Consider the following 57671-nt stretch of genomic DNA (forward strand, 5'->3'; position numbering starts at 1 on the left):
ACTGAAATAATGGACGCTTTTTCCTTTTCCTTCTATTTGTTCTTCCACGGTATCATAAAAAATATTCGGATTAAAAGAAAATAACCTGCCTATGTTGGATGAAGTAATGGCCGTATAGGTGGACATAGTAGGTAACGAATTTGTAGAGCCTATACAAAGTGAGCCTACCAACCTATCTTCAACAAATACAGGATCTCTGGTAATATTAATAGAATACTCCCCATTATCCCTGATATACTTATATTTTCTGGTTATAGGAAGTCCGTCAACAGGAGTGTCAACCGTTGATGCAACTCTATATCCCCCTTTTAACACATCTTGTAATACAGACTTATCTTCCTCATCATAATAATATACTTGAATATATGCCTGACAACAAACGAATAATGCTTGCACGGTGACTTTAATGGTCTGATTTTTCTCAACATATACATAAGCTGTTTGACTATTATTCAATGAAGATTCTGCCGAAATACCAAGAGAGGTATATCCGATACCAGGAAAATATTCAAATAAAGGCATATAATTGCCTGCCTGATCTTTAACCCACATTCCACCTTTCTGTTTGTCAGTCTCCAAATCAGGACTATCTTTACAGTTCCCATAAGGATTAAGATAGTTGGATAATTGAATACGGACATATCCCGGCTTTACAGGGGTAATAGTTAATTCCTGTGTTGAATCATAAGTGTTAGAGTTATTGACAGTCGATGTACCTAAAAAAACTTCAGGTGCATACACCAAAACATTTTCCTTCCTAACATGACTTTCGTAATTAAACAGTGTGTTGCCACCAGTTGGGTAAGTAATGGTTTTTAATAACCCGTACTGTCCATAGGAAGGTTCAACTTTCTGATTAGCGCCACTATACTGAGGCGCTGTAATATCGTTACTCGAAAACAATTGAGGTACGAGACTGCTGTTGCTGGCCCCATTATAAAATCCCCACATATCTCTGGAAAAGCTCAATCTTGAAGGAAGTCCCTCAGGGTTATTGTAGGTAAATTTATGTAACGAATTCGTTTTATTATTTCGTATTTCAGTTAAGAAAAGTCTTGATGCTCCAGTGGTGGCATAATTAAAACTATAATCATCCACATCTATATTATTATGATATTTTTTGATACTGGTGAGTTTTGAGTAATCACCATTTTGTGCCGAATAGGAAAAAACGATAGAATTATTATTGGAATCATATATTTTTTTGAGTTGTTTGCCCAATACATACTGCTCTGAATCTGCAATAAGACCTAAATCAGGTGGTATTGTATATGTTATAAGAGGGCAGTAAGGCAGTCCCAAAGAACCACCATATAATACATCTCCATATTTCTGCTGTGGTTCTTTGGTATAAGTCATTGTTTGAGACTGTGAAAGAATAGTGGTATAATTCACATCCTGATACTCAAAGGTAAGTGTCTGGCCATTAGGAGTTATGATGGAAGTTAAATACCATGATTGTATATATTGTTGTGGTGGCTGATGTCCTCCAGTATTAAGTGTCCTGTTTTGTATATATTCTACAGCATTGAAATTATATCGCACACCATTATCCAAGATAATTGAAAATAAGTTTCCATTGTCATTTCTTTTAATTTGGTAATCTTTCTGATCAATCATAATAATATTACCTGCTTTATTGATCACAAATTTCACATTATAACCAGCAAAGTTGGCAGTATACAGATCAGGTTCAGAATCAAAATCATCATTTTCACAAAATGTCAGGTACGTATTCAGTTGTGTAGCAAAGTTTTCAGTTAGTGGTACATCCCCGCTATTAAAACTACTTTCTTCATCGGGTCTATCCCGTATGGTTCTGGTGATTACTCCACCTGAAATAAATGTCCAGCCTAATCCAACTGAGCCATTCATCTCATCCACATTAATACCGTTGGAAGCATAATTTAGAGAAATGGGAATACTGGTTCCATCAACTGAAAGTTCTGTAATTGGTATATTAATATTGGGAGCACCTGTAAACATTCCTATAGGAACATTTCCAAATTGGCTGAATTTAAATGATTCAGGGCTGGTTGGAGATATCTTAGGAATGTGCTTACCAGCATCATTCGTATTGGTAGTATAATCTTGTGGAGTATTACTTTGGCTATACATTAAAGCAGAAAGAATAATCCCTGACAATGTTAAAGTTTTTTTCATCGTGTTATTTCTTAATTAGTTTGGCGCTTGCCGTTTTATTGGTATCAGTTTTTATCGTGATCAGGTAAGCTCCTTGTACCAAAGCCTGGGTATTGATCTTAGTCACTTTGTTCTTTGTTTTAATACTCTGCAACTGTCTTCCGCTCATGTCATACAAAAGAATATCCGCATCTTTAAAATCAAAGCCAATTTCTACATAAGCATAATCAGAAACAGGATTCGGATAGATTTTGATATCGTATTTTTCAATTAACTGGTCAACCTGTTTGTCTCCCAGCTTTACAATCTTCCAGTTCTCTTTTCCGAGTTCTTCTGCACTGGTCCCTGCAAGAATAATTGATCCGTCTCTGTTTAGTTTAATGTCTGAAAGTCTCTCTTCCTTCTTTCTGGATTCTCCTTTTACATGTTTTCTCCACTGTTCATTGCCATTCTGATCCAAATACAGCATCCAGAAGGTTTCATCATCATTTTCTATTCTTCCTTCTGCCTGGGTATAGCCACCCAATAAGATTCCTTTGGAAGATTTGTCATCTGCAGAGTGAAGAACACTCATGCCCATCAGAATATCACGGTTTTTGAAATTGTAAGATTTCTGCCACTGTTCATCGCCTCTTTCATTTAAAGAAATTAACCATAGGTCTGTTCCTTCTTCTAATCCTACCGTTTTATTCCCTGACCTTTCTGATCTGGATTCTCCACCGATAATGAATCCGGTTGAGGTCAATGCAAGGGTTCTCAAATGATCATCACCTTTTCCTCCGAAGTTCTTTTCCCATTCAATTTTTCCGTTTTTATCCAGCTTTACGATCCAGTAATCGCCTTCGCCAAAGTTGTCGCTTTGTTTTTGTACCGTTGTCAGATGTCGGGTGTCGGATGTATTTTGAGGACTTTGTACATTATACATTTTACTTTGTACAGCTGAACTTCTTGAATACATTCCAAGTAAAGCTCCGCCGTCTTTTGTTGGAATCATTTTCTCTACCTCATCTAAACCTTTTCCTCCCAAAATAAGCTGTGAGAGCTCTTTTCCATCTTTGTCCAGTTTTGTGATGAAGACATCCTTGGAACCGTAGCCTTTTGCAGCGTTTTGTACGTTACCTGCAACAAAGAATCCTTGATCTGTAGTCTGGATAACCGCTCTGGCTTCTTCATCTGAAGAACTGCCTAAGGTCTTCTGCCATAATTCATCTCCAAACTCGTTGATTCTAATAAGCCAGATATCAGATCCTCCTTTGGAATCCTCTTTTTTATCCAGCCCTTTTCCTGAATAAGAAGTCCCTGCTAAAAGAAATCCGCCATCCTGTGTGGTAACAGTGGCTGACAGATAATCATGATTTTGTCCTGAGAAATATTTTTCCCAGATTTCTTCTCCCTGCTGGTTCAGCTTGACCAGATGAAAATCATAACCGTTGTTCTGCTTACTTCCAGCCTCCAGCTTCCCGCTTCCTGACTGTATAGAACTTCCTGTAATTAAATATTGCTGATCGATGGTTGTGGTAACCTGGCTCAGGAAATCCTGGGTAGAGGATTTGATGTCTTTCTGCCATACCACTTCCTGGGCAGATACTCCCGGAATCATGCACAAAGTAAGTGCACTGAGATAAAACTTTCTCATTCAATGTTGTTTTTTTGAGTTAGTAATTAGTTTTTTTTGAAACTTTGCAAATTTAACACTTTTTAAGAAGTGAAACTCACGTTAATGCGATTTAATATAAATCATACTATACATTATTTGATTATATTCATATTATAATGATTTTGTCTGGTTCTGATGCAAAATTATCTAAACACAGCGACAAAAGCTGTCGTGTTTTTTGAAAACTAAATAAAGTATGACAAAACAAAAGCCCCGGAAATAAACTTCCAGGGCCTCACTATTGGTTAAATAATGATTAATTTAAATTCTTTCATTTTTAATTTCCTCTACAATTTCAGGATTCAAAAGAGTAGTGATGTCACCGAAATTACTGAAGTCACCTTCTGCAATTTTTCTCAGGATTCTACGCATAATCTTTCCGGAGCGCGTTTTAGGAAGTCCTGAAACAAACTGTATCTTATCCAGTTTGGCAATTGGGCCAATCTGATCTGAAATAAGCTGGTTAATTTCTTTTTTCAGGTTTTCCTTATCACGGCTTTCCCCGGTTTCTTTAAGCATTACATATCCGTAAAGTGCATTTCCTTTGATATCGTGAGGATAACCGACAATAGCGGATTCTGCAACGGCAGGGTGCTGGTTGATGCTGTCTTCAATAGGTGCCGTTCCAAGGTTATGCCCTGAAACAATGATTACATCATCTACACGGCCTGTAATTCTGTAATAACCAACTTCATCCCTTAATGCGCCGTCTCCCGTAAAATATTTTCCCGGGAAGGCTGTGAAGTAGGTTTCTTTATATCGTTGATGGTCTCCCCAGATCGTTCTGGCAATTCCCGGCCATGGAAAACGGATGCAAAGATTTCCGGTTACCTGGTTGCCTGTAATTTCATTTCGTTTATCATCCATCAGAACAGGCTGTACACCCGGTAATGGGAGGGTGGCATAGGTAGGTTTTGTTGGTGTTACAAAAGGAAGTGGGGAAATCATAATTCCTCCTGTTTCTGTCTGCCACCAGGTGTCTACAATCGGGCATTTTTTTCTTCCTACATGATCATTGAACCAATGCCATGCTTCGTCATTGATAGGTTCACCCACAGAACCGATTACTTTAAGGGAACTGAGATCATGCTTATCTACCCATTCTGCACTTTCTTTTGCTAAAGATCGGATGGCAGTAGGAGCAGTATAAAACTGAGTGATCTTATGCTTTTCAATCACTTCCCAGAAACGGTCCGGTTCAGGATATGTAGGGACGCCTTCAAAAATTACTGTCGTTGCACCATTCAATAAAGGCCCGTAAAGGATATAAGAATGTCCGGTGATCCATCCGATATCTGCAGTACACCAATAAATATCATTTTCCTTGTAATTAAAGACATTTTTGAAAGTATAAGCGGTGTATACCATATAGCCGGCGCAGGTATGAAGCATTCCTTTTGGTTTTCCTGTAGATCCTGAAGTGTACAGAATAAAAAGCGGATCCTCAGAATCCATAATCACAGTGACGAAATCAGGAGAAGCTTTCTCATATAGATCAGCCATCCAGTGATCTCTTCCTTCTTTCATTTTTATTTCGTTGTGGGTTCTTTTTACCACAAGGACACTTTCAACAGTAGGGGTCTTTTCCAATGCGTCATCCACTATACTTTTCAGATCCAATACCTTGTTTCCTCTATAGCTTCCGTCTGAAGTAATGACCATTTTTGCTTCGCAGTCATTTACTCTGGAAGCGACAGCTGAAGCTGAGAACCCTGCGAAGATAACCGAATGTACAGCACCCAGTTTTGCGCACGCAAGCATCGTAATGGCAAGTTCAGGAATCATAGGAAGGTAAATGCAGACTCTGTCTCCCTTTTCAATGCCCATATCACGAAGCACATTGGCTGTTTTATTGACACGTGTATAGAGTTCATTATAGGAAATATGTTGTGCCTCTTCCTTCGGATCATTGGGCTCCCAGATGATAGCCGTTTTATCTCCTCTTATCGCCAGGTGCCTGTCGATACAGTTTTTGGTAATATTGAGTTTCGCGTTTTTGAACCAGGTAATTTTAGCTTCATTCATATCGTACTTAACAACCTTGCTCCATCGTTGGTACCACACGAAATTCTGATCTGCTACCTTATCCCAGAATTTTTTCGGGTTTTTGATAGATTTTTTATAATCTTCAAAATATTGTGGTAAATCTTCTATTAAGTAATTTCTCATATCCCTTTCGTTTTTTGAAATTTGAATTTATTATATTTTAAATTTATGTTTAATTTCCCGTTTAAGCCTTATATTCCTTGATTTTTTCCTGAATTTCATCAATGATTTTCTCATCATCAATGGTTGATGGAATCTGAAAATCTTTTTCGTCCAGTAAAGTCCTGATCAGTTTTCTTAAAATCTTTCCGGATCTTGTTTTGGGTAAACGTTTGACAACCATTACATTTTTTAGAAAAGCTACTGCTCCGATTTTGTTGCGGACCATCTGGATAATATCTTTTTCAATGTCTTCTTCAGGAATAGCGGAGCCATTCTTCAAAACAACTGTCGCAAAAGGAACCTGTCCCTTGAGGTCATCATCAATACCTACCACAGCGCATTCGGCAACATCAGGATGAGAAGAAACAATTTCCTCCATTTCAGAAGTGGAAAGCCTGTGTCCTGCCACGTTGATCACGTCATCCACTCTTCCTGTAATAAAGATATAGCCGTCCTCATCCTGTATGGCACCGTCTCCTGAGAAATAGTAGCCTTTGTACTGAGAAAGGTAGCTGCTTTCAAAACGGTCATAGTCTTTCCAGATTCCAAGCATAGCACCGGGTGGGAGAGGAAGTTTGATCACAAGGTAACCTTCATGGTGAGGATCCAGTTCAAAGCCATTTTCGTCAAAGATTTTAATATCATATCCTGGAACAGGTTTTCCGGCAGATGCCCTTTTGATCTGATAGCTTTCATCATGAGTCAGCAATCCAAGCATAGGCCATCCGGATTCTGTCTGCCACCAATGATCTATTGCCGGAACGCCAATATGTTCTGCAAACCAGTCCAAAGTGGCTACATCACACCTTTCACCAGCCAGAAACTGTTTTCTGAAGTGGGTTAAATCGTATTTTTTTACCAGTTCTCCGCTGGGATCTTCTTTTTTAATAGCTCTGATAGCAGTGGGTGCCGTAAACATCACCGAAACTTTATATTCTGAGATGACTCTCCAGAAAGTTCCGGCATCAGGAGTCATGATGGGTTTACCTTCGAAAATGATCGTTGTGTTTCTGTTGATTAATGGTCCGTACACCGAAAAACTGTGTCCTACAGCCCAGCCAAAGTCTGAAGCTGCCCAGTAGGTTTCTCCCGGCTCAACCCCATAGACATAAGTCATTGAGAACTGTAGTGCAGTGGCATATCCTCCGGTATCGCGAACAATGCCCTTGGGTTTACCGGTTGTTCCTGAGGTGTAAAGCAGATACAGCGGATGGGTTGATTCTAAAGAAATACAGTCTGCCGGAGCTGATTTCTCTACCAGTTCTTCATAATCTATCAGTCCGTCAAACATTTCATTCTGATTGTCGACCAGCTTCCTGTTGTATACAATAATGTTGTCCACTTTATCCTGTGCCAGTTCAATGGCTTTTTCTACCAGTGGCAGATAAGGTATTCTTTTGGCAATTTCCACACCGGCTGTAGCAGTGATTAAAACTTTAGGTTTACAGTCATCAATTCTTACCACAAGCTCATGGGGAGCAAAACCTCCAAAAACTACATTATGAATGACGCCAATTCTCGCACACGCAAGCATAGCGAAGAGAGTCTGCGGAATCATGGGCATATAAATAACGGCCGTATCTCCTTTTTTTAATCCTAAAGAAATTAGGCCTCCCGCCAGTTTTGCTATTTCCTCTTTGGCCTGACTGAAAGTATAGGTTTTCTTTTGATTGGTTACAGGTGAATCATAAACAATGGCAACCTGATCTCCGAAACCGTCCTCAATATGTTTGTCAATGCATAAATAACACATATTGAGTTTTCCGTCAGCAAACCATTGTGAATAATCATTTTCATCTTTGGAAAGAATCTTTCCGGGAAATTCAAACCATTGTATTTTTCCGGCCTGTTCTTTCCAGAAATCTTCTTTATTTTCTATGCTTTGTTTAAATAAGTTATCTATATTCATATCATTAGTTGTGTTTGTGTTTTTTATCCTTGTCAAGGTTTTAAACCTTGACAAGGATATGTAGTCATGTCATTGCGAGCGGAGGCGAAGCAGTCTCTTAAAACATTTCCTCAATCTGCTGGATCAGTTTCTTGATCGAATAGGGTTTTGTGACATAGGCATCAGCGCCCATTTCCAATCCTTTTTCAATATCTCTGGGATTGTTTTTGGCACTCAGAAAGATGACTTTGGTGTCTTTCAGCTTTTCATCCTGTCGGATAATATCCAGAGTGCTGTACCCATCAAGGTTAGGCATCATGATATCAAGAAGAATGACATCAGGAACCATTGTTTTCAGAAAGTCGAGGACTTCTGTTCCGTCACGGGCAATATAGACATCATATCCGTTTTTCTTAAAGCTGTATTCCAGCGACATTAAAATTTTGTGCTCGTCATCCGCAATGATTATCTTTCTCATAAAAGGGTTTTAATGGTGTTCAACTTCATTTATAATCTCTTTTTTAGTTTTTTTGGGTAAGCTTATGGTGAATGTTACGCCTAATCCACTGTTTTCAGCTTTTATACTTCCTCCGTGTGCCTGTACTATTTTTTTTGAAATAGCCAGCCCTAATCCACTTCCTGTAGGCTTTAAAATATTTTGATTTTTCGACTGATAAAACTTGTCAAAAATCATTTCCAGATCCTCTTCGGGAATGTGTTTCCCGGTATTGAAAATATTAATGATCAGCTGACCGTCTTTTTCAGATAATTTGGTTTGTATGGTGCCCTGTTCATCTGTAAATTTTAAAGCATTTCCCCAGATATTCTGGAACAGTTGAATCATTCTGGCTTCATCGTACTCAAATATAAACTGATTCAGAAGATTAACTTCACTTAAATGAATATTTTTCTGCTGTATCATGTGAAGAAGAGGATTGAGTGCTTTTTTATAGGTTTCAATAATATTATTTTCCTGAATGTGTAAAGAGATTTCACCATGCTCTAATTTGTCCAGATAAAGAATATCGTTGATGATTTCACTCAATCTGTCAGATTCTGTAATGATGTTGTTTAAAAATTCCTGTTTAATGTCAAAGGGAATATCATCGTCATCCGCTAAAATTTCTCCTGCAGAACGGATCGCTGTAATCGGAGTTCTCAGCTCGTGCGCAACAGAATCCAGGAAGTCATCTTTTTGGCGGTCTTTGATGATAAGGCTTTCGTTAGCGGTTCTCAAATCATCGGAAAGTTTCTGAAGTTCTTCAGACTGTTCCGTAAGTTTCTTGTTCAAACTGATATTTTCCTGAGATTCTTCAAGGATATTCAATACTTCTTTTAAGGATATTTTATCTTCTTTGGTAACGCCTTCAATCAATATTTTTGCTGAAGCAGTACCGATTCTTCCTGCTAAAAGGTTTTCTGAAAATTTGATGAATCTTGAATCAGCAGTCTCCGTATTGGAATCGATATTATATTTTAAATTAAAGATTCTTAAGGCCTGTTCCGTTTTGTTTTTACCTAAAAACCGTTCAAGAATATTCTGAATGTCTGAAATATAAGCTGTCCCGCGCCAGATAAAGGCATTTTCATGATTCTGAATATATTTATCAATATCCACGTAGAGTTCAGCAAAGTTTCTTTCGCGGTAATTTCCTTTTGAGCTTACGGAAATAATAGTAAACAAGCCTGTATTTACCAGCATTGACCAGAAAAATATCTGTGGAATTCTTCCTAAATAAGGAATCGTGAAAAAGCCGAAAGCATTATACATGTCTCTCAGCACTCCTTTGAATTCCTGGTTGTACGAAAAATAATACTGAGGAATAATCAGTCCGAAATAACATATTATTAATCCGGCTATAAGTCCTGTAACAGCGCCTTTATAACTGCCTCTTCTCCAGAATAAAGCTCCGAAGAATGCAGGAGCCAATTGTGCAATCACTACAAATGAGATCAATCCTACGGAGTCCAGTGAAGTTTTCAGAATGAAATATTTATAGAAAGCAAAAGCCATGATGATCAAGGCAAAAATGCTGAATTTTCTGATATTGGTGATACTTCTGGTATTTTGTTCCTCGTTTTCAGATTTTAGTTTTCCCAGCAATCCATAAGGGATGATGAGGTTGTTGGAAAGCATGATAGAGAGGGTAATAGCCGAAATAATAATCATAGAAATACACGAGCTCAATCCTCCAAGAAATACAAAGACAGTAATTAAGGTATTGTCAAAGTGCTGAGGAATCAGAATGGAGTAGAACTCAGGATTTACTTTTTGTCCGTCAAAAATCAGTCTGCCACCCCAGGCAATGGGAAAAATAAATACAGTGAAGATCAAAAGATAAAGAGGGAAGAACCAAATGGCTGTTCTGATGTGTTTCTCCTGTCGGTTTTCAACAATGGCCGTATGAAACTGTCTTGGCAGGATACAGATCGCCGTGGCAGAAATCATACAGAGAATCATCCAGTTTATAGCACCTTCAATCCCGTTGAAGGTATTTTTTTCTTTGAAATCTCCGAATTTACTGGCTTTCTCATAAATGTCTGAGAATCCATCAAAAACATAATAAATGACAAAAAATCCCAGAATAATAATGAAAAATAGCTTTAAAAAACTTTCCAGCGCGATTGCCGAGATAATTCCCAGCCTTTTTTCAGAAGCATCCACATATCGGGTTCCGTAATAAGAAGAAAATAAAGCAATTAAAATCACAACAAAAGTTGAATTATCTGTAAGGATATCTTTTGACATAGGTGTTTCCGTTACCAGATGGAAGGTTTCAGAAATCGCTTTGATCTGCAGTCCGATGTAAGGAACAATTGCCAGAAGACAGACCACCGTGATGATGGCACTCAGGCTTCTGCTGTTACCATATCTTAATGAAATAAAATCGGCAAGGCTGCTTATTTTGTTGACTCTTGAAATTCTTACAATCCTCGTATTAATATAGATCCATGCCGGAATAATCATGATAGGGCCAATGTAGATCGGAAGATAGTTTAATCCGCTTGTCGCAGCAACGCCAATGCTTCCATAGTAAGTCCAGGCAGTACAATAAACGGCAAGAGATAAAGCGTAAATATAGGGATTGTTGATCCAGATTTTACTTCTTTTCTTCTCTGCTAAATAAGCCACTAAGAACAGAAGTGCCAGATAAAACAAAACCACAAAAAATAAGGCGAAGCTACTCATCATATCTTTTTACAATTACAAAAGAAATGATAATGGAGATCATCCATACCGCGAACAGATAGATCAGGATCATGGGATAGCCGGAAATCTCTCTTTCACTGTTAAAAAGCAGTGAAATAGGAATACTGAAAGCTATCATGAGTCCTACACTCAGTATGATTAGTTTTTGTTCATGTCTCTTTTTCATAACTGTTTTAGTTCCTTACCGAAGCATATAGCTTCTTCGCGTCCGATGTAAATTCCGTAATTTTCAATGACCTTATATTCATTTTTCAGATAAAATTTCACGGCATTGTCATTTTTTTTACGGGTTTCCAGATAGATGTATTTATAGTCAAATTGTTTTGCTGCCGTTTCTAATGCTGAAAGGATTGTTCTGCCTAATCCTATGTTTTTTTCCAGGGAGAACATGCGTTTAATTTCACATATTTCTGGTGAAAGGGGGCGAAAGCCTCCACAAGCTATGGCTTTTTCATCACTTACAGCAATGAGAAACAAAGCTTTCTCCTGAGTAAAGTCGTCAAGGTCTGCACTTTTGCTTCCACTCTCACCAGAGATTGTAGTAAGAGAAGTATTTAATCTGTGGATGAGATCAATAACTCTTTTATCTTCAGAGGGACGGGGAATTGCTTTAATCGTGATGTCCATTTTTTATAATTGATAACAGATAATTGATGAATGTATCACCCACCAATTATCTGTTTTATTGTTTTTAAATTTTGTCGTCAGAATATTCTCCTGTTAACGCATAATACCCGAAAACTGCCATTCCGCCAGAGATAATCGGCATCAATACAAAAAGTATGATGATGCCAAAAACAAGATCTTCCTGTTTTCCGGATGCTATTTTAGGAATTCCCAATACTGTAATTCCGAAATACCCTACAATCACCGCAACGGCGATCCAGAGAATACCTAATATTTTTTTTAGTCCGTTCATTTTAGTAGTTTTAAAATTAATAAAAATTTGAGTGATTCAGTGCTTAATCGTGAAGATTGTTGTTCTTATTTTTAAGATAAAATAATCCGATGATGAGACATACTGTAGCCACTCCGATCGGATACCATAATCCTTCAAGGTACCATGTCGCGTGTCCCGCTTCTTTTCCGGTGGTTACCAGATATGTTGCTACTGCTGGTAAAAGACCTCCGAAAACTCCATTTCCGATATGATAAGGTAATGACATTGAGGTGTAGCGGATTCTCACAGGGAACATTTCTACTAGAAAAGCAGCAATAGGTCCGTATACCATGGTTACAAATATCACCTGGATGAACACAAGAAAGATCAGGTACCATTTGGTGTTGTCACTTAATTTCAAGCTTTGGGAAACTTTGGGTTCTTCAGCTTTTCCGTCTTTCATGACAACTCCTGCAGGGGACCAGTGAACAATACTGTCTTTTTTAATCAGAGTTCCATCTGTATAAAGTGTTTCTTTATGGAAAGTAACCAGGCTGTCTGTTGCAATATCATTGTGAATTTTTGCTGTTCTTTTTTCAGTAATTCCATTAGCGGCAACAGTTTTACTCTCAAGGCTCACACTTTTGAACATGCTGTCATAAATAGGCCTGTACGCTAAAATGGCAACCAGCATTCCGGTCATCATCACTGCTTTTCTTCCGATTTTATCAGACAGCCACCCGAAAAAGACAAAGAAAGGTGTTCCTAAAAATAAAGCAGTAGCCATCAGTGAATCTACCTGAGCAGATTCTACATTCATCACCTTTTGAAGGAAACTCATGGCGTAGAACTGCCCTGTGTACCAGATTACCCCTTGCCCCATAGCAGCCCCGAATAAAGCTAGCAGTACAAATTTGAAGTTGTATTTATTTCCAAAGCTTTCCTTTAATGGATTTTTAGAAGTTTTTCCCTCGCTTTTAGCTTTCGCAAAAAGCGGTGACTCTTTCATATTTTTTCTGATGATATAGGATACAGCAACCATCAGAATAGAGATCCAGAAAGGAACTCTCCATCCCCAGGTATCAAACTCTTCTGCAGACAATGTGGTCTTGGTAATTAAAATAACAATCAGTGAAATGAACAGCCCTGCAGTAGCAGTAGTCTGAATCCAGGAAGTCCAGTATCCCCGGCGGTGAGGTTGCGCGTATTCTGCAACATAAGTGGCAGCTCCTCCGTATTCACCTCCCAGAGCAAGTCCCTGAAGTAATCTTAAAATTAAAACTAAAACCGGTGCCAGGAATCCAATGGTTTCATAGCTTGGAATACATCCGATCAGAAAAGTGGAAAAACCCATGATCAGAAGTGTTACAAGGAAAGTGTATTTTCTTCCGATAAGGTCTCCAAGCCTTCCGAAAAATAAAGCCCCAAAAGGTCTTACAACAAATCCGGCAGCAAAAGTTGCCAGAGTAGATAAAAATGCCGCAGTAGGATTGTCTGCAGGGAAAAATTTGGTCGCTAAGACAACGGCAAGACTTCCGAAAATGTAAAAGTCATACCATTCTATTAATGTCCCGAGGGAAGAGGCGGTGATCACACTCCAGATGGTGCGGTTTTTCTGCCTGTCGGTCATATTTTCGTAGCTTTCGTGATGATTTTCGCTCATATTGATTAGTTTTTGATGTTAGTGGAATAGGATATTAATTTGAATTTTTAACCGTTACGGGTTTTTAGGTTGGTTTGATTTTTATAGGTAAATCTGGAACTGTACAATGAATTCCCCTTTTGAAGAAGGACTTTCCGTAGGGCTGGTATACACTGGCCTTGTTGAATATTGTGTTGTTATTTTCGCATGATGTCCATCTATAAACCAGTTGGCTCCCACATCAAACTGGGATGATGATTTATCAAAAGCCTCAAAGTTTTTGTGAGTATATGCCGCAAAGGGCTGTATTCTGATCTTTGGCTTTTCTGCCTGACTTGGTAAGAGTAAACCTGCCTGTGCGTAGATAATATTACCTGTTCCGATAGTCGGCTGCAGATTTCCAGGCCCTGCGATGGCTTTATTCCCGATGAAATTCGGATCAGATGCTGCGATATTCATGGTTCCCAGGTTTCTTACATAGTTAGGACCGAAATTATAGTTATAATATCCGGCATAGGCAGAAACAGCCATTTTGTTTTTTGCATCTCCCAAAGGAATATCTGCGAAGGCATCAACTGCAAAAAGCGTTATATCGTGTTTTTCAATATTTGAATTTACGGAAGTTCTCGTACCGTCAGCCTGGTGATAAAAACCGGCACCTACATTAAATACTTTCTTTGTCCCCAGATAAGATCCCACTTTGAAAGGCAGAGTATTGGATTCTTCATCCAGAAACTGGTATTCGACATATCCCGCCTTTGAAAAACTGGGATTTCCGTTGTTGTCTACGGCTACGGCTTTCGAAGGGTCTGTCACATTCACAGGAACGAGATCCGTAGCAAATGGTTTATTTAAGCTAAAGCGGTATTCGAGTTTTCCATATTTTCCTTTCGCAAACATTCCCAGCTGCCTTGCAAACTGATCGGAATTATCAATTAATGGCCACGAAAAAACGGGAGAATCCAATGTGAGGAAATTAAGTGTAGATGCCATGGTCATGCGCGAAAGTCCCATGTAGTAATGAAGTCCTGCCCCTAAAGATAAACTGAATTTTCCCGCTTCTCCAGGTAAAATAACTGCATATTCGTTCCAGGCGTCATGGAAAAACAGCTGGGTTTTTTTTCCGTTTCCGTATCCTCCTGTTCCGGAAGTGCCCGAAGCTCCGCCATTAATGAAAGTTTGGTTATTGATTCCAAAGTGCAGGAGAATCATGTATCTTTTAGAGATCTGTGCATAGGTGAGAGCACGTAATCGCCTGTTTCCTATACTCCAGGAGTTGTCTGTAGGTTCACCGCCCACCATACTTCCGGGATTCATGGAAGTATTTCTTAACCAAAGCTGGTCCCATAAAATAAATCTGACAAATTTATCACCATCCTGGTTAAGGTTGATTTTTAAGCCACTGCCGTAATCAGGAGAACCTTGTGAGTATACAGAACTGCTGATTAAAGCTACTCCAATAAATGTAAGTAATTTCTTCATAAATTATTAATTTTTGGCGTTATTTTTTGTGAATGCCAAATTGTAATTAATAATTTGTTTATGAAAGTTTAATATATATTAATGGTAATGATATAGCTATGGTATAAATGATATGTTAAATATATTATCTGTCAGTTTGTTATCTCTTAATCTGATGCTTCAGTTTTTTACTTATTTCTTAAATCTTTCCCACTTGATCAGCATATATTTATCCGCGAACTGAGTAATAATAATCCCGGAATTTTTAATATTTTCTTCCTGTGCTATATAATCGATCAGCTCATGCTGCTTTAATATTTTATAAACAGGATGGAATTCGGAATGAGGTGGCCTTGTAATATTGTATTTTTTAATCCATGAACTTATAGTAACATGAGAAACCCCGATGATTCTTTCGATTTCGCGGTAGCTTAAGCCTTCAAGGTAAAGCTGAAGAGCTTTGGTGACATAGTAGTCATCAATTTGTTTCCCCAGTTTTTTAACGGTAAAATAATAGTTGCAGTCTTTGCAGTGGAAACGTTGTTTCTCATTGATGATACCGCTTTTTACTACTTTGGTACTCTTGCATTTGGGACAGGTATTTTCCATAGCTATATTATTTTAGCAAATATATAATAAATTAGCAAATGTATAATTTTATTTAAAGATAATTTTACCTGTTTAAAATTTTAAAACAAAAAAAATATCTTTTTTATTTGGATATAAAAGAAATTATATTTTAAATTTGCCAAAAAATTTAGATAAATAAATGGAAATAGAAATTTCCTCATGCGAACATCTAGTGTATGTGAGTGAAATACAGCAGGAAATGTATGATTCTGCACAGCGTAGAGGAACGGGAATCGCAAAACGTTCCATAGAATATTTGAGCAAGAAGATTTCAGAGGGCAATGCTGTGGTAGCCACTGAAAACGGGGAGTGGGTAGGTTTCTGTTATATAGAGACCTGGTCACACGGGAAGTTTGTGGCCAATTCGGGACTGATTGTGTCGCCGAAATTCAGGAACGGAGGAGTAGCGACTCAGATCAAGCAGAAAGTTTTCCAGTTATCTAGAGATAAATATCCTGATGCGAAAGTATTTGGATTAACAACAGGTTTGGCAGTAATGAAAATCAATAGTGATTTAGGATATAAGCCGGTCATCTATTCTGAACTGACTCAAGATGAGGAATTCTGGAATGGCTGCAAAAACTGTGTGAACTACGAGATCTTGATGATGAAGGAGCGCAAAAACTGTTTATGTACAGCCATGCTGTTTGTTCCTGACAATATAAAAAAGAATGAGGCGGTAAAAAATGATCAGCCTGAAAATAAATATAATGAATTGAGCCAGACAGATTTTACATATTCTGTACAGAATCCTGCTGGGGAATTCAATGCGGCAATTAATAAAAATAAAAAGAATCCAGATGAAAAAGAAAGTCATCTTAGCGTTTAGCGGAGGTTTAGATACTTCCTACTGTGCTAAATATCTTAGTGAAACACTAGGGTATGATGTGTATGCAGTTACTGTAAATACCGGAGGTTTTTCAAAAGAAGAGGAAAAAGAATTGGAAAGAAAAGCCTTAAACCTTGGGGTAAAAGAATACAGGTGTGTAGACGCTCAGGAAGATTATTACAATTCATGTGTGAAATATCTGATTTTCGGGAATGTATTGAAGAATAATACCTATCCTCTTTCTGTAAGTGCTGAGCGTACCATTCAGGCGCAGGAGATTGCAAAATATGCTATTGAAGTACAGGCTGATGCCATTGCTCATGGAAGTACAGGAGCAGGAAATGACCAGGTTCGTTTTGACCTGATCTTTCAGGTGATGTGTCCGAATATCGAAATCATTACGCCTATCCGTGATATGGCTTTATCGCGTGAAGAAGAGATTGAGTTTTTGAAGGAACATGGATATGAAATGGAATTCCAGAAAGCACAATATTCAGTAAATAAAGGGCTTTGGGGAACTTCCGTAGGAGGTAAAGAAACACTAACTTCAAGAAATTATCTGCCGGAAGAAGCTTTTCCGTCACAAATAAAAGAAACCGAGCCTTCAGAACTGGAGATCGAATTTAAAAAAGGTGAAGTAGTAGGAGTAAATGGAGAAAGTTTTGAACATTCCGTATATGCTATTCAAAAAATAGAAGAACTGGCTTCAGCGTACGGAATCGGGCGTGATATCCACGTGGGAGATACCATTGTTGGAATCAAAGGACGGGTAGGATTTGAAGCAGCGGCAGCATCGGTGATCATCAAAGCGCATCATTTATTAGAGAAACATACACTTTCAAAATATCAGCAAATGATGAAGTCCCAGTTATCCGACTGGTATGGAAACTGGCTTCATGAGGCTCTTTTCTTAGATCCTGTCATGAGAAATATTGAGTCTTTCCTGACCGATTCTCAGAAAACAGTAAGCGGGAAAGTATTTGTAACCCTTCATCCCTACAGATTTATTCTTAATGGAATTGAGTCTGATCATGACCTGATGTCCGATCAATTCGGAAGTTATGGTGAGGCCAACAGAGCATGGTCGGGAGAGGATGTGAAAGGATATACAAAGATTGTAAGCAATTCTTTAAATATATACCACCAGATTAACCAGAATATCAACTAGTTCCGAAGGGACGATTTAATGAAAGGCAGAACAAAATTCTGTCAGAATCAAAATGAAGAAAACAGTAGGAATTATAGGTGCCAACGGTTATACAGGAAGTGAGCTGATACGCTTACTGGCTTTTCATCCCCATGTGACATTGAGTTTTTTATATAGTCGTTCGAATTCGGGAACAAGCATTTCTGATCTGTACCCGGATTTAACGACGGTCTGTGAAATGGTTTTAACAGATAAACCTGAAGATGTAGATATTCTTTTTCTGTGTCTGCCTCATAAAGAAAGTCAAAACTGGTTAACGCAGAATCCTGTTAAAGAGGAAACGTTGGTGATTGATCTTGGAAACGATTTCCGTTTAGAAGGAAATTTCGGAAACAGAGATTTTATCTACGGATTACCGGAAATCAATAAAAAACAACTGATGGGGGCTAAAAGTATTGCCAACCCGGGATGTTTTGCAACAGCAATTCAATTGGCCTTATTGCCATTGGCAGAAAAAGGAATGTTAAATGAGATTTTTACCACAGGGATTACAGGTTCTACAGGAGCCGGACAGTCCTTGCAGGCAACGACTCATTTTACATGGAGAAATGATAATGTATCAGCCTATAAAACATTAACTCATCAGCACGTAGATGAGATTTTGCAGCAGCTGGTTTCATTCAATAATAAAGAAGTAAACCTGAATTTTGTTCCATGGAGAGGAGATTTTGCAAGAGGGATTTTTACAAGTTCCACCATGAAGACGGATTTGGAGCTGGAGGAAATAGAACAGATGTATCAGGATTTTTATGCGGAGGAGCCTTTCGTTACCATAAGTAGGAAGGCGGTTGATTTAAAGCAGGTTGTCAATACTAATCGCTGTGTGATTCAGATCGAAAAGAGTGGAAATGTTGCCGTTGTTCACTCAGCGATTGACAATTTGTTGAAAGGTGCTTCGGGACAGGCGGTCCAGAATATGAATCTGGCCATGAACTGGGACGAAAATGCGGGACTGAACCTGAAACCGATAGCATTCTAAGGTACAAGTAAAATGTACGGGAACGCAAAATCTCGAATCCCGTATCATTAAACATTTATCAATTATCATTTATAAAAAGACATGAATTTATTCAACGTATATCCATTATTCAACATCAATCCGGTAAAGGCTCAGGGATCATTTCTTTGGGATGATAAAGGAGAAAAATATCTTGATTTCTACGGAGGTCATGCGGTAATCTCTATTGGCCATAATCATCCGTATTATCAGAATAAGCTGAAAGATCAGCTGGAAAAAATATCTTTTTATTCCAATTCTGTTCAGAATGAATTGCAGAGTGAGCTGGCAGAAAAGCTGGGTGAGCTTTCAGGATATGAAGAGTATAACCTTTTCTTATGTAATTCGGGAGCTGAAGCCAATGAAAACGCTTTAAAACTGGCTTCATTTCATAACGGGAAAAGCAAAGTGCTGTATTTCTCAGGCTCATTCCATGGAAGAACTTCTGCAGCGGTTTCGGTAACAGATAATCCGAAAATTGTAGCTCCGGTTAATTTTTCCGAAAGATTTATCAAATCAGAATGGAACGATATAAAGCAGCTTGAAGAAACTTTCGAACTTCACGGAAATGAAATTTCTTCTGTGATCATCGAAGGAATTCAGGGTGTAGGAGGAATTATGATTCCGACACCCGAATTTTTATCTAAAATCAAAGAGCTGTGCGAAAAATATGATGCTGTTCTTATTTTGGATGAGGTGCAGTCCGGATACGGAAGAAGCGGATATTTCTTTGCGCATCAGGAATTTGATGTAAAAGCAGATATCATTACTACAGCAAAAGGAATGGGGAATGGATTTCCTGTAGGCGGAGTTTTGATCCATCCTAAATTTCAGGCAAGCAACGGTTTGCTGGGAACCACATTTGGAGGAAATCACCTTGCCTGCGCTGCTTCTATTGCTGTGCTGGATGTGATGAAAGATGAAAATCTTATCGAAAATGCTCAGGAAATGGGTGAGTATATTGAAAATGAAATTAAAGATTTGCCACATATTAGATCGATCCGAAGGAAAGGATTGATGATTGGAATAGAACTTGACAGGGACTGTTCTGAAGTAAGGAAAGAATTACTGTTCGGTCATCATATTTTCACCGGAAACTCTAATGATAAAACAGTGTTGAGGATTCTTCCGGCACTTAATATCAAAAAAGAGGAAACGGATCTTTTCATCAATGCTTTGAAAACAGTGCTTGGAAATATTTAAAAGGCAAAATGACGAAATAGCAAAAAGGTTAAAAAGCTTTAACGCTGCGTTTGTCATTCTGATTGTAACGAAGTGAAATGAAGAATCTCTTAAAATATAATAATGCAAGATTCTTTCTTCGTCAGAATGACAAAAACAAATGTCAATTGCTGAGTGAAACGCCCTTGTGAACGAAAAAAGGATCGGTGAAAAGTTTTGCGCCCTTGCGTTAAAACTCTCAAAAATGTGTAAACACAATCTTTAAAATCAATTCAAAATGAAGAAATTTACCTCTGTAAGTGATGTGGAAAACTTACAGGAAATCATAAAAAAAGCTTTAGAAATAAAAGCAAATCCCCTTACCGAAACAGAAAAAGGAAAGGGAAAAACAATCGGGCTTGTATTTTTAAATTCAAGTTTAAGAACCCGTCTGAGCAGTCAGATTGCCGCTCAGAATCTTGGGTTGAATGTATTGACATTAAATGCAGCCCAGGAAGCCTGGAACCTTGAATTTGCTGACGGAGCCGTTATGAACGGTGATACCGTAGAGCACATCAAAGATGCCATTGAAGTGTTGAATCAATATTGTGATATCATTGCGGTGCGTTGTTTTGCAGGAATGAAAAGCAAAGAGGATGATGTGAATGAAAGTATCTTAAGCCAGTTTGAGAAGCATGCAAATGTGCCTGTGATTTCTCTGGAATCAGCTACGCGCCACCCGCTGCAAAGTCTGGCGGACTGCATCACGATTACAGAAAACTGGAAAAAAGATCACAAGCCGAAAGTGGTATTAACATGGGCGCCGCACATCAAACCTATCGCGCACGCTGTTGGAAACTCTTTCGCCGAGTGGATGCAGGAAATGGATGTTGAGTTGGTTATTGCCAATCCCGAAGGGTATGATTTAGATAAAAACTTTACCAAAGATGTAAAGGTAATCCATGATCAGGATGAAGCTTTGAAAGATGCAGACTTTATTTATGTGAAAAACTGGTCTTCTTTTGATGATTATGCTGCAATGCCGGAAGTAAAAGGCGACTGGATGCTTACCAACGAGAAACTAGCCGGTACCAATAATGCAAAAGTGATGCACTGCCTTCCGGTTCGTCGTAATGTGGAACTGAGCGATGAGGTAATGGATGGAGAGCATTCTATCATTTATCAGCAGGCTAAAAACCGTATTTTCTCTGCACAGGCGGTGTTCAGTGAAATTTTAGATGAATTGAAAGCTTAAAAAATAATCCTTGTCAAGGTTCAAAACCTTGACAAGGATAGGAAATAGCAAGGATCTCAAAAACGATTACAATGAAAGAAAAGTTATACATCATAAAAATTGGCGGAGCTTTAATTGACGATGAGGAATTATTAACCCAATTTCTAGAGCAATTTTCTGAAATTCAGGAAAAGAAAATCCTTGTACATGGTGGAGGTAAATTGGCGACAACACTTGCTGACAAACTGGGAATCGAGCAGAAAATGATCAATGGAAGAAGGATTACGGATAAAGAAACTCTGGATATTGTAACGATGGTGTATGCGGGAGGAATCAATAAAAATATTGTTGAAAAGCTGCAGCAGAAAAAATGCAATGCCATAGGTTTTTCCGGAGCAGACGGAAACTTAATTAAAGCTAAGAAAAGAGAACATCCTGAAATAGACTTTGGATTTGTGGGAGATATTACCAAGAAAAGTGTAAACAGGAAGCTGGTTTCAAAACTTATCAAGTTGGATCTTGTTCCGGTATTTTCAGCGATCACTCACGACAGAAAAGGAAATCTTTTCAATACCAATGCGGATACCATTGCTTCTGTGATCGCGCAGGCTTTGTCAGAGAAATATGAAGTCGAACTTTTGTATTGTTTTGATAAGGAAGGAGTTTTAGAGGATGTCAACGATCCGGAATCAGTGATCAAAAGTGTGACTGAAGAAGACTTTACCGTATTAAAAGAAGAAGGAAAACTTCACAAAGGGATTTTACCCAAACTTGAAAATGCTCTCGGAGCGATAAAGAATAATGTCAATAAAGTGTTTCTGATCAAAGAAACAGAACTGAAAAACCATATAGAAAATCATCATGCAGGAACTGAAATCTGTTTATAATAAAGAAGAACTGTTGAATAACGCAGTTGGATTGCTTAAGAATTTGATTGAAATTCCTTCATTCAGTAAAGATGAATTCAATACGTCGGTAGAGATTGAGAATTTTTTCAAAAAACACCAGATTCCTACAAAGCGTTTTAAAAATAATATCTGGGCGGTGAACAAGCACTTTGATGTATTCAAGCCCTCTGTTTTGCTGAATACCCATCACGATACAGTGAAACCCAATAAAGCTTACACGCTTGATCCGTTTGTACCTATTGAGAAAGAGGGTAAACTGTTCGGATTGGGAAGCAATGATGCCGGAGCTTCTCTGGTTGCTATGGCGCAGGTTTTTTTACATTTTTATGATAAAGAAGATTTAAAATATAATTTAGTTATTGCTTTGACGGCCGAGGAGGAGATTTCAGGATTTGATGGAATCGAAGCCTTATTTCCGCAGCTACCCAACGTAGAGCTTGCCATTGTAGGAGAACCCACGCAGATGAACCTGGCGATTGCAGAAAAAGGACTTCTTGTGATTGATGGAGAAATGAAAGGAACTCCTTCTCATGCCGCTCATCCTAATGATGATAACTCAATTGTAAAATGTATGCAGGATCTGCAGAATATTCTTTCCTTTAAATTTCCAAAGGTTTCAGAATACCTGGGAGAAGTTAAAGTTACCTTATCAGGAATTCATGCAGGAGTACAGCATAATGTTGTTCCGGAATCGTGCAATTTTACACTGGATGTGAGGGTGACAGATGAATACTCCAATCAGGAAGCATTTGAAATCATTCAGTCTCAGATGAAATCTGCACTGACGGCAAGATCTTTCAGACTCAATTCTTCAAAGATCGAAATGGATCACCCGTTTGTAAAAGCTGGAATTGAAATCGGAAGGACCACTTACGGATCACCTACCTCTTCAGATCAGGCAATTATACCATGCACATCAGTGAAGTTGGGGCCTGGAGACAGTAGGCGCTCCCATACTGCGGATGAATTTATCTATATCCATGAAATAGAAGAAGGAATAGAAATCTACATCAGCATTTTAGAAAAAGTGTTATAAAAAGAGAATTTAGTAACTAGAAACTAAAAGTTAGTAAAAAGGGCCACATAAAGGCTATAACTAATTTCTAACCTCTAATTTTCTAACCTCTAAAATATATGTTTTGACTCCGTCCGGCAGGCGCTAGAAGTTTAGTTTTTAATAAGATTTATGCAAAAAAGAAAATTAGAAATGAAAACTTTACATAAGGAAATGTTTTTTTATAGTTAATAGTAATAAGGATTGCCTTGCCGGGCATGTCAAGACCAACAAATATTTAAATCAAATATTATCATGAAAAAAATATGGCAGAAGGATGACCTTGCCACCAATATATTAGTCAATAACTTTACAGTCGGTAAAGATCTTGACTTTGACGAACGTTTAGCCAAGTATGATGTTAAAGGTTCTATGGCCCATTGCAAAATGCTGGCAGAAACCGGGATTATCGCTCAGGAAGAATCAGAACAGATGTTATCTGTTTTAAACAGTATTTTATATAAAATTGAAGAAGGTAGTTTTGAAATTGATAAGGATGCTGAGGATATCCATTCTCAGGTAGAAGCTATTCTTATAGAAGAATTAGGAGATACGGGAAAGAAAATCCATACTGCGAGATCAAGAAATGACCAGGTTTTACTGGATATCAAATTGTATTTGCTGGATGAAATCCGTGAGATTACAGTGCTTACTGACGAATTTTTCCAGATCTTAATTCAACTGGCGGATCAGCATAAAAACATTCTGCTTCCTGGGTACACCCACTTGCAGATTGCGATGCCTTCATCATTCGGATTGTGGTTTGGTGCTTATGCCGAAGCCCTTTTGGATGATGTGGAAATGCTGTTTTCAGTAAAAAATATTATTAATAAAAACCCATTGGGATCGGCAGCAGGATATGGATCGTCTTTTCCGATTAATCGTGAAAGCACAACATATAACCTGGGCTTCCAGTCAATGAATTATAACTCGGTATATGCGCAGATGACCAGAGGTAAGTCAGAAAAGATGCTGTCTATGGCGATGGCTACTTTGGCAGGAACACTTGGAAAGTTTGCTTACGATGTATGTCTGTATCTGAGCCAGAATTTCGATTTTATCAGCTTTCCAAAGGAATTTACTACAGGAAGCAGCATTATGCCTCACAAAAAGAATCCGGACATTTTTGAGCTGGTTCGTGCACGGTGCAACAGAATTCAGTCTCTTCCAAACGAACTGATCCTTTTAACAAGCAATCTGCCTTCAGGGTATCACAGAGATGTGCAGCTGACAAAGGAAATTCTTTTCCCTGCGATAGATTCTTTAAAGGAGTGTCTTGAGATTTTAAGCTATACCTTACCGAATATTCAGGTAAAGGATGGAATTCTGGAGGATGAGAAATACAAATACCTTTTCAGTGTGGAAAAGATCAATGAGGAGGTGAAAAATGGAAGTTCATTCCGGGATGCTTATGTAAAAGTAGGGCAGGAGATTGAAAACAATGAGTTTGAATTTGAACCCGGAAATCTTGAACATACCCACCAGGGAAGTATTGGAAATCTTTGTCTGGACAAAATAGAATATCAGTTCAATAAACTGAAAAATAAATTATTGGGTTAGAATCTAAGCCATTAGGGTCATCAGAAACTTAAGCAAAAATCAGTGGAATTTCTAAATTATTTTAGCCTGCTGTCTTTTCGTTGTGGAAACCTTAATCTTATAAATCTTATCTGCTTAAGTGACCTTAATGGTTTGATTTTATTCCGCTCTTTGAATTTGATGATTGATCTTTAAACTGACTATGGTTGGAAATTGAAAGTAAAGCTGCTGCATAAAATTTTATAGGATATAAAATCTTTGCGCCTTAAAGCATAAAGTTAATAAATTTCTTTTGCGTCTTCTAACAAAATAGTAGAAATGAAAAGTGTTGGTATACGCAAAGGCGCAAGGAATTGTATAATAGATATTACCTTTAAGACGCAAGAAAATCAAAGATTTTCATTAATTGAAATAGGAATGAATAATGAATTTAAAATAAAAAGGATTATTCCAGATCAATTTTGAATTTGGTAGATTTTTTTACCTCGTGAAGCACAATGGAACTGTGGTATTGCCCGATATTGGGAATGTTTGAAATAACATTAACCGCAAATTCGTTATAAGAATTGATGTCCTTGGCAATGATCTTCAGCATATAGTCATACTCTCCGGAAAGACTGATGATTTCCTGTACTTCATCATATTTTCCGATATGTTTCTCAAAAGTTTCCAATACTTTCTTGGATTGTTCCTTGAGACGAACATTACAGTAGACCACGATATTTAAACCCAGTTTTTCACGGTTTAAAAGCCCGACATACTTCTGAATGATCCCCTGTTTCTCCAATTGTTTGATTCGCTCATACGTAGGAGTGAAGGTAAGACCTATCTTTTCGGAAATTTCTTTAACCGATAGTGTAGAGTCTTCCTGAATAATGCTGAGAATCATTTTGTCTTTTAAATCCATAGAATATATTTGAGTGTTAACAAAAATATTAATTTTAAATGAGAATAAGGAAATACTAAAGTTTTAAATTTATTTTAAACATAATTTTTGTAGGTTCATAAAATTGTTGTATCTTTGCACCTAATGAATAAAAAAGCATTTATATCATTAGATTTACCGGGCGAAAGCGCCCTTTACGATATTTATTGTTATTAAGCGAAGATAGTTGTCTTCGCTTTTTTTTATGCCAAAAAATAAGAATTATGTTTACGATTACAGAACTAAGCACCGAGAGAATCAACAGTATACTGACAGAAGCAATGGCTTTTGCCAATGGTAAAACTGCTAAAATTGAAGGAGAAGTTTTTTGCTCAAACCTTTTCTTCGAAGACAGCACAAGAACAAAAACAAGTTTTGATCTTGCAGAAAGAAAACTGGGGCTTCAGGTAGTTCCTTTTGATGCATCACACAGTTCGGTAAACAAAGGAGAAAGTCTTTATGATACTGTAAAGACCATTGAAAGCATAGGAGTAAACCTTGTAGTGATCCGCGATAAAAAAGACAGATACTTCGAGGAACTGAAAAATATTAATATTCCGGTGATCAACGGAGGAGACGGAACTGGAAACCATCCTTCACAATGCATGCTGGATCTGCTGACCATCTATCAGGAATTCGGAAAGTTTGAAGGGATGAAAGTAGGAATTGTAGGGGATGTAAAACACAGCCGCGTAGCCAACTCAAATGCAGAGGCACTGAGAAGATTGGGTGCTAAAGTTTACTTCTCAGGACCGGAACAATGGTTTGACGAAGGAGCCCTGATCAACGGAACTTATATGTCCGTAGATGAACTGATCGGTGAAGTGGATGTTCTGATGCTGTTAAGAATACAACATGAAAGACATGATTCAGCAATGAGTTTCACCGCTTCGGAATACCATAAGAGATATGGGCTGACTAAAGAAAGAGAACATGCGATGAAAAAAGAAGCCATCATCATGCATCCGGCTCCAATCAACAGAGGAGTAGAGATAGATTCCGACCTTGTAGAATGCGGAAGATCAAGAGTCTTCAAACAGATGCAAAACGGAGTATTCGCCAGAATGGCGATTTTGAAAGATGCGCTGGAAAGCAAAGGATATACCTTTAAGTAATTGTAAGAAGTAAAATGTACAAAGTACAATGTAAAGTAAAATGTAAAGAATACATTATAGATTTTACAGATGATATTGTACAAAAGAAAAATAATAGAAAATCTAATTTTTAAAAATGAAGAAAAAATTAATACTGGAGTCCGGTGAAGTGTTTCATGGAGAAGGTTTCGGAGCTGAATTGGAAACTGCAGGAGAAGTAGTTTTCAATACCGGAATGACAGGGTATCAGGAATTGATTTCTGATCCGTCGTATTGCGGTCAGATAGTTTGTATGACCTATCCGCTTATCGGAAATTATGGTATTAACCGTGATGATTATGAAAGTATTGAGCCGGCAATCAAAGGGCTTATCGTAAAAGAACTTTGCGATCTTCCTTCCAATTTCCGTACTCAGATTACTTTAGATGAATTATTTAAAAAGAAAAACCTTTCAGGAATTTCAGGAATTGACACCAGAAGGCTGACAAGAGTTCTTCGTAACCATGGAGTGGTAAAAGGAAAAATTGTAAACGCTGATGCAGATGAAGCTGCAGTAGCTTCTGAACTGAAAACAACAGTTTTCCCAACCAATCAGGTAGAAGAGGTTTCTACAAAAACACCTTACGCTAACCCAAACAGAGGTTTCAAAGTGGTATTGGTAGATTTCGGTGCCAAACTGGGAATTATCAGAGAATTATCTCAAAGAAACTGTGATATCATTGTGGTTTCTCAGGATACCACAGCAGAAGAAATCCTGTTGATGGATCCGGACGGAATTATGTTGTCAAACGGTCCTGGTGATCCGGAAGATGTACCGCATGCTTTAGATATGATCAGAGGATTGTTAGGAAAAGTTCCAATCTTCGGAATCTGCTTAGGTCACCAGTTAATTGGTCTTGCCTGCGGAGCGAAAACGTTCAAACTGAAATTCGGACATAGAGGAGGAAACCACCCGGTATTGGATTTAGAGAAAAATACAGTAGCCATTACTTCTCAAAACCACGGATATGCGGTAGATCAGGAAAGTTTAAAAGGAACAGACCTTATCGAAACGCACATCGCATTGAACGACAGAACAAACGAAGGGCTAAAACACAAAATCCACCCTTGCTTCTCAGTTCAGTACCACCCTGAAGCGAGCCCGGGTCCTGAGGATGCAAACTACCTGTTTGATGAGTTTATCGATTTAATGTACCAATTTAAAAATGTACCAGTTTAACAATAATTAAAATGATCAATTTCGAAAACAATCCTTTAATTGAAAAGACTGTTAAGTTCTCATTAGACATTATAGAGTACTGTGAATTATTGGAAAGTAAAAAGAAATTTATTATTGCTAAACAATTATTACGTTCCGGAACAAGTATTGGAGCAAATTCTTTTGAAGCACAAAATCCATACAGTAAAAAGGATTTTGTGAATAAAATCAAAATTGCGGCTAAAGAGCTTGAAGAAACAAAATATTGGTTATATCTGTGTAAACACTCTCAAAGTTATCCATTTAATGAAAATTTGGAAGCGCAGATTATAGAAATTGGAAAGATTATTTATAAAATTTTAAGCACGAGTTTATCAAATGAAAACAGTTAGTAACATTGTTACACTGTTAGACTGATAAATTGTTACATTTTAAACCCCTATGAAAAGAAACGATATAAAAACAATTTTAGTAATCGGTTCAGGACCTATCATCATCGGTCAGGCAGCTGAATTTGATTACGCAGGAACGCAGGCTTGTCTGTCTCTGAAAGAAGAAGGCTACAAGGTAATTTTGATCAACTCAAACCCTGCAACGATCATGACGGATGTGGAAATCGCAGATAAAGTATATATTGAGCCGATTTCATTACAGTTTGTAAGCCACATCATCAGAAAAGAGCGCCCGGATGCATTATTACCGACGCTGGGAGGCCAGACAGGTCTGAACATGGCCGTAGAATTGGAGAAATCAGGAATTCTTGAAGAGTGCAAAGTAGAAGTATTGGGAACAAAGCTTTCTGCGATCAACAGAGCAGAAGACAGAGACCTTTTCCGTGAGCTGATGAGAGAACTGAACGAACCGGTGCCGGAATCTGATATCGTAAATACAGTAGAAGGAGCCCTTGCTTTTGCGGATGAAATCGGTTATCCTGTAATTGTTCGTCCTGCCTTTACAATGGGAGGAACAGGAGGTGGTATCGCTTCCACAGAAACTGAATTGAAAGAAATTGCTGAACTGGGATTAAAGCACAGCCCGGTTACACAGTGTCTTATTGAAAAATCAATCGCAGGTTTCAAAGAAATAGAATATGAAGTAATGCGTGATGCAAACGACAACGCCATTGTGGTTTGTAACATGGAAAATATAGATCCGGTAGGAGTTCACACAGGAGACTCTATCGTAGTGGCACCTTCTCAGACGCTTTCAGACAGAGAGTATCAGTTACTGAGAAACGCTTCATTGAAAATCATCAGAGCCTTAGGAATTGAAGGTGGATGTAACGTACAGTTAGCTTTAGATCCGCACTCATTCAACTATTATATCATTGAGGTAAATCCTAGAGTTTCCCGTTCATCGGCACTGGCAAGTAAGGCAACAGGATATCCTATTGCAAAGATTGCTGCAAAGATTGCTGTAGGATTAACGCTGGATGAAATCATGAACCCGGTAACAGGAAAAACTTATGCATGTTTTGAGCCTGCTCTTGACTATGTGGTAACAAAATTCCCAAGATTCCCATTCGATAAATTTGAAACGGCAGACAGAAGACTTTCCACCCAGATGAAAGCAACCGGTGAAGTAATGGCGATCGGAAGAAACCTTGAAGAATCTTTACAGAAAGCCATCCGTTCATTAGAAACAGGAATCAAGCATTTAGGATTAAAAACAAAGCAGGCTCAGGCACTTACTGCTGAAGAAATCGAAAGAAGAATCAGAGTGTGTGATGATGAGAGATTATTCATCATCGGGGATGCTTTAAGAAGAGGATACGACTGGGAACAGATCGTAGAATGGAGCAAGATTGACAAGTTCTTTATCTGGAAGCTTAAAAAGCTGGTTGATTTTGAAAAAGTAATCGCTGCCAACAAATTTGATAAAGAAACACTAACTGAAGCCAAGAGATTAGGTTTTGCAGATATCAATATTGCCGTTCTTTGGGAGGTAACAGAGCGTGAAGTCTTCAACTTCAGAAAAGAAAACGGTGTAATGCCGGTTTACAAAATGGTAGATACCTGCGCCGCTGAATTTGAAAGTGAAACCCCTTATTTCTACGGAACATACGAAGAAGAAAACGAAAGTGTAGTTTCTGACAAAGAAAAGATTGTTGTACTGGGTTCCGGACCAATCAGAATCGGACAGGGAGTTGAGTTTGACTACGCAACTGTTCACTCAGTATGGGCAATCAAAGAAATGGGGTATGAAGCGATTATCATCAACAACAACCCTGAAACAGTTTCTACAGACTTCTCAATCTCTGATAAACTATACTTCGAGCCACTTACTGAAGAAGATGTAATGAACATCATCGAGCTTGAAAAACCAAAAGGAGTAGTGGTACAGTTCGGAGGACAAACTGCGATCAACCTTGCAGATAAATTAGCCTCTCACGGAGTACAGATCCTGGGAACTTCCCTGGAAGATCTTGATAGAGCTGAAAACAGAGATAAATTTGAAAAAGCACTTCAGGAGCTTGGAATTCCTCAGCCAAAAGGAAGAACTTCAACTTCTAAAGAAGAAGCTATAAAAATTGCCAACGAAATCGGTTACCCGGTATTGGTGCGTCCAAGCTACGTTCTTGGAGGTAGAGCAATGGAAATTGTATACGCAGAATCAGAACTGGCTCATTATATGGAGCACGCTGTAGATGCGAGCCCTGAACACCCTGTTTTGGTAGACAAGTACATGGTAGGAAAAGAAATCGAAGTAGATGCCATCTGCGACGGTGAAACAGTGGTGATCCCTGGAATTATGGAGCATATCGAAAGAGCAGGAGTTCACTCCGGAGACTCTATCGCAGTATATCCGCCACAGAACATCTCTCAGAGTGAAATCGATACCTTGGTGGATTACACGAAGAGACTGGCAAAAGGACTGAATGTTATCGGATTGATGAATATCCAGTATGTTCTTTTTGAAGGGAATGTTTATGTAATCGAAGTCAACCCTCGTTCTTCAAGAACAGTTCCTTTCTTATCTAAAATTACGGATGTTCCTATGGCTAACCTTGCAACAAAGGCAATCTTAGGACAAAAGCTGAAAGACTTAGGTTACGAAAACGGATTGGTTCCAAACAAAGAAGGAGTTTTTGTAAAAGTGCCCGTATTCTCATTCTCTAAACTAACGAAAGTTGATATCTCCCTAGGGCCGGAAATGAAGTCTACAGGAGAAGTTATGGGGAAAGATACAACCCTTGAAAAAGCATTATACAAAGGATTGGTAGCAGCAGGAAGAAAAGTTCCTATGCACGGTTCTATCCTGTTCACAGTAGCAGATAAGCACAAAGAAGAAGCGGCAGCGCTTGCAGCAAGATTCCATGAAGTAGGATTCAGAATCTGGGCTACGGAAGGGACTGCTAAGTTCTTTGAAGAAAAAGGAATCCCTTGCAAGATCGGATACAAAATAGGAGAGGAAAATGTAAATCTTATCGACCTGATTCAGAAAGGAAAAGTTCAGTATGTTGTGAATACCACTACAAAAGGTAAACAGGCAGAAAGAGACGGATTCCAGATCAGAAGAATGAGTGTGGAAAACGGTGTTCCTTGTTTAACTTCAATGGATACGGTAGAAGCCATTCTAAAAGTAATCGAAAGCATGAGCTTCAAAATGGAGACGATGTAATTTTCGAACAGAAATAAATACTTAAATTCCGCAAGTTTTCTTGCGGAATTTTTTTATCATTTAATCTAAACACAGAGGATTCTGTTTATTTTTGCAAAAAACCATGTAAGCTAAAATTATATGAATGCAATTTTTAAAGGTATTTTGAGTGCTGTTTTTGTGCTCGTATTTTGCGGATGTTCAATCCCAACAGACTTTTATATTCAGAATTTAACAGAAACAAAAAAAACAGTAAAAGTTCATTATACAAAAAGAACCTTAGCTGAATTGGCAGAAGACTCATTTGGTACATTTAGTTTCAATTATGAGAATGAAATTGTAAATCCAAGTGTTTTCAAAAAAAATAAAAATTTAAAGTCCCTTGAAAAAAAAGTTGATAGTTCCGGAATAACGATAGAAATTGCACCTCATTCAACCGTACGAATTGAGAAAACCCATAATTATATGTGGGACTGGAATATTCTTGGTGTTGATATTGATAACCAGAATTACAATATAAATGAAATCAAAGAAAAGGCAGAAAAAGTTAAAGATGATTATATTTTTAAAATTGAATAAATGAACCAATAGTCAATAATTTATATACCAGAAAACAGACATTGGTAAAGGGATACTATATGAATTCTATTAAAAGAACTGTAGATCTGTATAAAATCGATAATTTAGGATCAGTAAATATATCCTAATTAAAAAATATAATGTCTTTATCAATCGCATTATGAAAAAAATAGCACTATACTCCATACTGTTTATCGGTTTATTATCCTGTAGTAACCATCCGGACTCTATTGAAAGTTCTTCAGCTTCTCAGGATGATAAGATCTTCATTGAAAATCTAAATATTCAAACCAGTTCTTTTACTGAGATTGATAGTACAGGGATTCTGATGTTCCCATTACAAATGGGGCAGAACCCAAGAAAGGATGGTGGCTATTCTTACAAAGAAATGCCTGATAACGGATATTGGAACATTGTTTTTCTCAATTCAAATACGAATGAGTATCATTTGCTCACCGAAAATAAAGTTTTGATTCTTAATTATGATTATAAATATAAGGCTGAAGAAGGGGTGAATTTTTCCCAGAAAACAGATCATATTTTTTATAATATAAGGAGTCAGGACTATAATAAAGATAAGATTATCAATGAAAAAGATCCTGTTTATCTGTTTGTTACTGACAAGCTCGGTAAGAATTTAAGACGGATTTCGCCGGCAAATTATAACCTAAATAATTGGAAGTATATTCGATCCTCCAATAAAGTTATTATGACAGCTACAAAAGATACTAACAACAATAATGAATTTGATGATAAGGATGAGATCTCAACTTTTGAAATTATTTTAGATCAATCCGAAACCCCAAAAGAAGTATTTCAGGCAGATATGAAAAATAAACTGAAGAAACTTTATGATAGAGATTGGAAAAGAATAAAGTAATAAGCAGTTTATATCATTTGTAAAATTAACTATGAATTAAAAGTTACCTCAAATAGAGAACGATGGAGTCTTAATAGTAAATGATAAAATAAAATTGATTCCGGGCTATTGCTGAAAATGCGCAATTTATTATTTACTGATTTCCGGACTTGATATCTGTTCTGATACTCTTGACATAAGTGCTTGGGGATACTCCCATAATTTTTTTAAAATTTCGGTTAAAACTGGTTTTGGAATTAAAGCCACATTCAAAAGCCAGTGATAACAAGGTGTACTGTTTGCTTTCAGGATGTGATAATAATTGTTTGAAAGCTTCTATTCTGAGTGTATTGACAAAATCATAAAAGTTTTTGCCTTCTTTCGAATTAATAATCTGAGAAAGGATTCCTGGAGAGATATTCATCATTCTGGCAAGATCTCCCAAAGTAAGTTCAGGATCTTTATAGCATTCATGCTCTTTCATCAAGTCTATTAATTTTGCCTGAATTTCAGAGGCTTTATCTTCACTTATCTTTGTCTTTTCATACTTGGTATAATCGGATTCCTCTGCAGAAATTCTCATTTTTTCGGGTTGGGAAGCTATTTCCAGGTCTATCGGAAGAATCACTTCGTGCGGTGGTAACGGGCTGGAGAAAACTCCTGTCTGATGAATCCCAAAGTATCCGATAAAGAAAATAAATAATGCCACGGCAACATACAGAGCCTGTACTGATTGTAAAAAAATCACGACAATCCAGATTATAGCCATTCCTGAAATCAGATAACGCATCCAGTTAAGGGTAATTTTATCTGTATTGGAGAATTGTCCTACAATATTCTGTTGATGCTTTTTCAGGAGTATAAGAGAGAATATCACGTAAACCACACCGGAAACCATAATAGCTGTAACCATTCCCAGAAATAGAGGTTTAAAGGCTGATAATGCAGAGATACTCGAATGTATTTCCGGTAATATAAAGGCTAATATGACTGCTGATAATACCGCAGGAATAAAATGAAGTAAATAATGCCAGCTGTAGCACTGTTGGTCACTTAGAAATAAAATGTACAGATATAAGAAAGGACCGTGCAGAAAGGGCAGTGGCATTTCCCAACCCATAAAGGCAGAAGTTTTATGGATTAGCCCGCAAGCATAGCATGCAATAAAAACCAGATGCACCAAAGCAAAAAAGAGCCAAATGCATAAAATCTTGTCTGCAGTGGTTTTTCTCCGTTTACTGATCAATATTATAAAAAGAAACAGCGAGATTGAAATTCCAGCTACGTAAATGAGTTGCCAGCTTGTTGCCATTATGATATAATAATCAAAAAAGTAAAAATAGCAAATAATAAGTCTGTATTCATCTTTTTTGTTAAGGAGGATTCATCTTCTGAAGTATTATCTTTTATCGGTATAGTTTAATACCTATTCCCATTTCTACATAGACCAGATTGCTTAAGGTGCCCTGAGGATAATAACGAATAGGACTTAGTGGAAAATAAAGCCTGGTATCAAATGTGTATCTTTTTTTTCCTAATGAGAATTCGTACATCAGACCATAATCAGCTAAAGTACTTTGAGTGCGGACCGTTATCTTATCCAGATCCGGATTTTCCATAGTTTCTTTAAAGGCGATATGTTTAATGCCTCCGAGTGCAAACAGACTGTGTCTTGATTTTTCTTTTTTTCCGTATAAAGAATAGCCTATTCCCAGCTTGTGTGAAAATGTATAATTATAATTAATTTTGATAAATTCAGGACTGTTTCCGGTGAGTAGAAAACTGATCATGGAATGTGAGACTATTAAAAATCCCTGATTCAACGGATAAAAAATTGCTACAGATAGTATAGGTTTCATAGGGGTTCCTGTTGCCCCTACAGCTGGTTTTACCTCAATAACAGCATTCTGCCTGGTAGAATCCTGCGCTTGTGCATAGGAAACAAGGGTAAAAATAAAAATGAATAACAGACGCATATAAAATATTAAAGTTGTTGAAAATAAAAAGAGATTGCTTTTTTAAGGTTGGTTTTTTTGGAGCCAAGGTGATCCAGCCCGTTAGCGATAGTATAATGGTGGGAGAATCCTTTATAATACTGGCCAAGGATGTGTCGGAATGATTCTATAGGAGGAAGCATTCCCCCTTCTTCAATCCCGCCTGCAGCTAGAAAGAATCTACCATTTCGGGTCTGATTGGCAATTCTGTTTTTTTTTTCATTGCTGAGAACAATTTGATCTCCTATCCAAAGCGAAGGACTTAAGCAAAGATAATTACCAAAAAGATCAGGATAATTGGTGAAGCAGTGTACTCCGAATAACCCACCTGCAGAATGCCCCAGGATTGTCCGGTCTTCCCTTAAATTAGCTGCATGAAAGTTCTTTTCCAATTGAGGAATCAATTCTTCATGAATTACCTTTACAAATTCATCAGCACGACCTTTTCCTTTTTTGAAGGGAACAGGAAGATAATCATCCAGTCGGTCATTACCCCAACCGATTCCTACAACCAGAATATCATTTCGATGGAAGTTTTCAGATTGCTTTTGAACTTCCCGTGCTACAAAATCAAAATCCCATTTTGAGTCCAGAACATAAATGGTTTTATATTTTTTTGCTGAAGTATAACCTTGAGGTAATGCCACTTTTATAGGATAATTACTTCCGTTGACAGCAGAACTGAGCGTAAATTCTCTTACAAGTTCTTGATCAAATTCGTTCTCCCGGCATGCTGTTAAAAGCGATAATACGCTTAATAAAATAATATAATATCTGCTCATGTCTTTTGATTTTCAATTGTTTAAATATCATAAAGATGAGGCAAAAATACAGATGCCGGCTATACAAAGCGCTTCATCCTATAAGGTGGTCGTTATTTTAATCAATTGATAATCAGTTAAATGATATTTTATTGATTATCATTTAAAAGAAATATCCTGAATAAGATTATGTATCCCTGGTTTCATTAAAAATCAGAGATACTAAATCATTGAATGAATTTCCGGTACCCATAATTTTATAATTCCTATATCATTTTATAAAAAGATCTTTAGAAAAAAATGGATTTTAATTTAGGTTACTTTTTTGCCGAATTATTTATAAATTAGAGCGTTAAAATTCAGGCCGTTATTACTATTTGAAAAACTAATAAAAATTCACCAAACCAAAATATAGCCATGGCAGAATATTACGCAAAATCAAAGAATTCTTTATCCTTTGAAATCACCAAAGAAAGCCAGATCATAGGCAGGCTTATTTATGAAAGCTGGTTTAAGTTTAATGCTGAGGTTGAAATTGCCAACCGTTTTTATCTCGTTGAGCCCAAAGGTTTCTGGGGAACCACTATTGAACTTAAAGACAATGAAAAAGTACTCCTGAAATTTCGCATGAACTGGAACGGTGAAATTGTAATACAGACTTATTTTGACAGTGTAAAAGAAGGTTTTCTTTTTAAGCACCGCGGAATCTTCAAAGAATCGTTTGTTCTTACCGATCAGCAGGGTAATGAACTTTTTGTAATGAAACCGCATCTCAAATGGAGCTCCATGAACTATGAATATCAGATTACCACAACAGAAAAATTCGAAATGTACCCGGCCAAAGAGATATTACTGATCAATGCATTGCACTGTGCCAATTATTATATGTCAATGATTGCTTCAGCAGTTGTATAATTGATGAACACTATGAAAATACATATATAGGTTTGCTGTTAATCTGTTGATAATGTATTTTCATAATGTATGGTAAGTTCAGAACCGCATTTTTACCATTTGTTTTTATCCCTTATTTAATGTCTGTTATCACAATTGATCGGAAAATCCTTCTCCTTTTTATCTAAAAAACTGATGGAAGGACAGCCAAAAGACTGTGCAATGAATCCGAAAATAACAGGAGGTTTTCCTTTAAAAAGATAGCCTGTATATTGGAATATATTAGCTTCATCAGCATCTATTCCATAAAGAGGAAGGAATTCCCCACCATCACTTTCTGCAAGGCTGAATGTTTTTTCAGCAATCTTTTCCTGATGATCATTAATGACCGCAAGTCTGCGTTCCACAGTATTTCCTTCTTCAAGATAATCCTGCAGATAATAGGTCATGTTTTCATACTTCGCCTGGTAGGTATTTCCCTGAGTAAGTTTTGAATGGCTAAAGTATTTTTTTGAAACATCAGTACCGGCTTTTTGCCATTTTACAGCCTTCATTTTATTCGCTACGAAAGGATTTTTATTCCCAAAGTAAGCGATAGCATTGATGTACCGGTCGTACTCTGTTGTTTTTTGGTGAGTGGCTACCTGGAACCCCATCATATAAGAATCCGGATCCAAATCTTCACTGTCTGAATAAGGGCTTAAATAGGCCACCGCCTTTAATTGGCTTACCGGCATTCTCTGAAGTTTATTAGACCAATACTCAAAAATATAAAGGGAATCATTTTCTGTAAGATGAATCCCGTTGAGCAGTTTTTTCCTGCTGGAAGCATCCAGCTCAAAATGCCGGAGTTCTTCATAAGTCATCTGCTTATGGTTTTTTATAATGCTTTCAGGAACAGGCTGAACTCCTTTATAAATATCCGAGACCGAAATGAAAATATCGATATCAGAATCTTTTTCAGCTGATGAAATGACAGAGAGATTAAAAATATTGAAATCCGAGTAATCTATTTTCTCTTCTGCTTTTGTCGTTTTTATAGTGTCATTGGTGATTTTTGTTTCTGTGGCAGCTGTTTTTTTCTCTTCTTTCTTGCAGCTTACAATAGCCAATGATAAAAATAAAAGAGCAGCAGCCGTTTTGGGTTTCATAATTTTTTTTAACATTAAAGTGTTTATCATTTTCTAATTCATTTTGTAATAAGGTTCTGAAAAATATTTGCTGGGTTTGATGTAAGCCGTTTTCCTGTCGGTATCAAATATCCATATAAACCTGCGGAGCATATCAGCACCGAGATAGCTTACATTTTGTGTTTTCAGCTCTCCTGAAAAGAATCCCACGGCAACATCTTTGAATACATTCTCTCCCAATTTAAAATAAGGGAGAACGGCCTGTTTGGTAGTTAAAGTTTTACCTTCAGAATTTTTCAGTGTTTTTTCTCCGGTTATTTTTAATATTTTATCAAGATGCTTTTCTTCTGCAAATTTATTACTATACAGAATCGCTCCGGAAAACCCGGATTGCAGTACAAAATAAGCTTCCTGCTGCTGTTTTCCATCAATAACATTATCTGCAGCAAGATAAAATCCGTCATGATCTAAGATAATACCGATGGGTTGGTAGCCACTCACATCCGGCATAGCATCATATATCACAAACTGATTGTTGTCATAATCAATTTTAAAGGCTTTGCCCTCAAAAATTCCGGTTCCGATCTTTCCGTCAGCTTCATGTCCGGTTAACTGATTGTCAAAAAAACGTGCATTTTTTTGTGTGATTTTTCCGATCTCAACTGTATTATGGTCGCTGAGTTCTTCCTTGTTGAAAATAATATGATCAGCTTTCCTTTTTCGTTCGGGGGAAAGCGAATAATCCTTCATCGCAATCTGAAACATCAGATCCAGAGAATCTTTTTTGTTGACAAGGGTTTTCACAATGATATTATTGTGTTTTGTAATCCGGAAGGGGATAGTCTGCTGCGCTTTCATTCCAAAAAATCCAGATGAAAGCAGTATAAAAAAGACTGTTCTTTTGAGCATTATGAGTGATTAGTGTTTTAAAACTTTAAAATTACCCATTATCTTTGGAAAAGCAAATAATAAAATGAAATGGTTGAAAAATTGCTTCAAAGCGGAATCCACTGGGAAAAGAAAGAATTCAGACGGAATGAGTTCCTGAAAATCTCAGGAAGTACAGACACCACTATTTATTTTATTGAAAGCGGAAGCGTGCGGATCTTTATGATGGATGAAAATGAGGAAAGGATTATTCGTTTCGGATATACCGGAAATATTATTGTCAGTCTGGATTCCTTTTTATCGGGTAAGCCTTCGGATCTTTATATTCAGGCGATTAAAAAGACAATGGTAAAAACAGCTTCAAAAAAGGATTTTTATGAGTTTATACAATCAGACGAAGAACATATGAAGTTCTGGATGAATATTCTGGAAGATCTCGTATTACAACAGCTGGAAAGAGAAAAAGATCTGCTCATCAATGCTCCGGGAGAGCGTTTTGAAAGAGTTTTGAAACGAAGCCCGAAACTGTTTCAGGAAGTACCCAATAAGTATATTGCCAATTACCTGAGAATGTCACCCGAAACTTTATCCAGACTCAAAAAATCTTGAGTTCAGTCAATATTTAAGAATTATAGGATCCGGATATTTGTATAAAAAAAGTCATGAAAATTTCAACCTCAGAATTATTGGATGAATTAAAAAACAGGACAAAAGAGCATTTAGAGTTTGCTGCAATGCTGTCTTTAAAACCGGAAGATGATCTCAATTTCAGAATTTCAGAAGACAGATGGAGTGCATTGGAATGTCTGGAACATCTCAACCGCTACGGAGCTTTTTATATTCCTGAAATCAACCGTAATATTAATTCAGCCGAAAAATTTTCACGATCTTATTTTAAACCCGGGATTCTTGGGAATTATTTTGCCAAAAGCATGCTTCCCAAAGAAAACCTGAATAAGATGAAAACACTTAAGGCAACGAATCCTATCCACAGCCAACTGGATAAAAGTACTATAGATATATTCATACAACAGCAGGGAAAATTGCTTGAACTATTAGAAGAAGCAAAGTTTATTGATTTGGAAAAAACAAAAACAGGTATCAGTATTTCAAAGCTGATTAAACTGAAACTGGGAGATACTTTTCGTTTTGTTATTTATCATAATGCAAGGCATATTGAACAGATAAAAAGAATTTTAATGCATAAAAAAGAAGAAACAATCTCCCAAAAAGCTTAATTTTAAGCTGATGGAAATTATATCTCAAAAAAACATATCAACCCCGCTGGGAGAAATGATTGCCTGTGCTGTAGATCAGGGGATCTGCCTGCTTGAATTTACAGACCGGAAGAATATGGATAAGCAGCTAAAATCTTTATCAAAGGCTTTGAAAGCAGATGTCATAGAAAAAGATCATCCTCATTTCGAACAGCTGGAGGAAGAGCTGAAAGAATATTTTGCAGGAAAAAGAAGCCATTTTGAAGTGCCATTGTTTACGACAGGAACAGCATTTCAGGAAAAAGTATGGCAGCTTTTGCGTGAGATTCCAATGGGAGAAATACGAACCTACAAACAACAATCAGAACTATTGGGAAATCCCAGGGCGATACGTGCTGTAGGAACAGCGAACGGAATCAATAAAATTGCGATTTTAATTCCCTGCCACCGTGTAATAGGTTCTAACGGGGAATTGGTAGGCTATGCCGGAGGAATCTGGAGAAAGCAGAAGCTGCTGGAACTTGAAAAAGCCATCTTATTTTAGAAGATTATTGAAAAAATAGATGTTCATTTTTCGGTTGTATAGCACTCGATAATCTTTCTACTTTTGAATAAAAAAATTATGAGCAGTTTTAAACAGTTACATCATGGTGAAGAGCCATTGCTTTTGGGTAATGTATGGAATGTAGAAAGTGCAAGAGTATACGAAAAACTAGGGTATAAAGCATTAGCAACCTCAAGTTCGGCAGTTGCATTGAGTTTGGGATATGAGGACGGGGAGCAGATGAGCTTCGAAGAATACTTTTATATTATCAAAAGGATTAAAGCTTCAGTTTCAACTCCTCTTTCTGTAGATCTGGAATCCGGGTATGGCAGTGACATTGATACCATTGTCTCCAATATTCTGAAACTGATTGAAATCGGAGTATCGGGAATTAATATTGAAGATAGTTATGTGACAGGCAGGACAAGAAAACTGATGGACAGAAATGTCTTCCATGAAAAGCTTAAAGATATTTTTATCAAATTAGGAGAGAACAGAGATCAAATATTTATCAATGTGCGTACAGATCCTTTTTTACTGAAGATGGAGAACGCGCTGGAAGAAACCCTGGAGAGAATTAAACTCTTTGAAGAACTTAAAGCTGATGGTGTTTTCGTTCCAGGAATGACTTCTGAAAATGCTATCAGAACCATTACAGAAGCTACTTATCTTCCCGTGAATGTGATGTGCCTTCCTGATTTGCCGGATTTTGACACGCTTAAAAAATCAGGTGTTAAAAGGATTACTTCAGGTGCTTTTATGTACAGACATATATACAGAGAGCTGGAGAAAGCGGGACAGACGATTACAGATGAAAAAAGTTTTTCAAAGCTTTTTATTTAATCATGGAACTTACAGAAAAAATCATGTACGAGGCATCTTATATGAAAGATGTTTCATTTGAAGGGATATTCTGGATGGGGGTAAAAACCACGGGAATATTCTGCAGACCTACTTGTACGGCCAGGAAACCCAAATTTGAAAATGTAGAGTTTTTTTCCAGTACCAAAGATGCAATACTGAAAGGCTACCGTCCCTGCAAGGTATGCAGGCCCCTTGAAAATCTCAATGCCACCCCACCATACATTAAAAAACTGCTTAAAGAAATTGCGGATGATCCGATATTGAAAATCAGAGATTATGACCTTGTGAAAAGAGGAATGGAACCGGCGGCTATTCGCAGATGGTTTCTGAAACATCATGGAATAACTTTTCATGCTTTTCAGAGAATGTCAAAGCTCAATACAGCATTTAAAAAACTTCAGCAGGGAGAATCGGTTACAGAGGTAGCCTTTGACATGGGATATGAAAGTCTGAGCGGCTTTAATGAGAGCTTTAAAAATATTTTTGGAGCATCACCTAAGAATAATACTATGGAAAAGATCATTGATCTGAAGAGAATAGAAACCATGCTGGGAACCATGATAGCCTGTGCTGATGAAAACGGAATCTGTCTGCTGGAGTTTTCAGACAGAAAAGCACTTCCGACAGAGCTGAAAAGTATCTCGGAATATTTTAAAGCAAATATTATACAAGGTGAAAATCCTCATTTTGATACCCTGGAAAAACAGCTTTCTGAATATTTCGAAGGAAAAAGGACCGTATTTACAGTTCCTCTTTCTCCTGTAGGAACAGCTTTTCAGAAAGAAGTCTGGAACATTTTGCAGGAGATTCCCTACGGCACAACCATGAGTTATCAGGAACAGGCTGATATCCTGGGAAGTCCTGAATCTGTGAGAGCAGTAGCCAATGCAAATGGTTTAAATAAAATATCCATTATAATACCATGTCACCGTGTGATTGGCAGTAACGGTCATCTAACCGGATATGGCGGAGGAATCTGGAGGAAACAAAAATTACTGGAGCTGGAAAAGGCTATTTTGTTTTAATATCTAAAGCCATAACGTTATAGAATAATATCGGTAAAGTGAAAATTATTGGAACAGGGGAAAGCTATTTTGTTTTGATTTTTGTAATTTTAAACAAAAATTTACACGTGAAAAATTTAATAATAGCAGTTTGCATTTCAGTTTCAGCATTCAGTTTTGCGCAGGATTATTCTGTGCCGGCGGCAAGTCCGCGTCAGAGAGTAGAGCAGCAGTTTTCTATGTCTAAAATCACCATTGATTATGGAAGACCGGGAGTGAAAGGGCGTAAAATCTTCGGAGAACTGGTTCCTTATGGCCAGGTTTGGAGAGCTGGAGCAAACTCTTCTACAAAAATTACTTTCGGACAGGCCGTTAGTTTCGGAGGGAAGATAGTTCCTGCGGGGACATATGGACTATTCATCGTTCCTGCAGAAAAAGAGTGGAAAGTAATTCTGAACAAAGACTTCCAGCAATGGGGTGCTTATACTTACGATCCGAAACAGGACGTAGTAGACGTTACGGTACCGGTAAATACATTGGCAGACAAGCAGGAATGGTTTGAAATAACCCTGAATCCCACAGACGAAAATTCTGGAAACCTGGTGATCAAATGGGATATGGCTCAGGCAGAAGTTCCTTTGAAACCATCAAAATTAGACACTGTAATCAAGATTTCTGACAAACTGAAAGAAATCAAGAAAATAGAATCAGATTCTGCTAAAAAAAGCTAAACAATGAATTTTTCTGTTCAGCCTGTTTTAGAGAATGAAGAATTTCAATTAATCCCCTTACAGCAAGGGGATTTTGAATCTTTATATGAAGTGGCTTCCGATCCTGAAGTCTGGGAACAGCACCCGAATAAGGACCGTTATAAGAAAGAGGTTTTTGAAAACTTTTTTAAAGGAGCTATGGAGAGCAAAGGAGCTTTCAAAATTATTGAGAAAGCGACCGGAGATGTATTGGGAAGCACCCGTTATTATGATTTTGATGAAAAAGACAGCCATATTTTTATCGGGTATACTTTTTATGGAACAAAGTCATGGGGAAAAGGAATCAATCCGCAGGTTAAAAAGCTGATGCTGGATTATATCTTTCAGTTTGTAGATAAAGCTCATTTCCATGTCGGAAAAGAGAATTTCCGTTCTCAAAAGGCTTTGGAGAGACTTGGCGGTCAAAAAATAGCTGAAGAAGAAGTCGCTTATTTTGCGGAACCTACAAGAACCAATTTTGTTTATGAAATCAAAAAAGAAGACTGGATATGAAAAAATATAAAATCCAACAATCTCCATTTATAGTGCCTACCACAGATGGAAAACTGATTGAAGAGCACTGGGGAAATTCTACCGGAAACTCCAATGTTTCGATCGCTCATATGGTCGCTCCTCCTGATTGGAGTGAGCCTCATCAGACACCCGAATTTGATGAATTTACATATATCATTTCCGGGAAAAAGCAATTTGAAATCGACGGTGAGATCGTTACACTGGAAAAAGGTCAGAGTATTCTTATTGAAAAAGGAGCGAGAATCCGTTACAGTAACCCGTTTTCAGAACCCTGCGAATATCTTGCGATCTGTCTTCCTGCATTTTCTATGGAGCTGGTGCACAGGGAAGAGGAAGGAGTGGACTAAGAATCGGTTGAAAAATATATAAAAGCAAATCTACACCCCAGTAGATTTGCTTTTTTCTTACCATACATTATTATTTCATTCTTTTAATAATTCGAAGAAACTCATCTTTTTTTCTCTGAGATACCTGTAAAGAAGTTTCATCACTCATGATGATATAACCACCACGGCCGCGGATGTATTTTTCAACATGCTGAAGGTTAATAAGGTGCTGATGATGAATACGGACAAAACCCTGATCTTTCAGTGTTTCTTCAAAGTAGGCCAAGGTATGGGATATCATCATTTTTTTTCCTCCTTTGAAAAAGATGGAAGTATAATTATCATCAGCCTGGAGACGTACAATATCCATCGTATGAACATATACAAGACCCTCGAGAGTAGGAAGTGCAATTTTGGTCTGTTCAGCCGGAGTTTTAATATGCTGAAGCAGGGCTGATAATTGTTGTATTTTGTTTTTGTCCTCCAAAAGTTTGGCTACCCTATTGACCGTAATGATGAGCTCATGGATCACAATAGGCTTGAGAAGATAATCTACTGCATGATGTTTAAATGCCTGTACAGCATACTGATCATAAGCTGTAACAAATACTGTATAAAAATGAATATCAGATATCTTTTCAAATAGTTTAAAGCCGTTTTCAACAGGCATATTGACATCCAGAAAGACCAGTTCAGGTGAGAGCTCTCTGATGGCTTCAGCAGCTTCGTTTACAGAGCCTGCTTCTCCAACGATTTCAACATCGGGGCAATATTTAGATAAGAATCGGAGAAGCGTTTCACGGGATTCCTGTTCATCATCTACAACAATAGATCTTATTCTGCTCATAGAAAAGGTGTGTTTTTAATGGTTATTCTGACTATGGTACCCTGTATTGCAGGGTTTATCTTTTTTTTATCAGTGATTTCTGTCGAAATAGATGTTCCATAGAGTTCATTGATGGCAGAAATCCTTCCTGAGGTAATTTTCAGTCCCATAGATTTGTAATCGTCCGGCCTGCTGTCAAACTCACGGGCTTTTTCAAATCCCACTCCGTTATCTTCCACAATGCAAATGATAGAGTCTTCACTCCGGCTGCAGGATATTCTGAGAATTCCTCCTGTTTTCAAATGTCTCAAGCCATGGCTGATAGAGTTTTCAGTATAGGTCTGAAGAAGCATAGTAGGAATTTTTATTTGTTCTAATCCCGGTTCTACAGAAATCTCATAGGTAAAATGATTTTTAAAACGCATTTGCTCCAGCTCGATATATGTTTTCAGCATGCCCATTTCTTTTTCTATGGTATTCCAATGTTCTTTGGAATGGGTGAGGGTCTTTCGTATCAGGTCTGAAAAAGCGGCCATATAATAATTGGCGTTTAATTCATCTTCTTTCCCATAATAATTCTGGATGGCATTCAGAACATTGAAAATAAAATGAGGATTGATCTGAGCGCGGAGCGCCTGCATTTCCAGTTCGGCGATCATCTTTTTTCTCTCGGTTTTCTCAGCCTCTTTTTTGCGGATAATATTGATACGATGTCTGTATATTATGATGATAAAAACCAGCAATAGCAGAAATATTCCTCCTATAAACCAAAGTTCTTCCCAAAATGGAGGCTTTACAACAATGGCAAGCACAGCGGGAGCTTTATTCCAGATATTATTTTTTCCGGAAGCCCAGATCTTCAGATGATAATTACCGGGTCTCAGAGCTCCGAGGGTTAATGTGCTTTCTTCTGTAATCACCGTATCATTCTCCGCTCCGGACAGAAGATATTTGTATTTAATATCCTTTTCATCCAGATAAGAAATAGCAGTATAGGAGATTTGAGCATTATTCTGGTTGTATTTGAGACTGATCTGCTTTGGATAATAGACAATACTGTCTTTAAAAACGGCTTTCAGAAAATACACTTTGTAAGGCTGACTTTTACTGACCTGATCCTGATCGATCATAATAATTCCATTCGATGTGGCAAGAAAAGCCTTTCCTTCCCCGAATGTAATGTTATTGATCATATGACTCGGAACTCCGTCAGCTGCCGAAAAGTGATAAATAGAGTAGTGCATCCGGTCATCAAAAGTGATCCTTGATAGGCCTTTGTCCGTATTAACCCATAATCTTTCCTTCTCGTCTACATAAGCTTTTTCGCAGATATTACTGATGAGCCCATTGGTCTTATTTAGCTTAATTATTTTCTGGCCATCACGAATAAAAATACCATCAGAATGAGTACTGATAACAAGTTTGCCTTTCAGGAAATTCAGCGACGTTATCCGGTTCTTGCCTAAAGATGGATCGTGAATGAATTTTTTTAAAGTTGAATTATAATAAAATAAACCCTGTACTGTCCCTAGCCAGTAGATTCCTTTTTCGTCAATAGCGGTTGCCGGAGCAGCTATGGTGGTGGTCGTCAGTTCCGGCAGTTTGGTAAATTTCTTTTCTTCGAGATCATAAATAAGCTGATTCCTTTTTTCATTGCTGGTTTGACTTACCAGTACAGTGTTATTTCTGATAGATGCTGATTTTTGAGAAAATTCCAGAAGTTTTGTGTATTGATTTCCGGTCAGGTTGCATTGGTATAAACCTTTGTCTGTTCCGACAAAAAATGCATCATTATCAATAGGTAAAAAATACCGTAGTCTGTTCCATTGTCCATCACCCAGTGTATATAAAGGTTTGAAGCTGTTTTTATCCCTGATCATAATAGCACTGTTGCTATATCCTGCCAAAAGTTTTCCTCCCGGCAAATATTTTACAGTGAGAACATTATTATCTATAAGCCCGTCAGCTGTTGTATATACAAGGGTTTTATTGGCTGGCTGCATATAGACCCCTTCATTGGTTGGATACCAGCTATTACCCTGTCTGTCTATGAAACTGCTGTAGCTTACAATGCCTTTCACGGCAATATAATATGGATTTTGACCTGCCGGTCGATCAGGATCGTATTCCAGAATTCCACTTGTTGTACAGCTCCATATTTTACCATTTTTGCCTATCGTAAGATCAAGAATGTTGCTGGGCATTTCAATTTTTTTGACTACCGGTTTATTTCCCTTAAATACAACATCATACAAGATATTAAGATACCTTGTATAAAGATGACCTTTGAAATAGAAACATGTTCTTACTGCTTTTTCTTTGAATGTATGAATGGTTGTTGATCCCGGATAATTCTTCCTTATGATTCTCTTTTCTGAAACATAGTAATCTTTCCCCTGATCAGAAAAATGTAAGTAAGGAGATTGTGCAGTGCTGTCTTTGGGGTTGGAAATGCTATTTTTACCTATTATATATTTCTTATGCTGATCAGAATAAAGATCCCATCTTGGAGCAATATCATAAAAGCTGATTCTTCTTTTTTCCAGGAGACGGCACAGTTTATCATTCTGTGCAGAATATACTTTTCCATTATAAATATAGGTTGGGCTTCCGTTATAGGTGCTTACCCATAATCTCTGCCAGGAATCCTCCCACGCCCGAAAAGTTTCATTATCCGGAAGACCATGATTACTGGTAATGGTCTCAAAATGATGCCCGTCAAATCTGGAAATGCCCCAGCTGGTACAGAACCAGATAAATCCTTTGCTGTCCTGATACACGGAGTATACCGTATTACTGGGCAGTCCGTCACTTAAACTATAATGACGAAGTTGCGGCTTCTGACTGTACATCAGGAGGCTATGAAGCAACAGGAATAATATGAGACGGTAATGATACATAGTTTTCAGGCTAATATAGAAAAATCTCCAGAATGAGAAATACCTCGATGTGTCATATTTACAGCTCTTTTTCTCATTAAAAAGATCAAAATACTCGCTTAGGTTTATATCCTGCTCACTTGCTCATTAGTCCTTTTTTTTCCATTAAAAAATAGACAACTTGTACCTGTTTATCGGTAACGGCGTCCCGTGATAATAAAGAACGCCATCACAAAAATATTATCTTATGAAAAAAACTTTAACAGAGATCTTGAGATCATCAGAATCATTTTTAGGAGGACGAAAAGGTGGTCTTCTTCTTACAGTGGCTGTATTTTGCAGCACATTTTTAAGCGCACAGTTTGTTCCCATCGAGCCATCTGGTACAAAAGTAACAATAACCAGACAGACTGTGGGGTCTACCGTACCCGGACATGTACCTTCACCTGCATTATTGGAAATTAAGTCAGGTTCACTAAAAGAATCTTTTTCGTTTTCTCAAAATAAAGTTCTAGGTGCAGATCCAAAGTATATTTACACATTTCCAGAATTATTTTCTGTTGTTGGGCAACCTCCTGTAATCCGAACATTTAAAGTTTCTTTTTCTAATCCAGGACTGGCTAGTCTTTATTATCCAGTTCCAACGGCCATTGGAGGTTCTACAACCATTATTCCCGGGTGTTGGACGCCTGAGATGGATCGCGGATTATTTTATTATATAGGACAGACTGGAAGCTACGGATATGGAGTAACTCTTACCCGGACTGCTTCTACAGAATATCTTCTTCAGTGTACCAAATTTCTTTGCCACATCTGTGATCCTTGTCCGCCTATAATTCCAACAGTAAGTAAATCAGCTAATACCAATCAGAGCAAAACGAAAATTTATCCAAATCCAACCAGTGGATTTTCAGAGCTTGAGTACACTGCTTCAGGAAGAGAAACGATTACTGTAATGGTTACAGATATTGCAGGTAAAACTTTATATGGATATAAGACAGATATTGAGTCAGGAGTTAATAAACTGCCTATAGATCTTCAAAAAGGATTGTCGGGAACTTACTATGTGAACTGGCAATCCAGTAGCGGAAATGCCGGTTCTTTACCCATCATAAAAAAATAATCTTGTGGATAAAAACTAATATTGATGAGAAAAGCGCACCTTGGTGCGCTTTTGCTATTTTGATCATTCAGAGGGATGAGCTGAAACTATTTCAGAATTTCCTTTAAAAACATAAGGGTATGATTCCATGCTCTTTTGGCCATGGTTTCATTGTAATCCGGTGATTTCGGATCTGTAAAGGTGTGTTTTGAATGGGCGTAGGTAATAATCTGCCAGTCGGCATTTCCTTCATTCATCTCTTTGATGAGATTATTGTAATCATCAGGAGTTACGCTTTTATCATCAGCCGGATTTTCAACCAGGATTTTAGCGGTTAAGGCTTCATTTTTTCTGCTTTGGTCTTTGGCCAGACTTCCGTGAATGGAAACCACACCGGCAACAGGTAAATGTCCTCTTGCAGATTCCAGAGCCCCGGTACCTCCGAAACAATATCCGATGACAGCTACCTTGTCAGAAATAGCTCCGTTTTTCTTCAGCTGCTCCAATGCCAACGATATCCTTTTCTGGTATTCCTGATAATTCTGTTTGTAATATCCGGAAGTTTTAGCAGCAGATTCATTGTCTGCAGGAATTTTTCCCTCACCATAAATATCAGCAATAAAAGCAATATAGCCTTGCTTTTCAAGTTCAATAGCTGCTGTTTTAGCTTCTTCGTCAATACCTTTCCAGGCTGGAAGAATCAGAACTCCCGGAAGTTTTTTTCCAGCATTGGAGGTAATGAGGCCATTTAATTTCTGTGAACCGTCCTGGTAGGAAACAGGTTTAAGTTTTTGACTGAAAAGGGATCCAGAAGCCATAATCATTGCGGTTAATAAGATGGAACGTATCATATTTTGTAATTTATATTCATATAAGCTACACTAATCCTTTTTCACCAATACACAGCATAACAATTGTTGTGATTCATGTAGAAGTTTGTGATATTAGTGTCTAGAAAAACCTTATCGAAATTAATAAAAATAACTCAGAAAGAATATGAATAGAATATTATTTAAATTCTTTTTTTAATTCTGTTCTTATCTCAGTTTGGTCTGTAAAACTGATACTGCCCTTCTTCATAATAGGCATTGATATGCTGAAGTCCATTGGTCAGGATGATTTCCTTTGCTCCGATAATAGAATTATACCTGGCAGTCTGTTCAAATGTTTTTTCCGTTAATTTTATTTGTGGAGCCTTGCATTCAATCAGAATTACAGGTTCTGTTTTTTCAGTGATAAGAAGATCTATACGTTTGGTAAGACCGTTCAGAATGATTTTTTTTTCAGTAATCAGGGCTGATGTAGAATACGATTTTACAGTCAGGTAATAATGAATCCAGTGCTGTCTGACCCATTCCTCAGGAGTGAGCAGAAGATAAGTTTTGCGAACCAAATCATAAATAAAAAACTTATCTTTGTCTTTCTTGAATTTAAAATCAAAAGTTTCCTGAAAATTCAGTTTTGGAAGTTCCATTAATAAGATGAAAGAATTAGATTTAATCCTCAAAAATATTAAAAATAAAGAAGTTTTACCGATTTATTTTTTCCACGGAGAAGAACCCTACTTTATTGATGTTGCAGTAAAAGCCCTTGAACACAACTTTTTGGAAGAAGATGAAAAAGCTTTCAACCAAACGGTTACTTACGGAAAAGATACTACCTATCAGGAAGTCCTTTCTCTGGCAAGACAGTTTCCGATGATGGGAGATAAGCAGGTGATTATCGTGAAAGAAGCTCAGGATTTAAGATTCAATGAAGAGGAAAACAGAATTCTGGAATCGTATGTAGACAATCCGGTACCTTCTACAGTACTGGTTTTCGCACACAAACATAAGAAGCTGGACAGCAGAAAGAAGGCTGCCAAAGCTCTGGATAAAGCTAAAATGCTTTTTCTGAGCGAATCTGTAAAGGAAAATAATCTGCCCAAATGGATTTCGGATGAATGTGTAAAGCTTAAAATCAATACTGCTCCCAACATTTCCCATCTTCTGGCAGAATATCTTGGAAACGATCTGTCCAGAATTGCCAATGAGCTGAACAAGCTGAAGATGATCCTTAAAGAAGGAGAAATTCTTGACGGTACCATTGTTGAAAATCATATTGGCATCAGTAAGGAGTATAATATCTTTGAACTTCAGAAGGCTCTCGGGACAAAAAATGCCAATGCAGCTTTTAAAATTGCCCATTTCATGGGAAAAAACCCGAAGAATAATCCCTTTGTCATGATGCTGGCAAGTCTTTACAATTATTTTTCAAATGTGATTATCTATCAGACCATGGCAGGTCAGTCGCCGCAGACAATTGCCTCGCAAATGGGCGTAAATCCTTATTTTATCAAAGATTATGCTGAAAGTGCCAGACTTTATCCCTTAAAACATGCTACAAGAGTGATTTCCATTTTACGCGAATTCGATATGAAAGGAAAAGGGCTGGGGGCAGTGAATATGGGAGAAGCCGAACTGATCATAGAACTTGTGTACAAGATCATCAATGTAGATAAGATTAAGATGAAAGTGTAGTGAGGGAGATGATAGATGATAGATGATAGACGGAGAGATAATAGATAAAGAACAGGTGTTTTTAAACCCGTACCCTGCATTGACTCTTGACTCCAGCATCTTGTAGCCTTCATTGACAATCCGCATATCTGATATTGACAAGTATCATTAAAATAACTTTAAAAAGAAATTAAAAATTCCGAAATTAGCGGTCTTAATTCAAATTAAATCTTTTCGAACAAAGCAAATTATGGAGCAAAACATTTTAGATTGTGTGATCGTTGGATCTGGGCCTTCTGGTTTCACAGCTGCTATCTATGCAGCAAGAGCAGACTTAAAACCTGAACTGTATACAGGTTTGGAGCCGGGCGGACAATTAACAACCACTACTGAAGTGGATAACTTTCCAGGGTATCCAGCCGGGATTACAGGTCCTGAAATGATGATGGATCTGCAAAAACAGGCAGAAAGATTTGATACCAAAGTTCATTACGAAATGATCACTAAAGCTGAATTCGCTAAAGAAGTAGGCGGTGTTCACAAATTATATGCAGGAAACAAAGAGATCCTTGCCAAAACAGTAATCATCTCTACAGGAGCTACAGCAAAATATTTAGGTCTAGAAGATGAGAAAAAATATGCAGGGGGAGGTGTTTCTGCCTGTGCTACATGTGACGGATTCTTTTACAGAGGAAAAGACGTGGTGGTAGTAGGAGCAGGAGATACAGCAGCAGAAGAGGCTACTTATCTTGCAAAACTTTGTAAGAAAGTGACTCTCTTGGTGAGAAAAGACGTTTTCAGAGCTTCAAAAGCAATGGTTCACAGGGTAGAAAGCACTCCGAATATTGAAGTGAAATTTCACCATGAATTAATCGGAATTGAAGGGGAAAACAGCCTGGTAGAAAGAGCGGTAATTATCAATAACCAGACTCAGGAGAAGTCTACTGTAGACGTTGAAGGAATCTTCATCGCCATTGGCCACAAACCGAATACGGATATCTTTGCAGGTCAGGTGGATCTTGATGAAAACGGATATATTGTTACTGAAAAAGGTTCTTCAAGAACGAATCTTCCGGGCGTATTTGCTGCCGGGGATGTTCAGGACCACATCTACAGACAGGCTATTACCGCTGCTGGAAGCGGATGTATGGCTGCTATGGATGCAGAGAAATATTTAGCTGAACTACACTAATATTATTCAGTTTATATAATATAAAGCGTGCCCCGTGGGTGCGCTTTTTCGTTTTACTTATGTCTGCGCATTTCTTTTGCTTGAGAATCGCAAAGGCGCAATTTTACGTTTTATGCTTTATTTTAAGACGCAAGAAAATTGAAGATTTTCAGCAGATGATAATACTGTTTTCACAGATCACACAGGTTTTTATCAGTATCTGCAAAATCAGCGTGAAATGGAATAAATTTCACAATAATTTTTTGGGTATAAAATCTTTGTGCCTTATAAGAAGTCCTTTTAACATCACTTTTGCCATTATGTTTTCCAATAAAAAATCTCCATATTAAGTCTCTAATGAAAAAATAATAAAATCTCTAATGAAAACATTAATATATTTGTGAAACTGCAAACGATCATACTTTGCATCTCATTATATGTAAACTGAAAAAACGAATCAAAAATGAAAAGAGTAACCGCTATCGGAGGCATCTTCTTTAAGTGTAAAGACCCGGAACAAGTAAACGAGTGGTACAAAACCCATCTTGGGCTGCCCACCAGTCCATACGGTGCTAAATTCGACTGGAAAGACGCAGATTCCAATAAAAAAGGATATACGCTGTGGAGCCCTTTTAAAGAGTCTACCCAATACTTTGAGCCCTCATCAAAAGAATTCATGATCAATTATCATGTAGAAAATATTGAAACACTGGTAGAGGAGCTGAAAAAAGAAGGTGTAACGGTTTTGGATGAGGTGACTTCGTATGAATATGGGAAATTTGTACACATCCTGGATCCGGAGGGAAACAAAATCGAATTATTTGAGCCGGCAGGAGAGTAATTTCTACACTGTCATTCTGACGAAAGGAGAATGTTACTCAGGTTTGAGATTTTTCTTTCGTCAGAGTGACCGTTTTACTTCATTATTGTCTTTAATCCAGAATATAGATCTTTTTATCTTTAAGATTAAATCCCAGTTTTTTACCAAGCCAGTTGATGCTTGTTTTACCTTCATAGATAAGACCTTCTACAAAAAAAACGGCAGGGTTTTCAACGGTGGCAAAAGAGGTGGAAATGGAACCAATATTTCCCTTATAAAACTTGGTTATTAGATCAGGGTTAAATTCACTTTTATTTTCAATTACCTGGAGGTTCCCTTTTTTGATATCCAGTGTTTTCATCAGGCGTTCACTCAACCAGAAAGAATCTTTACCGGATCCGGAATCGAGGAGAACATTAATCCTGTATTTGTTATTCAGAAGCACATATGTTGTAATATCCAGAGACTGGTCAGCATTGGTTGACAGCTGGATATCCATCACTTTCTTACTGTTCAGTTTCTCTTTGGGAAAAATAAGCTCATTGGTAGTATAATCTATGATGAACTCAGTGTCATAAAGCATTGGAAGGGAAATTAACCCGTCAATTCCTTTAATTTCCATATCGTGGGTAGAATACCAGATATTTTTAAACTTTTTACCGTTAAAAATAATCTCCTTTGATTTGAACAGGGGAATGGTCATCTTTTCTCCTGTGGCCCTGAAGGCAGTCAGATAATTATAGGTTTCTTTGGCTCCCAGTTCTTTGGAAAAGTTTCCAAGAAAAAGATTGATTCCTCCTCCCGTATCAAAAATAAAATTTCCTTTTTTACCATCCACTTCAGCGCCAACTACAAGATGGCCGGAAGGAAGAACAGACATGGGCGTTTTTTGACAAAAAGCCATAAAGGAGAAAATTAGCGAGACGGTAATAGCAGTGTTTTTAGTGAAAGATTGAGTAAACATCTGAAAAATAGTATTATTAGTTTTAAATGCCACAAATATAGTCTATTCTGATGACTGATTGATTATAGCTTTTAGACAGGGACTTATGGTATCCTTTTATATTTATCAGTCCGTATCTCTTCCTGAAATATCTTTATACTTAAAGTAAAATTCCTAAATTTAGGGCCTAATCAAAAAGAATATGGAAAGAAAAATCATAAAAATTAACCATGTTACAGGAACTTATATTATTGAGGTTCCCGATGGAACTCTTAATGACATGAAGACCCAATTGGACAAATGCCTTAACGATGAACAGGCCGCTATTGTGGTGAAGGGTAAAGATGGAGATCAGTTTGTATATCCGTCAGATCTTTTAAAAAACAGCTTCATTGCGATCATAGACCGGGAACAGGGTATGAGTTCCTCAAAATAATTCCCTTGATTTCTAGTCTATTATTAATTTTCGTTAAAATTTGTGTAAGAAAAGTTTTGCGGAAACTAAAAATCGCTCTATATTTGCACCACTGAAAACAACGGTATAGCCGGAGTTTAGGGAGAGTTGGCAGAGTGGTCGATTGCGGCAGTCTTGAAAACTGTTGACTGTAACAGGTCCGGGGGTTCGAATCCCTCACTCTCCGCAAAAAGGTACAAATCAAAGATTTGTACCTTTTTTATTTTACACCTCCAATAATAGGAGATCAGGTGCAAAAGTTGGGGGCTAGTACAAAATCTATACTTTTTATTGAACTGACAGGTCATTTTTTAATCGCAAAGAAAAATGATTCAAATGTTTTATTTTAGAAAGCTAAGAAGTACGACTTTGTCGCTTAAGAAGCTTAATGGATATGTATTAGCTTAGAAAGAATCATTGAAATTGATTTCATGCTTTGCTCCCTTGAAAATATGAGATAAGAGGCTAAAAACTTTGCGTTAGTTTAAATTCCATAAATACAATATTCCCCAGTTTTTGAGACTGATCCGCAAAAAGTCACCTCCTCGGATGCCAGTGATGAAACTGCCTCGTACTGCGTTTACTTGTCTTTTTTTAAATTATACAGCTGAAATAAGTTCATATTTTCTTATTGCATATGGAGCAGTGAAAATAAAAAATCCCTAAATTTAAGACTATAAAATATAAGGTTTATTCCCATCATTTTTTTCCTACACAATGCAACAACCAATCAGAAAAACAACCTAGTGATTATATGACAGAAATATTTGATAATATCAGGAAGTTTTACCGGTTTTTAGCACCACAGGAAAGCCTTTCTCCACATATCGAGTTTTTTTCTGAAACTGATCTTGTTTTCGCCAGATCATTTATCCAGGATGAACGTTTCACGGTTAAACTTTTTCCGAGTTTTACTCCCACCATCTGGCTTAATCTGGGAAGTCCCTACCAGCTTTGCAACGGAAAACATATGCATCAGATCAATGAAAATGGTGATGTTTTGGTTCTGCGCAGCGAAACAATTGAAAGGCAGAATGCCCCAACCGATAATATCTTCACCATTAAATTTCTACCGGGTGGTTTTGAAGCCATATTCGGTATCAGTCAGACCAGAATCGCCAGCGATGTCATAATGCTTGACGAACTGATTCCCAAGCGTGTCATCAACAAGATCAAACAGGCACCCGATTTTGAAACGCGGGTGCAGCTTTGGGAACATTACCTATTGGAAAGAAAAGCTAAAAGCCCCGGAAGCCATTACCTATCGATGGTCCAAAGGAGTATCGGCTGTTTTTTGGATACGGAAATGGGCCTTTCAACTGCTCAGCTGGCAGATTGTGTTTGTATGAGTGAAAAAACACTCAACAGGTATTTCCATAAAGTGGTGGGCACCGGCCCAAAGAATTATTTCGTCATCTTAAGAGCACGTACTGCACTTACCCAGTTTCTCAGCGACCGCGGTAGCTTTTTACCGACAGACTATGGCTATTATGATATGAGCCATTTTTACAGGAGCGCGGTACTGTTTACCGGAACAAGGTTGGCCGACCTTAAGTGATTTTGTCTGTTTTTTACCTTTTGAGGTCAAAATTGATATGGTAGTTTTGTATAAAATCAAGAAACATGAAAATTTATACATTGCTGGCTTTATCGTTTCTCTTTTTTAGTTCAAATGTTTTTTCACAATCTTACACTCCAAAAATAGAACCCTACGGATGTAAAATCAAGGTAGAAAATGGTGTAGTGGCAAAATGCGGTTATCTGGTAGTACCGGAAAGCAGAGCAAGGCCTACAAAAAACCTGATCAAAATCCCCTTTATTTTTGTAAGGAGAAAGAATCAGGACTCCATTAAAAATATTTCCCTATATACCACAGGCGGTCCGGGATATAGTACTACACTGGGGATTAGCAAGATCGGACCGAACTCAGGCTTTTTAAGATATGGCGGTTTTATCGCTTTCGATCAGCGCGGTACCAAGCTGGCTGTCCCTTCACTAGAGTGTCCTGAAGTGGAGGAAGCCATTAAACGTTCGTATAGGGAAAACCTTCCCAAAGACAGCTTGGTAAAGCTCGCGGTAACATCAGCACGGAAACGTTTCACGGCAAAAGGCATCGATCTTTCAGCATACAATACTACGGAAAGCGCTGCGGATATCAGCGATCTTAAAAAAGCCTTAAAAATCGAATCCATGATGCTGGTCGGCATTTCTTATAGTGGTGGATTAATGCTTACTGTTGCTAAAAACCATCCCGAAGGTATAAAGGCACTTATACTGAATTCGCCCCTTCCCAGTTTTGTAAATTATGAAGAGCATGGACTGATCAATATGAACGAAGCTTTAAATCAGGTAATTGGTAATGTGGATGCCGATTCAACAAAAACCATATATAAAGATCTTAAGTCGCGTTTCCATGATTATTTCACCAAAATTTCCTCCAAACGTTTTACTGCACGCTATCTTCCCAAAGGAAGTAGCGATAGTATCAAAATCAGCTATGGGAAAGCCGAGCTGCTAGATGCCATTTTCGGAAAAATGGAGAATGGAACAGTTCAAACAGTGCCATCTGTAGTGAATGATATTATCAATGGCAAACATCAGCCGTATATCACCGAAGTTATGGATGGTATATTTTCTGGCGATCTGAACCGAACACTGGGCATGCGTTATTCGGTATATTGTTCGGAACAGATTGCTTATTCAGATCCCAAACTGATTGCCAAGCAGGATGAGATCCTTCCTTGGCTTGCCGGTTACCCTTTTAATAACGTCAATAAAGAAATCTGCGATTGCTGGAAGGTTAATCCCCAGCCCCAATCGATAAAAACACCTGTTTATTCGAATATTCCGGCACTGATATCAGCAGGTGATGCCGATCCGTTTTGTAGGCCCTTTTATAATACGCTTATTAAAAGATATATGCCCAACGCGCAGCTTCTTATTATCCACAACCGGGCACACGGGGCGGGCTTTGGTAACAGCAATGCTGATTATCTTGATGAATTCTTAGCTGATCCGTACAAAAAACTGGTTTCAAAAAGTACTGATGTAAAGATTGAATAGCTCTGTATCAGATTAATGTTCGGATGAATGAGCAATGAAAAGAAAAATCTACCAGAAAATCCGGGCGAAGTGCAAAGTTGTGGGCCAAGCAAAAGCTTAGCTAATCT

53 protein-coding genes and 1 tRNA gene (1 of these 54 only partly in view) are annotated in these 57671 nt (G+C 37.6%); 31 read left to right on the top strand and 23 right to left on the bottom strand.

Features of this window, described 5'->3' with window-relative positions; all coding sequences use genetic code 11:
• The 12 genes from CRS_RS00250 to CRS_RS00305 form a co-directional block, all read right to left on the bottom strand.
• Nucleotides 1-2163, bottom strand: partial view of a hypothetical protein gene (locus CRS_RS00250; protein ID WP_142722097.1) — the 5' portion only. It extends 1077 nt beyond the left edge of the window; 2163 of the gene's 3240 nt are visible here — the first part of the coding sequence; the start codon lies at nt 2161-2163; its stop codon lies off the left edge, out of view.
• Nucleotides 2164-2167: 4 nt separating this feature from the next.
• The gene (locus CRS_RS00255) at nt 2168-3778 is read right to left on the bottom strand and encodes a T9SS type A sorting domain-containing protein (protein WP_142722098.1); all 1611 of its coding nucleotides are present in this window, start codon (nt 3776-3778) and stop codon (nt 2168-2170) included.
• 282 nt (nt 3779-4060) lie between these two features.
• Nucleotides 4061-5968 (bottom strand): acetate--CoA ligase, encoded by a 1908-nt coding sequence (gene acs / locus CRS_RS00260; RefSeq protein ID WP_131433066.1) that lies wholly within the window; start codon nt 5966-5968, stop codon nt 4061-4063.
• 61 nt (nt 5969-6029) lie between these two features.
• Nucleotides 6030-7916: an AMP-binding protein gene (locus CRS_RS00265; RefSeq protein WP_142722099.1), complete on the bottom strand. Its 1887-nt coding sequence runs from the start codon at nt 7914-7916 to the stop codon at nt 6030-6032.
• Nucleotides 7917-8013: 97 nt separating this feature from the next.
• On the bottom strand, nt 8014-8373 hold the full coding sequence (locus CRS_RS00270) for a response regulator transcription factor (RefSeq protein WP_142722100.1): 360 nt from the start codon (nt 8371-8373) through the stop codon (nt 8014-8016).
• 9 nt (nt 8374-8382) lie between these two features.
• On the bottom strand, nt 8383-11085 hold the full coding sequence (locus CRS_RS00275) for an ATP-binding protein (RefSeq protein ID WP_172616989.1): 2703 nt from the start codon (nt 11083-11085) through the stop codon (nt 8383-8385).
• On the bottom strand, nt 11078-11272 hold the full coding sequence (locus tag CRS_RS00280) for a hypothetical protein (protein ID WP_142722102.1): 195 nt from the start codon (nt 11270-11272) through the stop codon (nt 11078-11080). The genes CRS_RS00275 and CRS_RS00280 overlap by 8 nt, the downstream gene beginning before the upstream one ends.
• Nucleotides 11269-11733, bottom strand: a complete 465-nt coding sequence (locus CRS_RS00285) for a GNAT family N-acetyltransferase (protein ID WP_142722103.1) — start codon at nt 11731-11733, stop codon at nt 11269-11271. The genes CRS_RS00280 and CRS_RS00285 overlap by 4 nt, the downstream gene beginning before the upstream one ends.
• A gap of 64 nt (nt 11734-11797) precedes the next feature.
• On the bottom strand, nt 11798-12025 hold the full coding sequence (locus tag CRS_RS00290) for a DUF6814 family protein (RefSeq protein ID WP_142722104.1): 228 nt from the start codon (nt 12023-12025) through the stop codon (nt 11798-11800).
• A gap of 43 nt (nt 12026-12068) precedes the next feature.
• Nucleotides 12069-13649 (bottom strand): MFS transporter, encoded by a 1581-nt coding sequence (locus tag CRS_RS00295; protein ID WP_142722105.1) that lies wholly within the window; start codon nt 13647-13649, stop codon nt 12069-12071.
• Nucleotides 13650-13730: 81 nt separating this feature from the next.
• Entirely contained in the window at nt 13731-15110 is a 1380-nt protein-coding gene (locus CRS_RS00300) for a porin (protein WP_142722106.1), read from the bottom strand.
• A gap of 171 nt (nt 15111-15281) precedes the next feature.
• Nucleotides 15282-15698: a helix-turn-helix domain-containing protein gene (locus tag CRS_RS00305; RefSeq protein WP_142722107.1), complete on the bottom strand. Its 417-nt coding sequence runs from the start codon at nt 15696-15698 to the stop codon at nt 15282-15284.
• Nucleotides 15699-15858: 160 nt separating this feature from the next.
• On the opposite strand from CRS_RS00305, the gene CRS_RS00310 reads away from it, so the two are divergent.
• The 8 genes from CRS_RS00310 to argH all read left to right on the top strand — a co-directional run bounded on the left by CRS_RS00310 (nt 15859) and on the right by argH (nt 24669).
• Nucleotides 15859-16548, top strand: a complete 690-nt coding sequence (locus CRS_RS00310) for a GNAT family N-acetyltransferase (protein WP_142722108.1) — start codon at nt 15859-15861, stop codon at nt 16546-16548.
• Complete coding sequence (gene argG / locus CRS_RS00315) at nt 16520-17716, top strand: argininosuccinate synthase (RefSeq protein WP_142722109.1); 1197 nt, start codon at nt 16520-16522, stop codon at nt 17714-17716. The genes CRS_RS00310 and argG overlap by 29 nt, the downstream gene beginning before the upstream one ends.
• Before the next feature lie 52 nt (nt 17717-17768).
• On the top strand, nt 17769-18734 hold the full coding sequence (gene argC / locus CRS_RS00320; protein WP_142722110.1) for an N-acetyl-gamma-glutamyl-phosphate reductase: 966 nt from the start codon (nt 17769-17771) through the stop codon (nt 18732-18734).
• Between the two features lie 81 nt (nt 18735-18815).
• Entirely contained in the window at nt 18816-19955 is a 1140-nt protein-coding gene (locus tag CRS_RS00325; protein WP_142722111.1) for an aspartate aminotransferase family protein, read from the top strand.
• 256 nt (nt 19956-20211) lie between these two features.
• Nucleotides 20212-21168 carry an N-acetylornithine carbamoyltransferase gene (locus CRS_RS00330; protein WP_142722112.1) on the top strand — a complete coding sequence of 319 codons (957 nt, stop codon included), beginning with the start codon at nt 20212-20214 and terminating at the stop codon, nt 21166-21168.
• Between the two features lie 71 nt (nt 21169-21239).
• Nucleotides 21240-22034, top strand: coding sequence for an acetylglutamate kinase (gene argB / locus CRS_RS00335; protein ID WP_142722113.1), 795 nt, complete (start codon nt 21240-21242; stop codon nt 22032-22034).
• Entirely contained in the window at nt 22009-23091 is a 1083-nt protein-coding gene (locus CRS_RS00340; protein WP_142722114.1) for a M20 family metallo-hydrolase, read from the top strand. Before argB ends, CRS_RS00340 begins: the two co-directional genes overlap by 26 nt.
• A 273-nt stretch (nt 23092-23364) precedes the next feature.
• Nucleotides 23365-24669, top strand: a complete 1305-nt coding sequence (gene argH / locus CRS_RS00345; RefSeq protein WP_142722115.1) for an argininosuccinate lyase — start codon at nt 23365-23367, stop codon at nt 24667-24669.
• 424 nt (nt 24670-25093) lie between these two features.
• On the opposite strand, the gene CRS_RS00350 is transcribed toward argH, so the two are convergent.
• Nucleotides 25094-25555: an Lrp/AsnC family transcriptional regulator gene (locus CRS_RS00350; RefSeq protein WP_045495405.1), complete on the bottom strand. Its 462-nt coding sequence runs from the start codon at nt 25553-25555 to the stop codon at nt 25094-25096.
• Between the two features lie 242 nt (nt 25556-25797).
• On the opposite strand from CRS_RS00350, the gene CRS_RS00355 reads away from it, so the two are divergent.
• The 6 genes from CRS_RS00355 to CRS_RS00380 all read left to right on the top strand — a co-directional run bounded on the left by CRS_RS00355 (nt 25798) and on the right by CRS_RS00380 (nt 32924).
• Entirely contained in the window at nt 25798-26688 is an 891-nt protein-coding gene (locus CRS_RS00355) for an aspartate carbamoyltransferase catalytic subunit (RefSeq protein ID WP_142722116.1), read from the top strand.
• A gap of 115 nt (nt 26689-26803) precedes the next feature.
• Complete coding sequence (locus CRS_RS00360; protein WP_142722117.1) at nt 26804-27886, top strand: carbamoyl phosphate synthase small subunit; 1083 nt, start codon at nt 26804-26806, stop codon at nt 27884-27886.
• 11 nt (nt 27887-27897) lie between these two features.
• Nucleotides 27898-28257, top strand: a complete 360-nt coding sequence (locus CRS_RS00365) for a four helix bundle protein (RefSeq protein WP_142722118.1) — start codon at nt 27898-27900, stop codon at nt 28255-28257.
• A gap of 49 nt (nt 28258-28306) precedes the next feature.
• A complete protein-coding gene (carB, locus tag CRS_RS00370) occupies nt 28307-31486 on the top strand; it encodes a carbamoyl-phosphate synthase large subunit (protein WP_142722119.1) in 3180 nt (1059 codons plus the stop codon).
• A gap of 120 nt (nt 31487-31606) precedes the next feature.
• Complete coding sequence (locus CRS_RS00375) at nt 31607-32044, top strand: hypothetical protein (protein WP_142722120.1); 438 nt, start codon at nt 31607-31609, stop codon at nt 32042-32044.
• Between the two features lie 160 nt (nt 32045-32204).
• The gene (locus CRS_RS00380; protein ID WP_142722121.1) at nt 32205-32924 is read left to right on the top strand and encodes a hypothetical protein; all 720 of its coding nucleotides are present in this window, start codon (nt 32205-32207) and stop codon (nt 32922-32924) included.
• Nucleotides 32925-33057: 133 nt separating this feature from the next.
• Here CRS_RS00380 and CRS_RS00385 read toward each other — a convergent pair whose 3' ends face one another.
• From CRS_RS00385 to CRS_RS00395, 3 genes are all read right to left on the bottom strand, one after another.
• Nucleotides 33058-34023 carry a helix-turn-helix domain-containing protein gene (locus tag CRS_RS00385; RefSeq protein ID WP_172616964.1) on the bottom strand — a complete coding sequence of 322 codons (966 nt, stop codon included), beginning with the start codon at nt 34021-34023 and terminating at the stop codon, nt 33058-33060.
• 286 nt (nt 34024-34309) lie between these two features.
• Entirely contained in the window at nt 34310-34879 is a 570-nt protein-coding gene (locus CRS_RS00390; RefSeq protein ID WP_142722123.1) for a hypothetical protein, read from the bottom strand.
• Nucleotides 34880-34887: 8 nt separating this feature from the next.
• Nucleotides 34888-35679, bottom strand: coding sequence for an alpha/beta hydrolase (locus tag CRS_RS00395; RefSeq protein WP_142722124.1), 792 nt, complete (start codon nt 35677-35679; stop codon nt 34888-34890).
• 396 nt (nt 35680-36075) lie between these two features.
• Between CRS_RS00395 and CRS_RS00400 the strand changes: the two genes are divergently transcribed.
• Nucleotides 36076-36573 carry a hypothetical protein gene (locus CRS_RS00400; RefSeq protein WP_142722125.1) on the top strand — a complete coding sequence of 166 codons (498 nt, stop codon included), beginning with the start codon at nt 36076-36078 and terminating at the stop codon, nt 36571-36573.
• Between the two features lie 116 nt (nt 36574-36689).
• On the opposite strand, the gene CRS_RS00405 is transcribed toward CRS_RS00400, so the two are convergent.
• Both CRS_RS00405 and CRS_RS00410 read right to left on the bottom strand, forming a co-directional pair.
• Nucleotides 36690-37703 (bottom strand): hypothetical protein, encoded by a 1014-nt coding sequence (locus tag CRS_RS00405; RefSeq protein ID WP_142722126.1) that lies wholly within the window; start codon nt 37701-37703, stop codon nt 36690-36692.
• A gap of 33 nt (nt 37704-37736) precedes the next feature.
• On the bottom strand, nt 37737-38591 hold the full coding sequence (locus tag CRS_RS00410; protein ID WP_142722127.1) for a hypothetical protein: 855 nt from the start codon (nt 38589-38591) through the stop codon (nt 37737-37739).
• 69 nt (nt 38592-38660) lie between these two features.
• Here CRS_RS00410 and CRS_RS00415 point away from each other — a divergent pair, with 69 nt between their 5' ends.
• The 8 genes from CRS_RS00415 (at nt 38661) to CRS_RS00450 (ending at nt 43829) form a co-directional block, all read left to right on the top strand.
• On the top strand, nt 38661-39179 hold the full coding sequence (locus CRS_RS00415) for a Crp/Fnr family transcriptional regulator (RefSeq protein WP_142722128.1): 519 nt from the start codon (nt 38661-38663) through the stop codon (nt 39177-39179).
• A 53-nt stretch (nt 39180-39232) separates the two neighbouring features.
• Complete coding sequence (locus CRS_RS00420) at nt 39233-39808, top strand: DinB family protein (RefSeq protein ID WP_142722129.1); 576 nt, start codon at nt 39233-39235, stop codon at nt 39806-39808.
• Nucleotides 39809-39818: 10 nt separating this feature from the next.
• The gene (locus CRS_RS00425) at nt 39819-40331 is read left to right on the top strand and encodes a methylated-DNA--[protein]-cysteine S-methyltransferase (RefSeq protein ID WP_142722130.1); all 513 of its coding nucleotides are present in this window, start codon (nt 39819-39821) and stop codon (nt 40329-40331) included.
• A gap of 78 nt (nt 40332-40409) precedes the next feature.
• Nucleotides 40410-41174 carry an isocitrate lyase/phosphoenolpyruvate mutase family protein gene (locus tag CRS_RS00430; protein ID WP_142722131.1) on the top strand — a complete coding sequence of 255 codons (765 nt, stop codon included), beginning with the start codon at nt 40410-40412 and terminating at the stop codon, nt 41172-41174.
• A gap of 2 nt (nt 41175-41176) precedes the next feature.
• Nucleotides 41177-42220, top strand: a complete 1044-nt coding sequence (locus CRS_RS24770; protein ID WP_142722132.1) for a bifunctional transcriptional activator/DNA repair enzyme AdaA — start codon at nt 41177-41179, stop codon at nt 42218-42220.
• Nucleotides 42221-42327: 107 nt separating this feature from the next.
• Entirely contained in the window at nt 42328-42930 is a 603-nt protein-coding gene (locus CRS_RS00440; protein ID WP_142722133.1) for a DUF2911 domain-containing protein, read from the top strand.
• Between the two features lie 3 nt (nt 42931-42933).
• Nucleotides 42934-43461 carry a GNAT family N-acetyltransferase gene (locus CRS_RS00445; RefSeq protein WP_142722134.1) on the top strand — a complete coding sequence of 176 codons (528 nt, stop codon included), beginning with the start codon at nt 42934-42936 and terminating at the stop codon, nt 43459-43461.
• Entirely contained in the window at nt 43458-43829 is a 372-nt protein-coding gene (locus CRS_RS00450) for a cupin domain-containing protein (RefSeq protein ID WP_002980258.1), read from the top strand. Before CRS_RS00445 ends, CRS_RS00450 begins: the two co-directional genes overlap by 4 nt.
• 70 nt (nt 43830-43899) lie before the next feature.
• Here the strand turns inward: CRS_RS00450 and CRS_RS00455 are convergent, their stop codons facing one another.
• Complete coding sequence (locus CRS_RS00455; RefSeq protein ID WP_142722135.1) at nt 43900-44655, bottom strand: LytTR family DNA-binding domain-containing protein; 756 nt, start codon at nt 44653-44655, stop codon at nt 43900-43902.
• Nucleotides 44652-47534: a histidine kinase gene (locus CRS_RS00460; protein WP_142722136.1), complete on the bottom strand. Its 2883-nt coding sequence runs from the start codon at nt 47532-47534 to the stop codon at nt 44652-44654. The genes CRS_RS00455 and CRS_RS00460 overlap by 4 nt, the downstream gene beginning before the upstream one ends.
• Nucleotides 47535-47760: 226 nt before the next feature.
• Here CRS_RS00460 and CRS_RS00465 point away from each other — a divergent pair, with 226 nt between their 5' ends.
• Nucleotides 47761-48636, top strand: coding sequence for a T9SS type A sorting domain-containing protein (locus tag CRS_RS00465; protein WP_142722137.1), 876 nt, complete (start codon nt 47761-47763; stop codon nt 48634-48636).
• Nucleotides 48637-48722: 86 nt separating this feature from the next.
• Here CRS_RS00465 and CRS_RS00470 read toward each other — a convergent pair whose 3' ends face one another.
• Together CRS_RS00470 and CRS_RS00475 are read right to left on the bottom strand one after the other, a co-directional pair.
• The gene (locus CRS_RS00470; protein WP_142722138.1) at nt 48723-49466 is read right to left on the bottom strand and encodes a dienelactone hydrolase family protein; all 744 of its coding nucleotides are present in this window, start codon (nt 49464-49466) and stop codon (nt 48723-48725) included.
• Between the two features lie 191 nt (nt 49467-49657).
• Nucleotides 49658-50089: a type I restriction enzyme HsdR N-terminal domain-containing protein gene (locus CRS_RS00475; RefSeq protein WP_142722139.1), complete on the bottom strand. Its 432-nt coding sequence runs from the start codon at nt 50087-50089 to the stop codon at nt 49658-49660.
• Nucleotides 50090-50096: 7 nt separating this feature from the next.
• On the opposite strand from CRS_RS00475, the gene holA reads away from it, so the two are divergent.
• The 3 genes from holA to CRS_RS00490 all read left to right on the top strand — a co-directional run bounded on the left by holA (nt 50097) and on the right by CRS_RS00490 (nt 53125).
• Complete coding sequence (gene holA, locus CRS_RS00480; protein ID WP_142722140.1) at nt 50097-51134, top strand: DNA polymerase III subunit delta; 1038 nt, start codon at nt 50097-50099, stop codon at nt 51132-51134.
• A gap of 229 nt (nt 51135-51363) precedes the next feature.
• Complete coding sequence (gene trxB, locus CRS_RS00485) at nt 51364-52305, top strand: thioredoxin-disulfide reductase (RefSeq protein WP_142722141.1); 942 nt, start codon at nt 51364-51366, stop codon at nt 52303-52305.
• 442 nt (nt 52306-52747) lie between these two features.
• Nucleotides 52748-53125, top strand: a complete 378-nt coding sequence (locus tag CRS_RS00490) for a VOC family protein (RefSeq protein ID WP_142722142.1) — start codon at nt 52748-52750, stop codon at nt 53123-53125.
• A gap of 91 nt (nt 53126-53216) precedes the next feature.
• On the opposite strand, the gene CRS_RS00495 is transcribed toward CRS_RS00490, so the two are convergent.
• The gene (locus CRS_RS00495) at nt 53217-54008 is read right to left on the bottom strand and encodes a hypothetical protein (RefSeq protein ID WP_142722143.1); all 792 of its coding nucleotides are present in this window, start codon (nt 54006-54008) and stop codon (nt 53217-53219) included.
• Between the two features lie 241 nt (nt 54009-54249).
• Between CRS_RS00495 and CRS_RS00500 the strand changes: the two genes are divergently transcribed.
• The 4 genes from CRS_RS00500 to CRS_RS00515 all read left to right on the top strand — a co-directional run bounded on the left by CRS_RS00500 (nt 54250) and on the right by CRS_RS00515 (nt 57564).
• On the top strand, nt 54250-54483 hold the full coding sequence (locus CRS_RS00500) for a glyceraldehyde-3-phosphate dehydrogenase (protein ID WP_142722144.1): 234 nt from the start codon (nt 54250-54252) through the stop codon (nt 54481-54483).
• Between the two features lie 120 nt (nt 54484-54603).
• A tRNA-Ser gene (locus CRS_RS00505) sits at nt 54604-54688 on the top strand.
• Between the two features lie 567 nt (nt 54689-55255).
• Nucleotides 55256-56059, top strand: a complete 804-nt coding sequence (locus CRS_RS00510; protein WP_142722145.1) for a helix-turn-helix domain-containing protein — start codon at nt 55256-55258, stop codon at nt 56057-56059.
• A gap of 65 nt (nt 56060-56124) precedes the next feature.
• The gene (locus CRS_RS00515) at nt 56125-57564 is read left to right on the top strand and encodes an alpha/beta fold hydrolase (RefSeq protein WP_142722146.1); all 1440 of its coding nucleotides are present in this window, start codon (nt 56125-56127) and stop codon (nt 57562-57564) included.
• The last annotated feature ends 107 nt before the right edge of the window (nt 57565-57671 follow it).

The organism is Chryseobacterium sp. ON_d1, assembly GCF_006829085.1.
Classification (GTDB): Bacteria; Bacteroidota; Bacteroidia; order Flavobacteriales; family Weeksellaceae; genus Chryseobacterium.

Bases quoted from the DNA above. Each gene is read 5' to 3' on its own strand.
- argB (WP_142722113.1), top strand. From the start codon at position 21,240: ATGAAAGAAAAGTTATACATCATAAAAATTGGCGGAGCTTTAATTGAC.
- CRS_RS00470 (WP_142722138.1), bottom strand. From the start codon at position 49,466: ATGATACGTTCCATCTTATTAACCGCAATGATTATGGCTTCTGGATCC.
- CRS_RS00275 (WP_172616989.1), bottom strand. From the start codon at position 11,085: ATGAGTAGCTTCGCCTTATTTTTTGTGGTTTTGTTTTATCTGGCACTT.
- CRS_RS00375 (WP_142722120.1), top strand. From the start codon at position 31,607: ATGAATGCAATTTTTAAAGGTATTTTGAGTGCTGTTTTTGTGCTCGTA.
- CRS_RS00290 (WP_142722104.1), bottom strand. From the start codon at position 12,025: ATGAACGGACTAAAAAAAATATTAGGTATTCTCTGGATCGCCGTTGCG.
- CRS_RS24770 (WP_142722132.1), top strand. From the start codon at position 41,177: ATGGAACTTACAGAAAAAATCATGTACGAGGCATCTTATATGAAAGAT.
- CRS_RS00495 (WP_142722143.1), bottom strand. From the start codon at position 54,008: ATGGCTTTTTGTCAAAAAACGCCCATGTCTGTTCTTCCTTCCGGCCAT.
- CRS_RS00385 (WP_172616964.1), bottom strand. From the start codon at position 34,023: ATGGGTTGGGAAATGCCACTGCCCTTTCTGCACGGTCCTTTCTTATAT.
- CRS_RS00350 (WP_045495405.1), bottom strand. From the start codon at position 25,555: ATGGATTTAAAAGACAAAATGATTCTCAGCATTATTCAGGAAGACTCT.
- CRS_RS00500 (WP_142722144.1), top strand. From the start codon at position 54,250: ATGGAAAGAAAAATCATAAAAATTAACCATGTTACAGGAACTTATATT.
- CRS_RS00460 (WP_142722136.1), bottom strand. From the start codon at position 47,534: ATGTATCATTACCGTCTCATATTATTCCTGTTGCTTCATAGCCTCCTG.
- CRS_RS00395 (WP_142722124.1), bottom strand. From the start codon at position 35,679: ATGAGCAGATATTATATTATTTTATTAAGCGTATTATCGCTTTTAACA.
- CRS_RS00410 (WP_142722127.1), bottom strand. From the start codon at position 38,591: ATGCTCAAAAGAACAGTCTTTTTTATACTGCTTTCATCTGGATTTTTT.
- CRS_RS00270 (WP_142722100.1), bottom strand. From the start codon at position 8,373: ATGAGAAAGATAATCATTGCGGATGACGAGCACAAAATTTTAATGTCG.
- trxB (WP_142722141.1), top strand. From the start codon at position 51,364: ATGGAGCAAAACATTTTAGATTGTGTGATCGTTGGATCTGGGCCTTCT.
- CRS_RS00305 (WP_142722107.1), bottom strand. From the start codon at position 15,698: ATGGAAAATACCTGTCCCAAATGCAAGAGTACCAAAGTAGTAAAAAGC.
- holA (WP_142722140.1), top strand. From the start codon at position 50,097: ATGAAAGAATTAGATTTAATCCTCAAAAATATTAAAAATAAAGAAGTT.
- CRS_RS00330 (WP_142722112.1), top strand. From the start codon at position 20,212: ATGAAGAAATTTACCTCTGTAAGTGATGTGGAAAACTTACAGGAAATC.
- CRS_RS00490 (WP_142722142.1), top strand. From the start codon at position 52,748: ATGAAAAGAGTAACCGCTATCGGAGGCATCTTCTTTAAGTGTAAAGAC.
- acs (WP_131433066.1), bottom strand. From the start codon at position 5,968: ATGAGAAATTACTTAATAGAAGATTTACCACAATATTTTGAAGATTAT.
- CRS_RS00510 (WP_142722145.1), top strand. From the start codon at position 55,256: ATGACAGAAATATTTGATAATATCAGGAAGTTTTACCGGTTTTTAGCA.
- argH (WP_142722115.1), top strand. From the start codon at position 23,365: ATGAAAAAAATATGGCAGAAGGATGACCTTGCCACCAATATATTAGTC.
- CRS_RS00365 (WP_142722118.1), top strand. From the start codon at position 27,898: ATGATCAATTTCGAAAACAATCCTTTAATTGAAAAGACTGTTAAGTTC.
- CRS_RS00265 (WP_142722099.1), bottom strand. From the start codon at position 7,916: ATGAATATAGATAACTTATTTAAACAAAGCATAGAAAATAAAGAAGAT.
- CRS_RS00390 (WP_142722123.1), bottom strand. From the start codon at position 34,879: ATGCGTCTGTTATTCATTTTTATTTTTACCCTTGTTTCCTATGCACAA.
- CRS_RS00255 (WP_142722098.1), bottom strand. From the start codon at position 3,778: ATGAGAAAGTTTTATCTCAGTGCACTTACTTTGTGCATGATTCCGGGA.
- CRS_RS00450 (WP_002980258.1), top strand. From the start codon at position 43,458: ATGAAAAAATATAAAATCCAACAATCTCCATTTATAGTGCCTACCACA.
- CRS_RS00420 (WP_142722129.1), top strand. From the start codon at position 39,233: ATGAAAATTTCAACCTCAGAATTATTGGATGAATTAAAAAACAGGACA.
- CRS_RS00380 (WP_142722121.1), top strand. From the start codon at position 32,205: ATGAAAAAAATAGCACTATACTCCATACTGTTTATCGGTTTATTATCC.
- CRS_RS00360 (WP_142722117.1), top strand. From the start codon at position 26,804: ATGAAGAAAAAATTAATACTGGAGTCCGGTGAAGTGTTTCATGGAGAA.
- CRS_RS00340 (WP_142722114.1), top strand. From the start codon at position 22,009: ATGCAGGAACTGAAATCTGTTTATAATAAAGAAGAACTGTTGAATAAC.
- CRS_RS00325 (WP_142722111.1), top strand. From the start codon at position 18,816: ATGAATTTATTCAACGTATATCCATTATTCAACATCAATCCGGTAAAG.
- carB (WP_142722119.1), top strand. From the start codon at position 28,307: ATGAAAAGAAACGATATAAAAACAATTTTAGTAATCGGTTCAGGACCT.
- CRS_RS00455 (WP_142722135.1), bottom strand. From the start codon at position 44,655: ATGAGCAGAATAAGATCTATTGTTGTAGATGATGAACAGGAATCCCGT.
- CRS_RS00515 (WP_142722146.1), top strand. From the start codon at position 56,125: ATGAAAATTTATACATTGCTGGCTTTATCGTTTCTCTTTTTTAGTTCA.
- CRS_RS00300 (WP_142722106.1), bottom strand. From the start codon at position 15,110: ATGAAGAAATTACTTACATTTATTGGAGTAGCTTTAATCAGCAGTTCT.
- CRS_RS00355 (WP_142722116.1), top strand. From the start codon at position 25,798: ATGTTTACGATTACAGAACTAAGCACCGAGAGAATCAACAGTATACTG.
- CRS_RS00430 (WP_142722131.1), top strand. From the start codon at position 40,410: ATGAGCAGTTTTAAACAGTTACATCATGGTGAAGAGCCATTGCTTTTG.
- CRS_RS00280 (WP_142722102.1), bottom strand. From the start codon at position 11,272: ATGAAAAAGAGACATGAACAAAAACTAATCATACTGAGTGTAGGACTC.
- CRS_RS00475 (WP_142722139.1), bottom strand. From the start codon at position 50,089: ATGGAACTTCCAAAACTGAATTTTCAGGAAACTTTTGATTTTAAATTC.
- CRS_RS00400 (WP_142722125.1), top strand. From the start codon at position 36,076: ATGGCAGAATATTACGCAAAATCAAAGAATTCTTTATCCTTTGAAATC.
- argG (WP_142722109.1), top strand. From the start codon at position 16,520: ATGAAAAAGAAAGTCATCTTAGCGTTTAGCGGAGGTTTAGATACTTCC.
- CRS_RS00425 (WP_142722130.1), top strand. From the start codon at position 39,819: ATGGAAATTATATCTCAAAAAAACATATCAACCCCGCTGGGAGAAATG.
- CRS_RS00415 (WP_142722128.1), top strand. From the start codon at position 38,661: ATGGTTGAAAAATTGCTTCAAAGCGGAATCCACTGGGAAAAGAAAGAA.
- CRS_RS00310 (WP_142722108.1), top strand. From the start codon at position 15,859: ATGGAAATAGAAATTTCCTCATGCGAACATCTAGTGTATGTGAGTGAA.
- CRS_RS00465 (WP_142722137.1), top strand. From the start codon at position 47,761: ATGAAAAAAACTTTAACAGAGATCTTGAGATCATCAGAATCATTTTTA.
- CRS_RS00295 (WP_142722105.1), bottom strand. From the start codon at position 13,649: ATGAGCGAAAATCATCACGAAAGCTACGAAAATATGACCGACAGGCAG.
- CRS_RS00285 (WP_142722103.1), bottom strand. From the start codon at position 11,733: ATGGACATCACGATTAAAGCAATTCCCCGTCCCTCTGAAGATAAAAGA.
- CRS_RS00445 (WP_142722134.1), top strand. From the start codon at position 42,934: ATGAATTTTTCTGTTCAGCCTGTTTTAGAGAATGAAGAATTTCAATTA.
- argC (WP_142722110.1), top strand. From the start codon at position 17,769: ATGAAGAAAACAGTAGGAATTATAGGTGCCAACGGTTATACAGGAAGT.
- CRS_RS00405 (WP_142722126.1), bottom strand. From the start codon at position 37,703: ATGAAACCCAAAACGGCTGCTGCTCTTTTATTTTTATCATTGGCTATT.